This is a genomic window from Acidobacterium sp. S8 (genome assembly GCF_009765985.1).
Taxonomy (GTDB): domain Bacteria; phylum Acidobacteriota; class Terriglobia; order Terriglobales; family Acidobacteriaceae; genus Alloacidobacterium.
Genome location: NZ_LMUM01000027.1, coordinates 1 through 57,347 on the forward strand (window position 1 = coordinate 1; position 57,347 = coordinate 57,347).

Below are 57,347 nucleotides of genomic sequence, written 5' to 3' on the forward strand. Positions count from 1 at the left end.
CGGCACCAGAAATCTTATCGAAGAATGATGGTTCACCACGAACCGTCGATGCGGCACTTGCCCGCCGGGACAACGAAAGAGTCCGGCTGCTCCGGCTCCGCAATACCGGAAGAAGCGAATCCGAAAGCGGAAAGCGAGAAGAACCCGTTGCGAAGAAAGGTGCGGCGACCAAGGCCCATACGAATCCCTCCGAACAACATTTGTTTACCACCACTCTCGCGAAGGCGGATGGTTACTGAAAAACGGTCTTCGCGGGAGTGGGGCGATCACCGTAAATCCGACATCCCAAGAACATGACTACACTCCGCGTCGCGCGCGGCGAGAATTGTTCTGCGGCGATTCAGAAACTGGACTTCGGCATTCGCTCTGCGGCCGGCACAATCTTACCTTCCACGAGGATTAGATCAAAGTTCGCTGCCCCCTCGCGACGCTTCTTCACTTCCTGATAGGCAGGGCTCGCGTACCAATGCCGTGCCTCTTCCATCGAAGAAAATTCAAACAGGACGACCCCTAGCACACCACCATTGCCTTCAAGAACCTCGAACGGCGCATAGGCGACAAGAGGCTTGGCTTCAACTCCCTCAAACGATGGCGCAACATTGGCCCAGTAATCTTCGAGGCGCTTCCGGTCGGTAACGTCTCTGCACAGTGAAATCAGATAAGCGGGCATGGCTTCTCCTTCTTGGCTCGCCTGGTTCGGTGACACTTCTATCCGTAAGGATATCGGAGCCCGAGTTCCGTTCACACCCGGGTGATAGAGCATTCTCACGATTCGCGATCGCGGTCATTATCGATCACAGACGATCAAGCCGACTCGTAAGGACCGATCGTTGAGCGCTAGAGCGGACTAAGGGCGAAGCGACCGTACGCGATAAAAGCCATGACAACACCGAGGACAACGCTCATGACGATGGGCGTCTTCTCGGTGTACTTTATGTGAACCCAAATGAATAACAGGCTTTCGAAACAAAGAACGACTGCGGCAATGGCAGTGAGCCCTGTGTATGACTTCAGTAAGCCAGGGAGGATGAGTGCAATGGTGCCCAGAAGTTCCAGAATGCCGAGGGCTGTCCAAACGGGGCGCGGAAGTACGCCGAAGGATGGGACGTCCTTAGTGACTTTGTCGAAGAAGAAGAGCTTCATCAAGCCCGAGGCAGCGTAGAGAAGCGCGGTGACGATTTGGAGAACCCACAATAGGATGTTCATGGAGAAGAGATCTCCGCGTATCAGTGATGGGCTTGGTGCCGATGGCTTGACGATAGCATAGCGTGGTAGCTGCTTCACTAAATCTGGCAACGCTGTTGCCATTCTGGCCCTGCTTCCCTCGTACCTACAAACGACGGAGACCCACGACGCGTAGGTCAGGTGGATAACTGGAACGCTCTTCAGTTTTCATTCCTGACGACAAGCCGACCTCTCAGCACTTCACATCGACTCAGAACTTATAATCCTTTTGGTTCAGATGTGTATCCAATAAACAGCCATGGCGAAGACGATAGACAATTCGAAGATGGGCCGCCCAAGGGGGTTCGACACGACGGCCGCGCTGGACGCGGCGATGCGTGTGTTTTGGGAGAAAGGGTACGAGGGGGCTACCTTGAGCAATCTGACCGACGCCATGCGAATCAACCGTTCGAGCATGTGGGCTGCGTTTGGCAATAAGGAAAAACTCTTCAAGCAAGCCTTTAAACGGTACATCGATGTCTACCAGACTCACATGCACCAGGCGCTAGAGAAGCCAACGATCCGAGAAGTCATAGAAGCTGCCTTGCGCAGGACCGTCGATTTCCTTTCTACGCCGGGTAATCCAAAAGGATGCTTGTCGGTTCACGGAGCATTGGCCGTCGGTGACGAAGCGAATCCCATCAAGCAATGGCTCATCGAAGGAAGGAGGAGCGGCGAAGGTCGCGCGCGCAAGCGCTTCGAGCAGGCGAAAAAGTCGGGTGACCTGAGCACGGATGTTGATGCAGCTGCCTTGACCAAGTATGTCGCAACGATTATTCAGGGCCTTGGTGTTCAGGCGGCGAGTGGAGCAACAAGAGCTGAGCTGACAAAAGTCGTCGATATCGCCCTCCGCAACATGTCGTATTAAGGTCTGGAGCAGCTTCAACGAAAAGGCTCACGAGCAACTGCTCGTGAGCCCTTTTCAGCAGAAGTGTACTTAGAACGCGAAACCGCCGTTCACGTGGAAGTTCTGGCCTGTGATCCAGATAGCACGCGGCGAAAGCAGAAAAACCGAAGCTTCAGCGATGTCTGAAGGGATGCCGAGGCGCCCTAGCGGAATCATCTGAGCAGCAGCCTCCGGCGGGGCGCCCATCGCGGCCATGAGCTCGTTGCGGATGATGTCGCCGCCCGGCGTTTCTACGCCACCAGGAGTGACGATGTTCACGCGAATCTTGTGAGCAGCGCCCAATTCCTTCGCCATAGCCTTCGTGTAGTAGTTCATCGCCGCCTTGCTCGCGCCGTAATGAACCAAAGGCCCGTTGCCAGGGAGATCGCTGCCGGAAGAGATGTTCAAAATAGAACCCTGAGTGGACTCCTTCAATGCCGGCAACGCCGCGTTCGTCACGCGGACTACTGACAATAGGTTCGATGAAATCGTCCGCTGCCAAAGCTCATCCGAGATGGCTTCGGAGTTTGGCAATACCAGCTTTGCCTCCGCGGCATTGTTGACCAGGATGTCCAGTCCACCAAGGGCCTTGATGGACTCTTCAACGAGCTGTTTGCAACCCTCGAGCGTGAGGATGTCGCCCTTGATGAACGTAGCGCCCGCAGGCGTTTGCTCATGTCGGTTGCGCGCGACAACTGCGACCTTAGCGCCGCCATCAAGGAGTCGCTGTGCGATGGCGGCACCGATACCTCGGGAACCTCCAGTAATCAGAGCGCGGCGACCCGCGAACTCTTTCGATAGATCAATAGCTGAATTCGACATACTTTTCTTCTCTCCTGGATAAGCAATGTGATAGGTCATAGGCTTGAGATATCAGAACCTATCGATTCAGATGTAGCGCTAGGATTTTCGGATTCAACTTTTCGCGTGATTTGCCGATGCAGACTGATTCTCCAATAGCGACCCGCAAACCAAGAGCAATTTTGAATCTATGCGCCGTGATTAGACATCTGAACCGAAAGATACGGAATTGAGGAATTCTGATAAGTGAGGGTCCACCACATTGGGAAAAATCTTAGTTACGGGCGCTAGCGGCGTCGTCGGTAGGCATACACTTCTCCACTTGCTTAAGCACAAGTCAGCCAATCAATTGGTTGGCCTAGTCCGCGATCCTTCGAAGGCAGAAGACTTGACCGCCAAGGGTATCGAGTTGAGGCAGGGAGACTACCTCGATCCGGAAGCACTCGATCGTGCTTTTGTCGGAATCGACAAGCTCATGTTGACCGCCACGCATGCGTTTACGGATCGCAATACTGCTCATTCGAACGCGATCAAGGCAGCGGTGAAGGCTGGGGTGAATCACTTGGTGTCCATGCCAATCATGCGCAAACCAAATTCGGCCTTCACGATGAAAGAGATCACGGAGGAAGACATCTTCACCAAGAAGAAGATTCTTGCATCAGGGCTCGCCTACACCTTCGCGGAGCATCCGCCGTTCCTCGATAACATCCATTTCTACATCGGGCAAAGGGCGCACGAAACAGGCGTGTTAGTCCCGACTGGCGACGGTAAGTTCACCGCAGCTACTCGTGATGATTTGGGAGCGGCTCATGCCGCGATCCTGGCTGGCATTGGTCACGAGGGCAAGACTTACCGTTTGACCGGAAACCCAGCTATCAGCTTCGCCGAAATTGCAACCACTCTTTCTGAGGTCACAGGCAAAAAGGTTCCGTACAGGGCTGTCTCTGAGGAGGAATACACCCAGATCAAGGCTGCTGAGGGCTGGCCTGCGTTTGTCGTGGATTTCGCAAAGGGATGGGTACACGGAATGAATACCAATGAGTGGGCTGAGGAAACCAATGATTTGGAAACCCTCATAGGTCACAAGCCAACCTCTCCGACAGATTTCTTCCGCAAGCACTACATCACAGCCTAATTTCGCGATCGAAGGGTAAAGGAGACAGTATGCGAATCGGATTTATCGGAGCCGGTGGTGTTGCCCAGACCATCTCAAAGCACGTTTTGCCTATCGGCCATCGGGTGTTGTTGAGCAACACTCGCGGCCCAGAGTCTCTCGCCAAAGTGGTGAAGGAGTTAGGCCCCGGCGCGGAGGCAGCAACGCCTCAGCAAGCCGCAGAGCAAGACATTGTCATACTCGCGGTCATGTGGCCGCACGTCAAAGCGGCACTCGCCTCTGTCTCCGATTGGCGGGGACGTGTCCTAGTCGACGCGACCAATCGAATTGCAAGCATGAATCCGTTCAGCCTTGGAGATATCTCAGGGCCCACTTCGAGCGAGATCGTCGCAAACCATGCGCGAGGAGCTAAGATGGTCAAGGCTTTCAACTCAGTTCCCATGGCGTGGATATCGGACTTTACTGTTTCGAAGCCACGTACGGTTCTTTTCATGTCCGGTGATGATGCTGGGGCTAAGAAACCCGTCAGTGATCTCATCAACCAAATTGGCTTCGAACCTCTTGATCTCGGTTCGCTTGAAATCGGAGGACGACTCCAGCAACTTGGAGGCTCGCTTGCTGGCGTGAGGTTGATCTTCAACGAGAGGTTGATTCTTTAAACGAATCGCTAGTAGACCAAATACCGTAAGAAAAAACTGGTGATCGCTCCTGGCAAACGCGTTTAGCACTACTTGAGAATTGGAAGCATGCGATGTGGATTATGATGAGATATGATAATCTATATCGCATAGGAGGAAGCATCATGCCCTCTAGTGCTCTCACGAATCCGACTCGGCATCAGCATTGGGACGTTCAGGAAGGCGAGGCGCAGGAGATCGCACCCCGTCTCAAGAACATTGCAGCTCGTGCGCTCGTGTTTGTCTCCAGCGGCAAGGATGACGACCAGCGCACCAAAGCCAGGTTCGATACTCTCCGTCAAGCATCAGAACTGATCGACTTGCTCTTGGACGCGAAACAGGAAGACCGCTGGAAGGCGCTCGTCGAGGCTCTGACCCCGGATGTTCCCCTCAGCCCGAACCGGCTCATCGAGGCCGGCATGTTTGCGCAGGCCATTCAGGGCATCGTTGAGAGCAAGGATTTTGCCAAGGCTGCCGACATCGCCGACGCCGCCCATTTCAGCAAGACGAATCCAAGTTCCCAGCCGAATCGCTGGAAGAAAGCCGGGTTGATCTTCGCGGTTCCATATAAAGGCGCTGACCTCTACCCGATCTATGCGTTGGAGTTCAAGGAGGGCGCGCGTCCTCTTCCGGTCATGGAGAAGGTCCTGAGCATCCTTGCCGACAAGGATGATTGGCAGAAGGCGTTCTGGTTCGGGAGCGTGAACTCCTACCTTCATAACAAAATGCCAAAAGACCTCCTTAAGTCGAAACCTCAGGAAGTCCTGCGAGCCGCTGAGATCGAGGCCGCAGGCATTCAGCATGGGTAGGAGCGGTTATCAAGACTCCGACTGGCAAACTCGACGCAACCATCCTTTCCTGGGGTAAGGGTGAGACCGTCTACCGCGTTCACTCGGATGCGTATGGCGCCGTGGAGTTCAACCCTTCGTCCACTGGAAATGCCAGATTCAGCCCGCTTGCTGACACCGCAGGAGCGGTTATTCCCACTCTTTATGCGGGGACGACTCTGGATTGCGCGTTGATGGAGACCGTCTTCCACGATGTGCCTTTTGTTGCCGGGCCGAAGATGTGGTCCAAGGCGACGCATGTGGTCGGGAAAGTGTGGTCGCAACTGACCCTCAGCCGAGACCTAGCCCTAATCGACTTGTCGGCCGTCCCTTTGCGTAAGCTCGGGATCTCTCGAAAAGACCTGATCGAGTGCGATGGATCGCAGTATCCGGAAGCTCGCGCGTGGGCCCGGGCATTGCACGATCAATGTCCGGACGCCGAAGGTCTCACCTGGACATCTCGCCAAGCCGATCCCGCGCGAGCTCTCGTCCTGTTTGAAGACCGCCTCAAGGGGCATGTATTGAACCCGAGCGGTTTGCCAACACCATTACTTCTCTCGGATGGCAGTGCGACGGTAGAAATCCTTATGCTCGCGCAGCGGCTGGGCGTACTATTGACGCCGTAATCGAGTGCGAGCTATTCGGTTTCAAGGAAGTATTGCGGGTTTTTTCCATAGAGATCAGCGAGCAGAATGAGTTCCATCACATCCAGGCGCCGGTCGCCGGACTCAGTCTTCGATATCCACGAATGAAACATGCCAAGCCGCTCGGCTACGTCTCTCTGGGTGAGCCCCGCTTCTTCTCTTGCCCTGATTAGCTTTGCCAAAAAGCCGTTGTAGCGCGCCTGATACGGCACCGTCCTCGCCTTGCGAGACTTCCGAGTTTCACCCTCCGCAGGCTGGACCATTCCCCTAGTGTGGGTAGGCCCTTGCATCGTTTCCTAATAGGAAACAGAATGGTGGTACGAGGTTTAGAGAATGTCTTCTCCAATCATCGATTGTCCAGAGGTCGTAGGTAAGACGATACGCTCCCTCAAGCTGCACGCAACGAACTGCGACAGTGTCGAGATCATGATCGAGTTCACCGACGGAACATCCTTTTCGAGCGCATACGAGAGCCGTGCGGTTCACAAAGCCGCACTGATTCGGACAGGTGTAGGGACTCCAGAAGTGCTCAAGACGTATACCGATTGAGTCCTGCTATTCCTGTACGGAATAACAGCAATACGGAGAGTTATTGGACTCGTAGTGGGGAATGATTCTAGGTTTGCGCCATGCTGATGAACGCAATCAGCGGAGGTGCACATTGGCTCATCATCTTCCCATACTCCGATCGGATCGAACCTCCGTTCGGTTGCCCTTTCGACTCAACCAACCTATTAAATTCAGTTGCTCGAATGCGATGCCCGGAGGCTCGCTCAAAAGAGCTACAGCCCGTTTGCTTCGAGCTCTGTTGCCCGCGATTCTCAGCTTGTCCGTTGCCAGCGTAGCGCACGCACAAGGAACGATGGACTTCTCAGGAGCTCAAACGCTTATGGGAACCTTCAAAACCTTCGCTGTATACGCAGGCGCCGTCATCTGTTTCGGCGGACTCATCTTCGCCGGAATCCGCATGATGAGCGGACGATTTCAGGACGCTATCCCAGGACTCTTTGGCGCGCTGTTCGGCGCCGGAGTGCTCGGCTGGGGAGCCGGTTGGATCGGCTCTCTGACCGGACAGTCGATGTAGGAGGTGCATCGACATGACCAGGCGTGGAGAACCGTCACCAATCAATGGCGCACTGAATCGACCCAGGACCAAGTTAGGTCTCGAACTGTCAGCGTGGATGTCCATTGTCTTCGTCACGGTGACGGTTTTCCTCGCCGGTTTCAAATGGCTCGCCATCTTCAGCTTTCCCGCGCTGCTAATCGGCGCGTGGCTGGTTGTTCGCAAGCACCCCAAGATGTTTCAACTCTGGTCTCTGAGCCTAAAGCAGAGGAGCTACTATGACCCGCGAAAATAACGCACCGTGGTTCACGAAAGCCGGAGCAGCGACAGGGATCATGCCGCTGTCACACTTCGTTAGCGAAAATATCTTCGCGCTCAAGGGCGGCGGATACGGTTGCCTCTTCTCCCTGGTTGGGATCGACGAAGAGAGCAGGACCGACGAGGACTTGGACGTTCGTGTTCGTGGGGTGGAAGCGTCGCTACGTGGCCTGCCTCCGGGAGCCTGTCTCTATCAGTACACCCGCGTCATGACTGGCTTCTCTCTTCCTCGCCGGAAGGAGTATGCAGCCCGCGCACGCGAACCGAGTTCACTCAACTGCCTCGCAAGGGTGTCCGGGCCGCGGCTATTGCTGAGCTCTACCTCGTGCCCCGAAGCCAACAGGTAACGGGCAAATGCCATCGCTACCGATCCCGCACCAATCATTCCAATTGTCATTAGTAGTTCTCCTTCTGATGAGGTCTGTACAAGTCTTGATCGGAGGCGCAGCCTGGATTTGACCCAAGGTTCAACACGGAAGCCTGGAGATACAAGTATGTTCGGCAACTGCGATTTGGAGTGGGTCTTGGGATGGCGGTGCATCGCCAGCGAGATTCGAAAGTTCGGAAAGATAGGCCCGCCATGTCGAAGGGCGGCCCGTCAGCAAGCGATACTGGCGATCTTTCGTCACAGAGATGAGGTCGGCCCTCGCGAGTTCGCGAACACGGTGCGATGCGGTCGCGGCGGTCACAGAAAGTTGACCCGAGATGCTGCCGACGATCATTGGACCGTCCCGATAAATCAGCTCGAGTATCTGAAATCGCGTTTCATCCGCGATGGCGCGGGAGATCAAATGCACTTGCGTAAGGCTCAATGCTTGCTGCAATCGCGGCATAGCGGTCTCCGGTGGGATGTTCGACGAACGGACGGGCACCATCCGCGATGGTGCCCGTCTGAACGCGTTAGTAAGCCTTCGCTGCGGAGAGGCCGTTTCCGAACGACCAGTCTTCGAGGTAGGTGTTCACATCGAGGGAGACGAAAATGTCCTGCGGATTAATACCCGGACTCTTCGAAAGGTTCTCCGCGATACTGGCGTAGAGAGCGTCCTTCTCGCCGACACGTCGAGCGTCTGCCTTGATGTTCACGATCATGAAGTCATCAGAGCGCGGCACCTTCGTGACGAAGTTGCGATCAAACCGTAACTCACTGGGTTCCTTCAGTTCGAAGATCTGAAAGTGATCTCCCTCGGGCATGGCATACGACTTAACGAGGGCATCGTAGATCCCCTTGGAGACGGCGTCCAGGTATTCGGGCGATTTTCCTTTGAGCAGCGTTACGCGAACGAGTGGCATAAAGACTCCTGATTCATCGAACTGTGGAAGTACCCATGGACATAGAGGCCCGAGACGCGAACCTCCTCTGCGGAATTCCTCTAGGGACAGTCCTCCATTTAGGAGAACTGGTCCCATAGCGGGCTAGTGGCTGCCGGCGGAGGATGCCGCAGCGACCGACTCTTGATAGAACGGGTAATCGTTGTAGCCGCGCGCATCGCCGCCGTAGAAGCGCGAGCGATCGTACTTGTTTAGCGGAAGGTTGTTCTTCAGACGTTCGGGGAGGTCTGGATTCGCGGAGTAGAACCGGCCAAACGCAACAAGGTCCGCTTCGCCGCGTTCGAGGATCGCCTCAGCACTTTCACGATTGAAGCCACCAGCTGCGATGAGAGTGCCCTTGTAGACTTTGCGAAGGTGTGCGGACGCGATAGGAGCCATCTTGTCGGCGTCTTCTTTCGAATGGTCACCGACGATGCGGGGCTCGACGACGTGAAACCACGCGAGCTCAAATTCATTCAGACGACCCGCCAAGTAACTGAAGAGGGCGTCCGGGTTGCTGTCGCCCATTTCGTTGAATTCACCGCTCGGTGTGACGCGGACACCCACTCGACCCGGTCCCCACACTGATACTGCCGCCGCGACAACCTCAAGCAGGAACCGCGTTCTGTTTTCGAGGGAACCCCCGTATGCGTCGGTGCGTTTGTTAGAGGTGTCCTCCAGAAACTGATCGAGGAGGTAGCCATTTGCGCTGTGAAGCTCTATGCCGTCGAATCCTGCTTTCTTGGCGCGCTCAGCCGCTGCCCGAAACTCTTCAACCACGCCGGCAATCTCTCCAAGCTCCAGGGCGCGCGCGGGAGAAGCAACGACCTCGCCCTCGCGTGTTGCTGCATGCCCGGTAAATGGGACTTCAGAAGGTGCCACAGGTGCTTCACCGTTGGGCTGCAGTGAAAAGTGCGACACTCGACCACCATGATAGAGCTGAGCGAAGATCAAGCCGCCCTTTGCGTGGACGGCATCCGCGATCTTTTTGAACCCCGGAATGAAGCGATCGTCATGGATGCCAGGAGCGCCCTGATAGGAGTTGCCTTTTGGCGAGACCACAGAGCCTTCCATAATCAAGAGGGCATTCTTGGATGCCCGCTGCCCGTAGTGCTCCACCATGATGTCGCTCACGGTGTCGTCCGGGTTCGACCGCATGCGAGTCATCGGCGCCATCACGACGCGATGTGCCAACGTAAAGGGACCAACCGATACTTTTGAGAATAGCTTTGACGTGCTCATAAAAACTCCTTCTTGGGGTGTCGCTAAGTGTGTTGTGTTTCAAATTCTGTTCAGGGCTAGCAACGACTGCACTGCATGTTCGCCCTAGCCAGAGGTCGAGAGAACTGAGCACCGCGGCGTAGTGCATGCATGAATGTGATGTACAAAAGCACAATAAGATCCATCATTTTCTCCATCTCCTTTCTCAAGCGGCCATGGACCCAAAAGGGAGCCACAAGCGGTGTGTCGGTTGCGAATTGCTATGCGTTGGCATGAGGCAAGCGTAGACAGACGGTGCCGCACGATATAGCAACAAAAAGCTACTTTTGCGGATTTCAGCTACTTGGCTTGACGCGTCTGTTTACCTGGAAGTCTGACTCGTTGGACCATGTCTGCGAGAGTGGTTCTCGCAAGGACCTGTTCGAAACTGTTCTGCGCTTCAGGCAGGATATCCAGCATGATCTTCTTGATGTTCGAACTCGTACGGCAGGTCTTCTCCACTGGATAGTTATGTACCGCGAATGTTGCCGGTGCTTCGCTTGCTCGGTAGATATCAGCGAGCGTGATCGCCGCTGCTGGGCGAGCCAGCACACAGAATCCGTGCTTGCCACGTGTCGCCACTACAAGACCAGCCTTCACAAGCTTGGAGAGCGATTTCCGGACGAATGTGGGCTCAGTGTTGACGCTTTCCGCCAAAAACGCGGAGTTCACATGCTCGTCGTTGTGATCGGCTAACGCCGTCATGATGTGTGCAGCCACTGAGAACTGAAAGCTCGTCGTTGCCATAATGTGTTTATGATGCTCACATTATCGTTCAAGATTCAAGCGTTTGGATCCATGGCGCTATTTCCATCCCCCTCCGAGCGCAACATAAAGCTGGACTATAGAAAGCGCCTCAACCTCTTGAGCCTGAGAAAGGCTCAACTGCGCCTCGTACAGGTCAGTGTCGGTTGTGAGCACCTCAAGATAGCTGGTGTCACCGCCAGAGTACCGAATCCTTGCCAGACGGACGGCATCCGTTGCTGATTCGACCTGCTGTGCCTTGGAGCTTCTGCGTTCTCGAACTTCGCGGTAGCTTGCTAGAGAACTTGACACATCTTTGAGGGCATTCAGGATGGTCTTTCTGTACTCCAAGAGCATCTCTTGCTGCTGTTGTTGCGATAGGTGGTAGTTGCTTCGAATCCTTCCCCCGTCAAAGACGGGTTCTGAGAGCGAAGCGGCAGCATACCAATAGGTGCTCTTACCGGAGAGGACAGACTGGAGCTGACTGCTAGCCGCTCCTCCGAGGCTGCTTAGCGAGATGTTGGGGAAGAACTGAGCTTTGGCGACGCCGATCCTGGCGTTTGCCGCAATAAGGCGCTGCTCAGCCTGTTGGATGTCGGGTCTGCGTTCGAGCAATTCCGAGGGAACACCCACGGGCACCTGTGCCGGATGCGGTTGCTCTCCGACAGATAATCCGCGGGTCACGTCTCCAGGATTACGTCCAAGGAGCAGGCTCAGTATGTTCTCTTGAAGCGCGATCTGTCTGCGAAGCTCAGGCAGATTTGCTTCCGCTGCATGAAGGAGCTCCTCTGCCTGCCGGGTGTCGGCGAGGGATCCGGCACCGTACTTCTGAAGCGTCACAACCAATTTCAGGGAATCGGTTCTTGCTCCGATTGTCTTGTTTGTAATCTCCAGTTGCGCGTCGAGGCTCCTAAGCTGAAAGTAGGCTTCGGCCACGTCTTCGACAATCGCAACCCGAGTAGCCCGCTGTGCCCAACCAGTCGCCAGCAGGTCAGCCCGAGCCGCTTCAGACTGACGTCGATAGAGGCCCCAGAAGTCCAAGTTCCAAGCCGCCGAGGCACTCGGTCCTCCGCCATCGAAGAACGTGGCACTCTTCGATCCGTCGGAGTTCTTGGTTGCAAACGAAGCAGGAAGCTGGAGCGCAGAATAGGATCCTCCCGCGCTCACACTCGGATATTGCTGGGAACGAGCGATACCGAGCTGAGATTGAGCTTCAAGAACTCGTTCTGCGGCGATTTTAAGGTCCAGGTTGTTATCTAAGGCTTCCTTTACGAGGGACTGGAGCGCGGGATCGCCAAAGATGGAGGTCCACTGCTGATCGGCAATGGTCGTCGTTCCTCCGGCGGCGATCTCGGGTGCAAGCGCTCCACGAAAATCGGCCGGTGTAGAGACGGTGGGGCGCTTGTAGTTGGGACCAGCTTTGCATCCCACTATGAGGAGAAGGCCCGCGAGTAACGTCGTCGATTGAAGTGTCTTTTTCATGCCTGCTGCCCTCATTGGTCTAATCCGTGGTGCGCACCGCTAATTGCGAATCTCGACATGTTCGCCCTCAGTCAGCAGGTCGTTCGGCGTGGTAACAAGCGCCTCATTGCCCTGAAGCCCGCCGATAACCTCAATCGTGGTGCCCAAATCTTTCCCTATTACCACGGGGAGGAAGTGGATGGTATGGTCCGCACTTACTGTCACCACATGGGTACCGGCATGATCAATTACCAGCGAGCTAGTTGGAATGATGGTGGACTGGCGCTGCTGAGGAAGGGTGAACTTCACTTGCGCGTACATACCGGCTAGAAGCGATCCGTCGCGATTGTCGACCTGGACTTCAGTCAACATCGTTCTCGCCGCTCCGTCCAAAGACGTCGCGTTCCGGATAATCGTGCCCGTGTACTTCTTACCCGAGCGTTCTTTGACATCCAGCGAGACAGTCTGTCCATTGGCAATGTTCATCGCCTCAGACTGCGGCACATCGATTTGAATGCGCAGCGTGTCGCTTTGGGCAATGCTGAACAACGGCTTCGGTGCATCTTTACCCGTGCTCACCAGGTCTCCTCGTTCAATGTTTCGAGCGGTAATCACACCGGAAAAGGGAGCGACGATACGCTCGAACCCTTGGATCTGTTGCAACCGGCTCACGTTGGCACTGTTTGCTGTCACATTCGCTTCGGCGGCTGTGACGTTGGCTTCCGCGGCTGCTACATCAGCAACCCGTGCGTCGAATGTCTGTACAGCCGCATCCACGACTTGCTGCGAGATGGCATGTTGCTCTCCGAGCGGAACATCCCGTTCCTTGGTCAGGCGGCTTAATTCCACGTTCGCCTTCGCTTGCCCAAGGGCGGCTTTGGCCTGCAGAACCGATGCCTGCGCCTGTGCGAACGCTGCCCGAGCCTGGAGCAGTTGCTGATCAACTTCAGGGGCGGAGATCACCGCGAGGAGCTCGCCGGCTCTCACCTTGCTGCCAATGTCGACGTTCCGGCGTTCGACATAACCGTCGATCCGGGCATACAGATTCGCCGTGTACAACGGTTGAATGTTTCCAGGTAGAAAAAGCTCGGACGTGGGCTCTCCCTTCGCGGGGTGAGTAATGCCGACCACTGGGTGGGTAGCAGCTGCCTCGTTCACAGCTGCCAACGCTTCGCGGTCCCGTGCGAATCGCGGAAAGATGCCGATAGCGACGAGAACGAGAACAAGGACGACCGCACCGATTACCCGGACGACAATGGCAGATCTCTTACTGGTTGCCTGCGTGGAAGTATTCATAGTCTGCTGCGTCATGCTGCCTCCTGTTGGCTGCTCGCGTTACGTCCATGGATCAGGGTGAACATCAATGGAACAAAGAAGAGAGTGGCGAATGTTGCAACGGTGAGGCCACCAATGACGGCACGCGCCAGAGGCGCATTCTGTTCACCGCCTTCTCCGAGTCCGAGGGCCATTGGTAGCATTCCGACGATCATGGCAAATGCCGTCATAATGATCGGGCGAAGGCGCGTAAACCCTGCCGTTACGGCGGCCTCCAGAGGAACCTCGCCCTTATCACGCATGACTTCATTTGCGAACGTGACGAGAAGAATCGAATTCGCCGTTGCGACACCGATGGACATGATCGCGCCCATGAGACTTGGCACGTTAAAGGTCGTCTGTGTGAGAAACAGTGCCCAGACGATACCTGTGAAAGCACCGGGAAGAGCACAGATGATGATGAAGGGATCGAGCCAACTCTGGTAATTGACCACCATCAGCAGATAGACCATGAGGGCGGCAAATGTCAGACCGAGACCCAACCGGGTAAAAGCTTCATTCATACTCTCGACTTGCCCGCGCACGATGATCTTCGTTCCCGGAGGAAGGTTTTTGCTCTCCTCAGCGACAATCCGTTTCACTCGGGCGGCTACCGATCCTAAGTCGCTGTCCTGGACATTCGCAAAGATGTCGAAGACCGGCTGCCCATTGTGATGGTTCACGTTCACGGGGAGCACAGCTGGAGTGATCGTCGACATGTTGCCCAACACTTCACTTCTGTTGCTGATCGTCCGTAACGGAATAGGAGTGTTCTGTAGGGCATTGATGGAATTCAGGGTCGGTTGAGGCGTTTGAGCGGCAACCCAATAGGTAAAGCCCGTTTTAGGGTCAAACCAGAAGTTTGGTTGCACCGCAACGCTGGACGCCAGGGACACATAAATGCTGTTCGCCACATCTTCTTGCGTTAGACCGAATTGCGCGGCGCGAACACGATCGACGTCAACGTGGAGATCTGGTGCGTCCACGACCTGGTGCAGATGAACATCGACCGCACCTTGGACACCGGCGAGGCGCTGCCGAAGTTTGCGGGCGATATCGTAGTTCGCTGGGTCGTACCCTTGAACCTGCACATCGATAGGTGACGGTAGTCCGAAGTTCAAGATTTGCGTGACGATGTCAGCCGGTTGAAAGAAGAACGTGAGATCAGGAAACTGCTTTTGCAACTGAGAACGAAGTTTCTTTACGTACTTCTCGCTGGGACCGTGGTGTTTCTCGTCGAGCGAGATGAGGATCTCGCCGTCGGCACTGCTAATCGTTGCGCCGTCTCCGAAAGCGTAGTCAAAGGTCTCTGGAGTCAGTCCGATGTTGTCGATCATGAGATCCAGCTCTTTAGGTGGGATCGTCTTTTTGATCTCCGCCTCAACCTCGCTGAAAAGCACCTTCGTTGTCTCGACCCGAGTCCCGGGTTGGGCCCGCACGTGCAATCTGATTTGCCCAGCATCGACGGCAGGGAAGAAGTCACGACCAACCAGTGGAAGGATGAGGAACGCGGTAGACATGATCGCAATCGACGCAATGAGAGAAATCCGCTTGTGGCCAAGCACGAGCCGTAGGGTGTTCGTATAGCGGTCCTGAACCCAGGAATATCCTTCATTGAAACGATCATGCAATCGTCTGAAAAAACCGCGGTTCAGGGAGCTATCTTCTACACCTGTTTCGTGTCCGGCGATATTCTCGGCTCCTAACAAGAAATGTGCCATGACCGGAACGAGCGTCCGAGAGAGGATGTAGGAAGCAAGCATCGCAAAGACGACCGCCAGCGCCATGGGAGTGAAGAGGTACTTTGCTGGCCCGGTCAGAAACACTACAGAGACAAACACTATGCAGATGGTCAGAGTAGAGACAAGGGTGGGAGCGGCGATCTCTGACGCACCTATGAGGACAGCTTCATAAAGAGATTGACCGTCCATATGCCTGTGGATGTTCTCGATCGTGACTGTTGCGTCGTCAACCAGGATGCCGATGGCGAGTGCGAGTCCGCCCAAGGTCATCGTGTTCATCGTTTCCCCAAAGGCACTGAGAATGATGATGGAACTCAAGATGGAGAGGGGGATCGAAATCGCAATGATCAACGTGCTGCGCCAACTTCCAAGGAAAAGAAGAATCATCAATGCAGTAAGGCCGGCAGCAATGATCCCCTCTCGCAACACACCCTTGATCGAGGCGCGAACAAATACCGACTGATCGAACAGTTCGCTGATCTTCATACCTTTAGGTGCAGCGGCGCGAGAGGCAGGGAGGACATCATTCTTGATTTGGTTGACGATATCCAGAGTTGAAACGGAGCCCGTCTTCATGATGGGCATGAGGACCGCCGTCTTACCATTCGCCCGGACAACGCTTTGCTGCACCGACCATCCATCGCGGACGTGCGCTACATCACGCATATAAACCAGAGAGCCATTGATGGTTTTGATCGGAACATCATTGAGGCTGAGCGCCGCGATCGGACTCGAGTTTGTGCTCACGCTGTACTCCCGAGTTCCAATCTTTGCGGAGCCGGAAGGTAGCGTTAGGTTTTGCGCGTTGATCGCCGTTACAACGTCCGCAGGGCTCAACCCCTTCGCAAGAAGTGCATTCTGATCCAGGTCGACCATGATCTGGCGCGCGACACCACCAAACGGAGTCGGCAGAAGTGTTCCAGGGACAACCGATAGCTGTTGACGCATCCTGAAGAGTCCGTAGTCGTACAGTTCCGACTCTGAAAGGGTGTCACTCGACAGCGAAACTTGAATGATTGGCACCGTCGACGCACTGAACCGGAGAATCCAAGGTGGGTTTACTCCGGGTGGCATTCGGAACTTGATCGATTGCACTGCGGCTCCTACTTGCGCCATAGCCGCATCGATGTGGACTTGCGGCTGGAAAGAGATCTTGATGACGCTCGCACCCTTGATCGTCTGCGAGTCAATCGCCTTCACATCGTTGACGACTGCCATCACAAACTCGCTGAAGTTTGTGATCCGTCCTTCCATTTCTTTTGCGGAAAGGCCGTTATACGTCCAGATGACGGTGACGACTGGAATGTCGATGTTGGGGAAAACGTCAGTCGGCGTGGTCGCGATCGACGAGACACCGAGAACCAAGATGAGGATTGCCGCAACCACGAAAGTGTAGGGGCGCTTCAGAGCGAGCTTTACTATCCACATGATAGGTTCTCCATCAGACGTAAACGTTGAAAGGTTGACAAAATGTGTTTATGAAATATGCAAAATGGAGCACGGTTTGCTGCGTGTGGACGAAACCGTGAAGCTCATCACAACGCTAAGGTTGCCACCAAGCCTGTCATTGGACTTGAGCCTAGGGAATCGCTTGGCCGGTGGATAGAAACAAAAGCTCAGATAGAGCCGTTTTCATCGCGGATCGCGGACTCGCCTTCACTTCGAGGACAGGGACTCGCCGCTTCGGATTGAAGCGGCGAGCGCCAGGTAATAAAGAGTTAAATCTGAGCGGTGCCGCCATCGACGAACAACTCGATACCGTTCACAAAGCTGGAGTCGTTCGATGCGAGGAACAAAGCGACCGTGGCGATTTCCTCCGGACGACCAATTTCCCCACGGGGCACGAGCGACGCGAACATTGCCTTCGCATCCGGACCCAAGGGATCCAGAATCGGAGTATCAATGGTCCCAGGACTCAAGATATTCACTCGAATGTTGCGCTCCTTGAGATCTACGAGCCAGGTCCGAGCGAAAGATCGCACGGCAGCCTTCGTGGCGCTGTAAACGCTGAATGCCGGGAAGCCCTTGATGCTGGCAATCGAGCCATTCAAGAAGATCGATCCGCCGTCGGTGAACAGCGGAAGCGCCTTTTGGACGGTGAACAGGGTGCCGCGAACGTTGAGATCAAAGTGCTTATCGAAGTGTTCCTCGGTGACTTCACCTATCTTCGCGAACTCTCCGAGGCCTGCGCTTGCGAAAAGGACGTCGATTTTTCCCTTTTCTTTCTTGACGATCTCGTAGAGACGATCAAGGTCGGCCAGCTTGGATGCATCGCCCTGGACGCCGGTGACATTGCGCCCAATCGCTTTGACCGCTTCATCGAGCTTGTCTTGGCGACGGCCTGTAATGAACACATAAGCGCCTTCCTCTACAAATAGCTTGGCAGTTGCCAAGGCCATTCCTGATGTTGCCGCAGTAATGACCGCGACCTTACCGTCTAATTTTCCCATTGATTCATCCTTTCGCATTTCGAACACTGCTATCGGTTTTCCGTAGGTTGTCGACACGCATCAACATAGATTCCGAGTCGTAGGATTAAGATTCAAAAATGACCGGTCGTCTATGACGCGACTGTTTTACTACGCCGTTGCTAGGGCTAAAGCGAAGGAGCATGCGCAATCATGCCAAGTCTCCTTCATTGTGAAGCCTGACCAGATGAGCAATGATGCCAATGTTGCAAAGGTGAACTTGTAGCTGGACTTAGTCTGAATTGTCTCGTCCGTCCTGAATGCAAGATCCAGTCGTGGATAGCCGGCTACTGGGGGAATCGTGACGCCTTGAGTTGTCACCGACCGCAGGTGCATCTCAATCAAGGCTTCATGGCGGTTCCAGACGACTTTATGTGCAAATTGTTCCACTTTGAAGTTTGCTCCTAAAACCTTGTTCAGCCTTTCGAGGGCGTTTCGACTCAGGGCTTGATGGCAGCCCGATCGGTCGTCATAGGTAGACATGAGCGTTTCTTGGTCCTGGACGAGGTCAACGCAGAGAAGGAGTGAGTCGCCGCTTTCAAGTTGGCTATGAAGATTGAGTAAAATGTCCTGAGCCTCCGGACGAGAGAATGTTCCAATGGCGGAGTTAGCCCAAATTGCCAACGTGCGGCCACCGTGCCAACGCTTGATCTGATACGAGTCCTTGATCAGGTTCGCAACCCGCGGACGAGATACGACTCCCGGAATCTTGGACGCGATGTCAAACTCCGCGAAATCCAACGCGGCCCGTGAAATGTCGACTGGCTGGTAGAGCACCGATCCTTGACTGCGGACAAGAGATCCAAGAAGCAATCCACTCTTCGCTGCCGATCCTGCCCCGAGTTCGACAATAGTCAAAGGGCGATATCCAGCAGCCATTCGAAGGACTTCGATCGCGTTGTGTTGCAACAGATCAGTCTCGGTTCGATTCGCGTGGTGTGCCGGGAGACGCGCGATTTCATCAGACAATATGACACCCCGCTCGTCGTACGGCAGCCATGGTGGAAGCGTCTTCCTCGATGCTGAAAGACCCGTGTGGGCACCACGAGCTACAGCTTGGACGACCTCCGCAGATGCGTAGTCAGCGACCATACCACTCCCTTAGCGCATCACTACCCGCGAACAGCAGGAACACGAGCAATGTGCTGATTCTTCTTTGGGTCGAGCGTACGAGTCGGATCCATCCGGCGTATTGAATGAATCAATCGCTTTCGGCGATTAGCGTCATTCCGTGTATGGGAAGATACGGCCACCGGGTTGGCTGAGAATGGTTCTTATCTCCATAAGCAAGCAGGACGGATCAATCGGCTTGGATAGGAGCCTGAAGCTGAAGCCTAGACTACGCGCTTCGCAAAGCAGATCGGCCGTCTCAGCCTGTCCCGACAGAAGCAGTACCTTACAGGTCGGCCAGCGGGATGTCATTGTGATTGCAAGATGCACGCCGCTCATTGTCGGCATTGCGACATCCGAAAGCAGAAGATGAGGAGCAGCCCGGACCGCTGCGCGGAGGGCCTCCTCGGGCACAGTAAACCAGGCTGTGCTGAATCCTGCATGAGTCAGAATTAAGAAGAGAGTCATGGCGATCAGGCGCTCGTCGTCGACCACGAAGACCAGGAGCTGAGAATCGACGGATTCATCCGTAGGTGAGAGTCGCTGAAACGCCTGTGACATATCAATTGCTTTCCCCGCTGATTGGCATCTGCCAGGGAGGCATTGATGGAGATGCGAGTCTCGTGTTCAGCATGGCATGAGATTAGGGGGCGCGTGAAATGGCGTATAGACAGATCGAATCGCTTTTGCCGGATATGAGCACCGTCCATCAGTGAGCGCGCAAACTCCCAGAAAGCTAATCGACTATCATCAGGGATGTGGAGGCCGCGTGGCAAAACGTAATGTCGGCGAGAAGATTTTCGAAGCTGCCTCTCGCAGTTTTCATGAGTACGGCTACAACGCGACTGGAATCCAAGAGATCGTAGACTCTGCAGGTGTTCCGAAAGGCAGCTTCTACGCTCACTACAAGAGCAAGGAAGCTCTCGGTCTCGAAGTCTTGAGGATTGACGCCGAGGCTACACTAAATAGTCTCGTGATGAATGAGAATTCACCGGCGCTTGACTCTCTCAAAGAACACTTCCGCCTCCTGGCTAACGATTACTACAGATTTAAATATCGATCAGGATGTTTGGTCGGCGACTTTGCGTCTGAGTTGGCGAGCAATGCGAAGTTCCGCACAGCGAGTCTTGCGTATATGAATGCTTGGGCGGCCAAGATCGAAGAGGCACTCCGCATCGCCCAGGAAGCGAAAGAGATTCCGAAGCAAAAGGATCCTGCAGTTCTATCTCGTTTTCTTCTCGCAGCATTCTTCGGTGCAGCTCTGAGAATCAGGCTGTTGAAGTCGCTCGTGCCCTTCGAAGAATTTATTGAAATTGCGTTCGGAGACCTCTTGATCAATTCCAAACAGACAGCAGCCAAGGCGAAATAGAAGTTCTCAGCGTCTGCTACCTGCTATCGTCTGGCTCAATTCAAGTGTTTCCAAGGTAGGTGCGCTGAGGCTTTCCTTCCGGCAATCGTAACGGTCGCGCGGCGAGGCATCGAAGCTCGCTATAACGAAGGTGAGGATTGCCGGAAGGGTGGTTAGTATCAAAATTCCCATGACGTTTTCTCAGTAGAAGCAGTTGATTAGAGGCCGCCGCTCGCGACGACAATCTCACCTGTCAACCACGCGGAATCTTCAGAAGCGAGAAAGATCGCGACTGCTGCGATATCGTTTGGCTGGCCAGCACGGCCGAGAGGGGTCTGTGAAACCAGCCCCGTCTCAAAATCAGAGCCCATGACGCCTGTACTGTGGGTGCCTTCTGTCTCGACAAGCCCGGGGTTGAGAGAATTGACACGGATTTTCTTCGGCGCGAGTTCCTTTGACAGGACCGACGTAATCATGTCGACTGCGCCCTTGGTCGCCGTATACACCGCGCTCGTGGCCGGCTTCAGCCGCGTGATACTGGATCCAATATTGATGACGCTGCCACCTTCGCTCAGATGCTTTGCCGCTGCCTGGGTCGTCAGCAGCAGTCCGAGCACGTTGATGTTGAATTGCTTATGGAAGGACTCCTCAGTGATGGCCTCAAGCGGGGCGAATTCATAAACCCCGGAGTTGTTCACCAAAATATCCAAACGTCCGTAGTTCTTAATCGCGGCGTCGATGATGCCTGTAGCCTCGAGGGCCTTCGTGACGTCGCCGGATACCGCAACAGCCTTGCCGCCAGCCGCCGTGATTGCCGCCACGACAGTCTCAGCGCCCGACTTGCTGGAAGCGTAGTTAACCACCACCGAAGCACCTTCGGATGCTAACGACTTTGCGATTGCGGCACCGATGCCCTTTGAAGCGCCCGTTACGACGGCGACTTTACCGTTGAGTTTGCCCATGATGTTTTCCTCTATCCGTTTCTTCCTCGCTCGGCTATGACCCTCGCGTTGGACGCCCTCAAGTACGAGCTTTGTATGTGATGGGTGAGTTTTCAATAAGTTTCAATAGTTCATAACTATTGAACTAAGGAGATGATCTCGACTAGACTGACATAATGAAGCCGCTCGTCCATCCCGCGTTGCGAGACATCACGGTGGAGGGTATCCTTCATGCACTCTCTGACCCCGTGCGGGTGGCGATCTACGCCGATATTGTGGGCTCGGACTGTTCACAGACCTGCTCCAATTTCGTCAACATTGTGGATAAGCCGGTTCCGAAGTCCACCCTGTCCGTTCACTTCAAAGCCCTGAGAGAAGCTGGCTTGATTCGCGGAGAACGTAGAGGAGTGGAGATGTATAACGTTTCGCGTTGTTCAGAGATCGACGGCCGATTCCCTGGACTGATCGCAGCGATCGTCAAGGCACATAACATTCAGTCAGAAGAAAGCCGAACCCCGAAGGTAAAGTCCGGTTCTCTCAAAAAAAGGCGTTTAGAGCGCTGACGATAGCGATCCTAAGCCTCCTCGTGGACCGCCGTATTGCATCAGGAGACTAGATTTGTCGATTTTAAGCATGATGCAGACGTTCACAGATTTCTGTCTAAAGCGATCACTATAGGCATTTCTGACTCTTGCCTTTGCGCGGTAGATGCAGGGATGACAAGATCCGCCGGTTACGGCGAAATGATGCAAGATATCTCGAAACATCTAGCCTAAATTCGATGCGGGTCCTGAAGACACTCCTACGGCCACGACTGAGTCGCTGGCAAGGAGTTCGTGCTGGAATCTTCATCCCGAGCCATTTAGGAGCAAACACTGATGTCGACTGCACTGCTAAACGCGCTCGCCGGAGCGACTGTACAGGATTTGTATCGCGAACTCCTTTTGCGCATAGGGGAGGATCCTTCGCGAGATGGACTGTTGAAAACCCCTGAACGCATGGAGGAGGCGCTAAAGTTTCTCACCAGCGGCTACGAACAAGACGCCCTCGAAATCCTCCACGAAGCCTATTTTGAGAGTGAATATGGAGGAATGGTCGTTGTGCGGGACATCGAGTTCTATTCGATGTGCGAGCACCATATGCTACCTTTCTTCGGCAGAGCCCACATAGCCTACGTCCCGAACAAGAAAGTGATTGGTCTGAGCAAGTTTCCGAGACTCCTGAATATGTATGCCAGGAGGCTGCAGGTGCAGGAACGATTGACGGAGCAGGTAGCCCATGCAATCATGCAGACGACTCACGCCCAGGGTGTGGCTGTAGTCATTGAAGCGTCGCATCTTTGCATGATGATGCGGGGAGTCGAGAAACAGAATTCGACGACTTCGACTTCGACGATGCTCGGCATCTTTCTGTCCGAGACTCAAACGCGCAGTGAACTCTTGAGCATTCTCGCCCCAAAAGGTGGCCGGTAGAGCGGCCTTTACGCCAGCCCTTCGCGAATGAAAAGAGGTGTTCGAGGCCGGAAAACGACTTGCCTATTCGAAGGGGCAAATCTATCTTCGGGCGGTCGCGGCTGACTCATCCGGAGTTCCGTTGTCGGCTTGCTCTAGCTAAGTAGAGTCCCGTAGGGGGATAATTCAGGTGTCATAGGAGATTCCATGCTTTCGCCTGAGTCTCGAACACGAACCGAAGCGTTCCTTGCCGTGGAACAGCGAACACTAAGGATGATCGGCGAGGGCGCGCCTCTGAAAGAGATTTTGAACGAGCTCTGCGTAGCGTTCGACACCCAAGTACCCGAGGGCCTATCCACGATCACCCTGAAAGACCCTGATGGAGAGTGGCTCATCCCGGTCGTTGGGCCGCGGATACCGAGTGTTTATGCAAAACGGTTTACGCGAATGCCCATTCAGCCAGGAGGGTCTTGTAACGCATCAGCTTTTTTCAAGAAACGCGTTGTCATTTCTGATATCGCTACCGACCCTACGTGGCCCGAAGAGCATCGGCAGCCCGCAATTGACGCTGGACTAAAAGCCACCTTGTCACAACCGCTGCTCTCCTCGACGAACGATATTCTTGGAACGCTGGCGTGGTGGTACACCGAAACGCGAACTCCCTCGGCACAAGAGATCGAGTTGGTCGAGGCCGCTGGGCAGATAGTTCAGTCCACTATTGAGAGGGAACGGTCTGCCTCTTCGCTCAGAATGGCGCTCAAAGAGTCAGAGAAGTCAGCATCGGAACTCAAAACGCTCATCGACACAATTCCGACTCTCGTTTGGTGTGGGAAACCTGACGGCTCAAGCGAATTCGTAAACCAGCGATGGATTGCGTACACCGGGCTCACCGCGCAAGACCTATTGGGCTTGGGCTGGGCGAGAGTGATTCATCCCGACGATTACTTCGAACTGACGACGAAAGTGACCGATTCGTTTGCCACAGCCGAAACCTTTGAGGTTGAAGCGAGGTTGAAACGGCTTGACGGCGAATATCGTTGGTTTCTCCTTCGTTTCGAGCCGGTTCCGGGGCAGCTGAACAAGGTTGACAGGTGGTATGGCTCCGCTACTGACATCCACGTGATGAGGCAGGGACTGGAGACTGTACGCCAGGAGCAGGCCGAACTATGGAGGATGGTGGATTCAATCCCGGCCGCAATCCACTTCATGGATGCACAGGGAAAAGTCTTATACGTCAATCAAGCCTCGCTTGAGTACACAGGGCTGCAAGCGAAGGATGCGGACGATCCAAATTTCCGCGACAAGATTTTTCATCCCGACGATGAGAAAGCACTTCGGGATTCGCGGAATAGGAGTTTCGCCGCGGGAGTTCCGTTTCAGCTTGAGACAAGGGCACGTCGGCGTGATGGCGTGTATCACTGGTTTCTTATTCACTACAAGCCTTTCTACGACGGTAGCGGGAAACTGATTCGCTGGTACGCAACCGGCACGGACATTGAAGACCGCAGAAGGGTCGAGAACATGGTTCGCAACGAGAATGTCGCGCTACGCGAAGACGTCGTTCGATCTTCCATGTTTGAAGAGATTGTCGGCTCGTCCGAAGCTCTGCGTAAAGTCCTTGTTCAAGTCTCAAAAGTCGCTCCAACCAGCGCTTCGGTCCTAATTTTGGGCGAGACGGGAACAGGAAAAGAGCTGATTGCACGAGCTATCCACAACGCGTCTCCCCGAGCGAAGAGAGCTTTCATAAAGGTGAACTGCGCTTCCATCCCCTCTGCACTGATCGCGTCCGAACTGTTTGGTCACGAGAAGGGCTCGTTTACCGGTGCTCTTCAGCGTCACTTAGGGCGATTTGAGTTGGCAGATGGCGGCACCATATTTCTTGATGAAGTTGGCGAACTCCCTACAGAAACTCAAGCTGTTCTGCTGCGCGTCCTTCAAGAACGACAATTTGAGCGAGTTGGTGGAAGCCAAACTATCTCTGTCGACGTGCGAGTCATTGCAGCGACAAATCGAGATATTGAGGCGGCAGTCGCCGAAGGTATATTCCGTCAAGACCTGTTGTATAGACTCAACGTCTTCCCGATTCAGGTTCCGTCCCTGCGAGAGAGAACGGGCGACATCCCCTTGTTGGTCGCATACTTGGTCGATCGATATGCCCACAAAGCCGGAAAGAAGCTTCGGAATATCAGCAAACAGACGATGAGCCTATTCGAGTCATACTCGTGGCCCGGCAATATTCGCGAACTGCAGAATGTGATCGAGCGCGCCGTAATCTTATGCGATTCCGAAACTTTCTCAGCCGACGAGTCTTGGTTCAAGCAGGCTTTTTCAAAGCCGGGCATGACGCGCGTTCCTCTGCTCGAAGAACTCGTGGAACGCGAACGAGAAATGATCGAAGCGGCGCTGCGAGAATGCCATGGCATCGTGGGCGGCAAGAACGGCGCAGCCTCCAGACTTGGGATTCCCCGACAGACGCTAATCTCGAAGATCAAGAAGCTGGGGATCAATCAACACCGTTTCAAGGCTGTTTAGTCCCCTTTACCCGCGCTGCGCACTGCTGTTGCGGTAGATCGGACTGAGCGTCAGACATAGCACGATCTCTCATCTTGGGATCGTTCGTCTTCGCATTTCATCAAGTTGCTTGTTGAGCTGAGTTTTCGGCACCTGCCGAGATATCGGCGCGCCTGCGCGCCTGCGAGTCCCTTATAAATCAATGAGTTGGCGAATGGCGTTCAACCTGCACGTAGTGGGATTGAGCGTTGTCCAAACATGCTGAAAATTGAACGATCGTCTGACGGCAATGTCACGACGCTTCATCTGATTGGTCGACTCCAGGAGGAGCATATTCCAGAGCTGGTTCGCGAAATCGAGAAGAGCGGCTCCGTCATCCAGATTTCCATGGCAGAAGTCGATCTCGTTGATTTGGCCGGGATCCGTTTTCTTGCCAGATGTCGATCAGAGGGTATCCCTCTCCTTAGTTCTTCGCAGTACATAACGGAATGGATCGATAAGGAGCTTCTATGAGCACTTCATTCGAACGGTTGATGAAGCAGGTAACCCACTAGGAAGGATCGAAGGACGCATGTATCTGACTGCATCGTACGAAGAACAAAGTCTATGCCGGATGATGCGTTCAACTTACAGCATCGTCGATCGTCCGATCCTCGTTCTGAGGGAACGCGCAACACTGCAGTCAGCTATCGCAAGAATGACTTCACAAGCGGGTTTTCCTGATCCGGTGGAGGGCTTACATTCGACTAAAGCATTTCTCATAGCGGTCCATCTCGTCGCCTCTGCTGGGGAAATGCGTGATTCCCACATGGATGGTAGAGCAGTAACGTCGGAATCTTGGACGATTGGTGGGGTGACCATCTACGACCTTGACGAAGCCCCACCGTTTTTCAGGACATGTGCTTTCGACTGCGTCCACTACTACCTGCCTCGCGCGACAATTGACGCATACACAGATTCGGCTGGTTTAGCACGGATTGGAACTCTCCGTTGTCCCAAGGGTAAGTACGATCACGTCCTTTACCATCTCGCCCAAGCACTCTTGCCGATGCTCGCACAGCGCGATCTGATATGCGAGATGTATCTCAATCACTACTTGCCGATGTTATGTGCGTATCTCGTTCGGTGTTATGGATCAGTTCGGCCACCCAAAGCCCGGGGCGGTCTTGCCCCGTGGCAAAGACGGTGCGTTACTAGCATGATTCGAAGCGATCTCAGGGGTGACGCGAGCATGAGCAAACTTGCAGAGACATGCGGCCTCTCGGTCAGCCATTTTGCTCGCTGCTTCCGGACGACGTTTGGAATTCCTGTTCATCGCTATGTCGTTCAGGAACGGATTGAGGCAGCTAAGAGAATGCTCTTAGACCCGGGAAATAGTCTGACTCAGATTGCGCTCGAAACCGGCTTCTCCGACCAAGCTGCTTTTGGCCGTACATTCGGCAGCCTCGTGGGGCTGACTCCTGCAAAGTGGAGGAAGGAACGTCTTTACGCCACAATTCAGCAAAGCGCACCGATCATGGATGGGATCGAACTGCATCAGGAGGTGGCTGGGACGACGCGCTAAGAATGCTGCTTGCTGCTTCGGTTTGGTTAGTCGCAATCGGCAATTCGACGAAAGTTGGTCGCCTCCTTATGGGATAGACCGCAAGCAGGCGATTGTTCGGCTGTAATCGCAAAAGGTTTTCGCGAACGACAAGCCCCAGAACGGACGGCATTGTTCAGATCAAAAGAGCAGGAAATATCTGCTGGGCCAGGATGCAGAGATTTGTCCCTCCCAATCGAAATCCGTCTGCAAGTAACAGCAATCGTCCTCGCCGAGGAACTGAGTTTCACTAGGGCGGCGGACCGCCTCAAAATTACTCAGCCGGCACTCAGTAAACGAATCGTCGAACTCGAAAGCAGAGTCGGCTTCGCGATCTTCAAGAGAGACCACAGGACAGTAGAGCTAACGAACGCCGGACAGGTCTTCATCAGGGGTTGCAAAGACTCCTCTGCTTTGCTCGAAAAAGCTGTGAGGCTAGCTTCTGCGACTATCGATGATTCTGTCCAATGACTTTTGGGCTTTCAATTATTCCTCCCAGGAATAAGAGACCCAAGATGTTCATATCAAAGGACGTTCCGTCCATCGCAGCGGTTTCATCCGGCTCGCAAAGGCTTAATAGCGGAGCGCGCTATTCAAACATAGGGCGATATCTTTGAATAGTCGCCAGGACTCAGAGCCGATTGAATCGCCGGTCATGCTGGTCCGAAGCATTAGCGCAGAGAATCTACCGCACTTGCAATGCGATTTCGAACAGCCGTAGCGTCGCCTTATGTTGACGATTCGGGCGATGACCGGCAGCGCTGGATATGCACAGAGGCATCTAGAGCATAGCGACTACTTCGATCAGAACCGGACCGTGCAGGGCGAGTGGCATGGACGGGGAGCCGAGCTGCTCGGACTGAATGGCACGGTAACGCACGAGCAGTTCGAAGCCGTTCGTGAAGGGCTCCATCCTGAGACGGGGGAGTTTCTGCGTCCGCGTCATAGTGCGGATCGAACTGCTACTGATGGCGCAGTTGAAAGCAACGCGCGTTCGCTCTACGACTTTACGTTTTCGGCTCCGAAGTCTGTCTCAGTCCAAGCTCTCGTCGGTGACGATGACAGGCTGCTGGAAGCGCACCGTCACGCCGTGAGCGTGGCTTTGCAGGAAGCAGAGCGCTACGCGGGGACAAGGGTGCGCCTGGACGGAGCGAATCATGATCGTCAAACGGGAAATCTCGTCATCGCTGCATACACGCACGACAGCAGCCGTCAGCTTGATCCTCAGCTTCATACACACGCGGTCACCGCAAACCTGAGCTACGACGGAGTCGAGGGAAGGTGGAAGGCACTCCAAGCCTCAGGGGTATATGAGCGCCGTGCCTACATCACGGAGGTGTATCGGAATGAGCTGGCGCGCGAGGTGCGTGGGCTTGGGTACGAGATTGAGAGTCAGCGGAATGCAAAGGGAGTCGATAACGGATTCGAGATTAGAGGCATTTCCAAAGATGTCCTGGAGCGATACTCACAGCGAAGCGAGCAACGGGACGAATCCATACGGCAGTTTGCGGCGGAGCATGGACGCCAGCCTACGGATAATGAAGTCGCTGTTCTCGTGCGGGAATCTCGCCCGGACAAGTTGCATGAGATTAGCTCGGCGGAGGTTCACCGATTACAGGTAGATCGCATATCGCCGCAGGAACATGCAAACTTGCTCGATCTTCGGGAGACATCTATGGAGCACAGCCAACCGCTCGTTCCTGAACGAACATTTGCCGTCCAATCCCTTCAACACGCGGAGGAACATCTCTTTGAGCGCAAGACCGTCTCCAAAGATCATGAGTTGATGACGGGGGCCTTACGCCACGGCAGGGGAAAGCTCGACCTCGGCGATTTGCGAGGGAGCTATGAGTTTGAGGTATCGCAGGGCAAGCTGCTTCAGGTCGGCGGCAACGTAGCGACTCAAGCAAGCCTTGAGCGCGAGCGCAGCATGGTTGCTGTCGTCGATCAAGGCATTCATCGCTATCCGGCGCTGGGTGGCAGCGATCACTTTGAGCCGAAGGTAAGTCTTCGGTCCGAGCAGCGTCACGCTGCCGAAACGATACTTGCGTCTCAGGATTTTGCTATCAATCTGCGGGGTGCCGCAGGCACCGGGAAGACGGCAACCTTGCAGGAGATTGATCGCGGCCTCCACGCTGCAGGGCATGAGGTCTTGGCTGTCGCTCCGACGCGAAGTGCTGTCGAAGAACTACAGAAGGTGGGCTTTGGAAACTCGATGACGGTCTCCCGATTGTTAGAAGACGAGACGGCTCAGCAAAGGCTTCGGGGCAATGTGCTGATCGTAGACGAGGCGGGCATGATCTCAGGGCGACAGATGGAAGGTCTGCTCGACCTGGCCCGGCGTGAGAATGCGCGGATTCTTTTCTCAGGTGACACACGCCAGATACAGAGTGTCGAATCCTCTGATGCTCTACGGATTCTGGAGCGCGAATCGCGTATGACGAGTGTTTCCCTGACGGGCATCCAACGCCAGTCGAACCTCGAATATCGAGACGCTATTGAAACCTTTCGGAAGTCACCCGATCAAGGCTTTGCCAAGCTGCAAGACATGGGAGCCGTGCGTGAGGTGCCTTACACGGAGCGAGCGCAAGCTGTGGGCGACGTGTATCGAGAGCTGACCGCAGTGCAGAACCGCAAGGTGCTCGTCGTTGCTCCGACGCATGAAGAGATCGGCAGAGTGACGCAAGCTATCCGTGAAGATCTCAAGCAAAGAGCCGTTCTGGGTGACGGCGAGACGCTGCACCGCCATATTCCTTTGCAGTGGACGGAGGCACAGAAGAAGGACATCTCGAACTATCAGCCCGATCAGGTGTTGGTGTTTCACCGCGCCTCACATGGAATTGAGAAGCATGAGGCGCTGACCGTGACAAACGTATCCGGCTCCAGCATTCAAACGCTGAACGAACGTGGTGAGGAGAAGTTTGTCAGTCTGACGCAAGCAAGATCGTTCTCTGTGCATGAGCGTATGGAGATTGAAGTCGCTGCTGGAGACAAACTCCTGATGATGGGCAATCGCAAAGAACCAGGATTTCGAGCGACGAACGGAGAGCTGACGACCGTCCGGAGTGTAGAGCGCGGCATCATCAACTTAGAAGACGGTCGAAGCGTACCAGCAAACTATCGTGAGTTCACGCATGGGTACGCTGTCACGGCGCACCGGAGCCAAGGCAAGACGGTCGATCACGTCATCGTCTCAGCAGACGTGATGAAGCAAGAGTTGTTTTACGTGGCAGCATCGCGCGGTCGTGAGGGCATTTCTATCGTCACGTCAGATGTAGAGCGCCTGGGCGAATCACTGGGAGTCTCGATGGCGCGTCCGTCTGCGATGGAACTTGCGAACGACATAGCCCAGCAAAAGATGTCGCCCAAGGATGACATCAGGCACGAGATCAGTTTCGAGATGGGATTGAGTCTGTGATGTTCTCGCGCAGAAATTATTTTCGTGTAACGCCTCGCGATGCTGAGCAACACATTGCGCTCGTGTGCAACTCTGAGTAATTCATTGCTCTCCGCAGCCCTCTGGACAAGCATCGCACTTGGCCGCATTGTGGACATAGGGAGTCAAGAGCCATGTCCAATCCTTCCATATCTAACGGGGCTTTTTTGAATACTGACGAAGCAGCCGCGATGCTGGGTGTCCATCCGAAGACATTGCAGCGACTGGCACGTTCAGGGCGCATCACTGCTTACCGGGTTGGCAAGCTATGGAGATTCCAGGCCCGGGACTTGTGTGCCGATGTTGCCGTGCGGGTCGTGCCTCTTGATCGGCTCTACGACCATGTCGCTCCGATGAGCATTTGAATCTCAGGTCGTTCCGACTGCCGTAATCAGACTTGTGGATACAGCCTTGGGAAAAGTTCTTCTAGTGCGCTCTCTGGGAAACGAAGTGAGACTGGACCCTTCGGGGTAGAGGACGCTAGCAATCCAAGCTCTGTCACGTCAGCAAGAACGCGACGTGCGGTGCGTTCTGGAAGGCCAGTGATGCGGGCAATCTCTCCCCGCTCAAACTCTCCCCGCATAAGCGCCTCTTCCAAGAGAGCTGCAGCTTGAGGTTTTAGAGTGCGGCTTCTTTCAACAAGCGTCTTAAGCCTTTGCCTCAATTCATTCAGGTCGAACAGTCCAGACATGAACTGAACTTGATCCAGGCAGACCTGAAGAAACCAGAGCACAAAGCTTTTCAATGCCTTTAGAGAGAGATTCCCTCGTCCGTCGAAGTCTCCCTGTCGTGGCATATCTGCCATGTCCATCACGCTTTTGTACTCGCCTCGGCTCTCAAGGCCTCGTGCGAGTCCACGCGAGATCGACCACAACCCATGCGCTCCGATGCCGGTCTGATGTGCCATTGCGTGGCTCATCAAACGGCTCACACGCCCGTTCCCATCAGGGAATGGATGGATGTAGTTCAGACGGTGGTGCGCGGCTGGGATGGCCATAATGCGGCTAGCGGTTCCAAGTTGCAAGAGGCTGTATCGCTGCTCAAAATACTGCATGAAGTCCGCCACGCGCTCGCTGGAAGGCGGAAGATGACGACCCACAGCATTATCGTGTTCGGGCCGCGAACGCCATTGGCCTGGGGCCATCACGATTTCTCGCGATTCGTTCTTGAGGGTGAGCATTGCGCGGGGAGCATCCCGATAAAACTCGTTGTGAATCCACTGAATGAATCCGGCGGATGTCGCGGGGGGCAGAGTACCCAAGAGAAACATTCGGTCTATTTCTGTCTGAACCCTGACATGCGCCGCCGCTTCGATTTGCAGGTTGCGGCGTTCTTCATTCTGATCCAACTCACCCGAGAGGGCGCGTTCAATGTCGCGTGGCCGCGTATTGTGACCTTCGATCAGATTGCTGTAATAGGTATTCATGATGCGTACCGCATCGGCCAAGTTTGCGGCTGTTACAGGATGCAAAAATTTACCGAGGACGGATACGGTTGCCGTCAGATCTGCAACTACGTCGGCGATAGCTGACGAGGGTTCATCGATCAGGGCTGGTTCGATTCGACTTGGAATCTCAATATCCGACATGGGTTTAGTTGGCCGAACTTATACAGGGGAAATATCACGTATCCACTGATGATACGCCACAACATAGGCCAATGTTGGCCGATGATGTGGCCGATGTTGGTCGATGTTGGTCAATCTCAAACATACGGAGAGAAGCTAGCTGAGATCAGTTGTCGGCTGGTGCGTTGTGGAGAATGGCAGGAGCGTTGAGCGCTAAGTTTACGTGATAAGGGCACCACCCCAAGATCAGCGCCTTCGACGACCGTTCGCGGCCCACGGCAAACTATTTTTTGCCAGTTTTCCACAGGCATATCGTGTCCGTAGAGTTCCCAAGAATTCCTTAGAAGACACTGCAACGACAATACGGGCCTTAGACTCCGAAAGACCTCTGCCGTAACCGCCTTGTCGGCCCATAGACAAACCCAAACGCATGTTCCATCGTGTGTTCAGGAGGCGTACGAGCCATGTCCGAATTCAAGTTTGTTTCTGAACCGTTCCTGGATAGCGATCAAGCCGCCGCTATCCTTCGCATTCACCCTAAGACCCTTCAACGCCTTGCGCGGTGCGGTCGTGTCACCGGCTACCGCGTTGGGAAGCTGTGGCGATTTCACGCCTCCGACCTCGAAGGCCGCAACGATAGCTTCTCTTCCACACTCGACTCCGGCACTGCCGAGCGGTACGCTTTAAGTACCACTTGTGCCCGCAACTAAACAGGAGGAATATCCATGTTTGTTCGGTCACGATTTCAATATGGCAGTCTGCGGCTACGGAAGCGCGAACGGAGTACCGACGTGTGGGAGTTTCGTTATTACGAGACCAGCCCGGTTGGCAAACGGATCAGGCAGAGCGTCATCCTTGGGGATCAGGCTCTCTACCGGACCGAGGCCGACGCACGGAAGGCAACGCAAGCTCTTCTCATGCGGCTCAACGACGAAGCTCCACGCGCTGAGATGGAAGCTCCGACGTTCGGGGCTCTGCTCGATAGGTATATCGAGCATGAGTTGCCAGAGCGACACTCGACTCAGAGGTCGCATCTCTCGAATATTCGGAAACACATCAGGCCGCGTTGGAGCGATCAACCGATTAACAGGATGAAGCCGATGGCGATGGAGCAGTGGCTGCGCGATCTGCCGCTTGCACCCAAGTCAAAGGTTCACATCCGAAGCTTGATGCACCTGGTTATGAAGTGCGCGGAACGATGGGGAGTCATAGAGATTGGCAAGAACCCCGTTGCTCTAGTGCGCGTTAAGAACGCAAGCAAGCGGCTGAAGCGGCCCCAGATCCTCGAAGTGGCTCAGTTCTTCGAGATGCTCAAGCATCTCGCGGAGCCGTACCGAACCATGGTGATGGTGGCGCAATGTACGGGACTTCGCATCAGCGAAATCCTTGGCCTGCAGTGGGGCGACTTCGATTTTGAAGCGCACACCTTCATGGTTCAGCGCAGCGTTGTCAGCGGAAGGGTAGATGCGGTGAAGACGGAATATTCAAAGGACTACGTTCCGCTCGATCCGCGTCTGGAAGGACTGCTGTTGGAATGGCGGACCTTCAGCGCATATCCCAGCGATGCAGATTGGGTTTTCGCCAATCCGCAGACCGGGAAGCCCTTTCACCAGGAAAGCCTCAAGAAGCATCAGCTGCACCGGGTTGCCGAACTCATCGGCCTGCCGGACGGGATCGGATGGCACACGTTCCGCCACACCTACCGTTCGTGGCTGGACGAGACCGGCGCTCCTATGAAGGTGCAACAAGAGCTGATGCGACACGCCTCGATCCAGACGACGATGAACATCTACGGACGGGCGATGAACGATTCCAAGCGCAAAGCCAACAGCCAAGTCGTTGGGCTGGCATTCGGCGAATCGATGGAATCGAGAAGGGAGGGATTAAGCACAACAGCCCTTCAGTAGAAGGGCTGAATCAGTGGCCATTTCCGATTGGGGGATAATGGGGACTTAATTGGGTTTTTCGTTTCTCGTAACTGCTTGATTTGATTGGTTGCGGGGGTAGGATTTGAACCTACGACCTTTGGGTTATGAGCCCAACGAGCTACCAGGCTGCTCCACCCCGCAATCTGATATTAACAATCCATTGCGGGTAGGTCAAACGGCGCAAGTTATGCGCCAACCGTGCTGAAGTTGTTTTTTGTGATCACCATAGAGCCTCATTTCAAGAAGGGCGGTTCTGGGGGCGCTTATTTTGCTTTCAATTCAGGAGCAATCGCCAATTAGCGGCATAATCTTCGATGGGTTAGTAAATTGGTTTTGGGACTGGATCATATGCGCTGCCGAATTTGTTGTCGTGGTTGGCGAGAGCGGGTATCGGAATTTTTATTTGTCCAAGATCAACGGGCCGGCCAGATAAATGCACATTTCTATTCAATCCGCTGAGAATCGATGGTGGTACGCTTTCGATCCAGACGTGCAATCGGTAATCACCGGCCGGAATGTCGGGAAGCACAAACGCATCGTTCGCGGCCGCAATTGCAAAGAAAGGAGTAGATAGCGTCAAAACGACAGCGCTCATTTCCGGATGAATGTTGCAGAAAATATATGAAATACCTTCACGCGGGAAAACGACCGATTTGCTGGAACCCGCTTCATAAAGCCCGAGGTCAAAACGCTTGCCATCAAAAAGTGAGAAGACATTGTGAAAGAAAGGATCGCCGTTGGGAAACTCGACACTGCTGCCCGTAGGGATAACCTGAAGGTGTGGAATAAACGTACGGTTTTTCTGTTGAAGGGTGTAATGTCCATGAGGAAGAAACGGGGGCGAATCGGTTCCGGCCAACGGTTCGAGCCAAATGACCGCAGGTACAAAGCGCTGCTTTCCGGCTGTAGAGGGAATGATACGCAGACGTAATTCTGAGGTTGTTTCGGCAACACGAATCTGCGCGCATAGCATCTGCAACGCCAGAGCCGCGACGCAGAATAGCCATTTGCCAAATCGCTTTCTGCTCATCAGAATTTGTATCCTGCTCCCAAACCGATGACATTACTGTCAGCGGGAAGTCCCGTGACAGGTGAACTTGTCAGATGCCGGTACTCGAGAGAGAAGAGCAGATATGCGCTTGGACTGTAAATTATATTGCTGGTATATGTACGATTTCGAGCCAGATTCATGTACATAGAGCCTCCGGGAACCGCATAACGCCGCAGTTCCCCTGCGAATACGTTGTCCAAACCAAAGGCCTGGTTCATCTGGATTTGTTCACTGAACTTCTCCTTAAGTTGCATCCATCCGCCAACATCATCGAGTGGCCGGATGTAGTAAACGCCTGATTCCGGATCTGCGCGATATGCGAAATCCTTGTATGCGCCGCCGCCGAGGCCGCCGAGGGCCATTCCGCGGTAAGCACTCGCCGTCAATTCAAAATGGGTTGACAGGGCCAGCCGCGAATCGAGCGTACCTGCCCAGGAATCGAAGCTGTGCCCCAGAGCGCTGCGATGAGGTGCGAAATATCCGCCGGCACCAAAACTACTGGCTTGTTCGCCGGAACCGAGCAAGGCGATGTGAGTCTCGACCCCGGGCCATCGGCTCTGTTCCGCACTGTTGGCGATCGATGCCTGAGATTCGGTCATAGAAGGAGATATCGAAGGAGTTAAAGGCGCATCGCTTACATCGACCAACGCGGCTTCCAATTGCAGGCTACGTGAGCCGGCAAGCCTCAGGTTCTGCGTTACACCTGCTTGTGGGTTCCAGGTCCATAGATTGCCAGACCATGCGAGAGGTGGGACGGAAACCGCCGTCAGGGAAGTCGGCACATCGGGGCTGAAGATCGGACGATCAAGTGAGAAATAGGCTTTGGTGCGGTCCCATTCCAGAAATGCATGAGCGGTGCGGAGTCGTAGTATCATGCTGCTCGTGCCGTAATATCCCGAATAACCTGCAACTTGACTGTCGGATTGTGAGTTTCCATCGAAGTCCACACGCAGATCAGCATAGCTGCGTGCTCCAAAGAGTTGCGGACCGCGCGCATCGAATCCCAGTACCGTCTGCCTCACGGAGGCTCCTGTGCTGCCTCCTCCCGGAATGGCCAAAGTCGGCGTTGCCGCCACATCGACCGCGCTTGTATTGACAAAGGTATTCAATAGCAACAGGCCGGTGATTTTCACTGGAAACTTCGACTCACTCTCCACTTTGGTTTGTTCGTGGGTTGCAATCTGGGAGGCCTGCATCGCTTGGCGTTCCTGAATGTCTTCGATCGCTTCCGCAGTATTAACAGGCGCGGCCGATGATGCTTCCTGTGTCCGAGTTGAGGATAGTGGACTCGTACTCGATCCACTGTTTGCGATTTCGCGTTGCAAAGCAGTCAGTTGCTGCCGCATTTCATCCAGTTGATGTTGAGATTGCTCAAGTTGCGTCTGCGTACGTGTCATCGCTTCAATTAGATTTTGAATCTGCTGTTGCAAACTTGTTTGATCTACAGTTTGTGCGAGGAGACTGTTCACCCGGAAGCAGTGCAATATCAGGACAAGGAATAACACTCCACTCACGCCAAGACGGCAACCATAGGGATGCCTTCGTCTAAATCTGTACATTCTCATGTGCAGCCACCTGATCGCGATGTTTTGATTCAGTTACTGTCATGTCTTGCTCAGGAAGGTTGCGTGCTACCTTCATTTGAAAAATTGTTTCTCCGGGACGACTGCTTAGCAGAACCACTTCTCCTCCATGTTCCGCAGCAATGCAATGAGCGAGCGTGAGGCCTAATCCGGTCCCTTTTTGCTTGCCTTCGCTCACAAATGGCTCAAAAAGAGTATTCCGAATGTTTTCGGGAACGCCTGCCCCATTGTCAATTACCTTGATGAACACATAATGCGCTTCCGTCTGCAAAACTATCGCAACTTTCGCCGCGTCTTCCGATGCACGAACGGATTGGCACGCATTGATTAGCAGGTTGAAAATGGCGCGCTCAATCTGCTTTCCGTCCACGACGACTGCGGTCTCTGTGGGCTCACCGTATTGTGCTTCCATCACAACGCCTTCCGCATCTGGATGCTGACGTGCCAGCGAAGTTGCTCGCTCCAGCAGCGTAACCATCAATTCCGCGGACCGTCTGGTACCTTTGCCTGATCGGCTGAAGATGAGCAGTGATTCGATCATGTCGGTTGTGCCATGAACGGCAGAACGGATATCTGCAAATATTTCCGATCGCTCTTTTGATAAGAGCCGGTCCGAGGCAAGAAATTCCGCATTAGCGTATATGGCTGCCAGATAGTGGCGAAGATCGTGAGATACCGAGCTAGCCATGCGGCCAATCGTTGCCAGCCGCTCTGATTCCAGGAGCGCCCCATTCACTTGCTGGATTTCGTCTCGCATGCGAGCAAACGCCGAGCTTAGCTGCCGCACTTCCTGAGTGCCATGCTGCGGGATGAGGTATTCCCTGTTGCCGATGCCAAATGCCCTTACGCTCTTTGAGAGCTCCTCAAGAGGGCGGGTCACCAATCGAGAAAGGCCAATCATCAGCCCAGTACCAAGAAGCAATGCCATCAAGCCTGCTAGAACAATTGTGCGATCGATGCGACTGATCCAGCGTTCGGCCGGTCCAAATGATTTCAGAACAACCAATTGTAATGGCGAAGTTGCGGTAGCAGAGAGGTCTTCCGAAAAGGCAAGAAAACGCGTATCTCCAAGTTGCACAAATGCGGGCGTCCGGAGCATTTTAGAAATCAGGGGAGATTTTTGAGCCAGCTCCGGCTGAATGGACGACGGAAGGGTGCTGGCGACAATCTGACCGCGGCTGAGAAATGTCGCTTCGACCGCGGTGGGTTGGCTCATCTGTCGCACCGTGCGCTCGGTGGATGAGCCACTGACCACGTATCCCAAGAGCGTTCCTTCCTCGTCGCTCCCGAAGTAAAACGGTCGAACGGAACAAGCGTATAGCGACTCGCCATCAATGAGATAGTGTTTGTCGGGATGAGCCAATAAGGTTTTCAGCCCCTGCCGGAGCTTTGTGTCAGCGGAGGGAACTTTCGTATATGCCGCGACAATCCGACCAGTTGCATCTGCGAGAGCAAACAGATCAGCACCGCTAAGTTGCCAAAATTCAACTGCGCCATCTTGAATCGTAAGATCGTCGCCACTGGTCATCAATGCCTTCAGTGGAGGCAGATCAGCGAGCAGTGCGTTCTCGCGCTCGAGCGCTTCCAGACGTTCGGCCTGCAGACTTTGAAAAGTAACGACGGAGTGGTTCAGATCCTGCGACAGATTGTCCGTTATTTGGACACGGAGATCCTGGCGAATGAGAAAGAGGCTGAGACTGGTGATACTCACAATTACCAGTGCCATTGCAAAGACAAGCAGCACATGCGTGCGTGCGCCCTGCCTGTCGTTCCTGCCTGTGGCCTTGTTTGGTCCGTTTTCGGACGGAAGGTCGGCTTGGCCATTAAGGGACAAATTTATACCCTGCACCGTAGATGGTAAGTAGATGTCTTGGATTCGCCGGATCATGTTCCAGCTTCTGGCGCAGCTTCAGTATCTGATTATCTACAGTTCGTGTAGTTGGATAAAAATTATATCCCCATACTTCATTGAGCAAGATATCGCGAGTAAGTACCCGTTCTGCATTTTCGGTAAAAAACTTCAATAATTTGAATTCATGCGCAGTCAGCATCACAGTACTGCCGGAACGTGCGGCTGTCATTTTCTTAAAATCGATCTCGCAATCTGCAAAACGATAAACTTCTTGGGAAGTTGGTTTGCGCTGTCGACGAATTGCAGCCTGGACACGCGCCGTAAGCTCGCGGGGACTGAAGGGCTTGGTGACGTAATCATCGGCGCCCAGTTCAAGAAGAAGTACTTTATCGACAACTTCGGTAATTGCGCTGAGAACGATGACTGGGATGTTGCTGGAGAGGTTTTTAAACGTCTGGCAAAGTTCGCGACCGGACAGGTGCGGCAGAATGAGGTCGAGCACGACGGCCAAAGGCCGCTCAGTGCGAAACATTTCGAGGCCCGTTTGGCCGTCTCCTGCAACCAGGATGGAGTAGTGCTCTTCCGTAAAGATTCGACGGAGCACCTTCTGCATGCGTGGATCGTCTTCGATGACTAGAATTGTGCCGAGAGTCATTAGCGGAGCTGTGTCTTCTGCCATTTCTGCTACTAGTTCTCTGTCCTTAATCATGATTCAGACCTCTTCTGCTCTATTCTGAACCACGGAAATCTAGTTCAGGCGCCTTTTACGTTAGAAATGACAATGGGATGACAATTTTGTTGCTCTACAGCTACGTCTATCAACAGGCTGATAGTAACGAATGCCCATAACGCAGTGACAGATCGAATGGCTCGATATCAGCTAAGCCGCGCATAAGGATAAAGATAAGAAAAGCAAGGAACGGCGTTTTTGTGTGGCCTGCAGGCAGCTTTCGTATCTGCAGATACATACTGCCGTAAATTCCCAGGAATATGCAAACACCGATTAATCCATAAGCATAGAACTGCTGTATCAATTCGTTATGCGCCTGTCGAGCCTCAAATTGATCTGGACCAAAAAGGGGAATTACGTGCCACGGAATGGAATCCATGCCCGATCCACGGGTGTTGCATCGCTTCGGTGAGAATGTAAAGCCCCAGATGCCGATGCGCCCGGTCAACGTTTCCGGCTGGCTTCCTGCGTTACTGTAAACGTCGTAGTACGAAGACAGCAGTGTCCCAAATAAACCTACGATAACGACCGCAGCGAGAACAAGCCACAATTTGTTTTTACGGCTTATGGATCTGTCATGCATCAACAGGAAGGATTCGCTGATGATAAATGCAACGATGGATATGCCTTAGTGCGTATACATTTCTGGAACGCCCTGACTGCCGGCCGGAGGCAGGTGGCGCAGAAAAATTACAATCGACCATAGCTCATCATCGCTGAGAATCCCTTTAGAACCAGGCATTCCAGATGGTCGGATGCCAAAGTCGAGAATCCACTTTAGCTGGCCATCGGTGTATTGCTGTACCTCCCTTGAAGAAAGTGAAGGAATAGGAGGTGAAATATGATCAGCGAACGGTACACCCGTATTCTGGCCGTCCATGCCATGGCAGGCAACACAGTAATGCGAAAACGCCTCTTTTCCGTCGGCGATGGTCTCCGGACTTTCCACTAAAGGGTTAGCCTGCCTTTTATTGCCAATGAAGAAATGATGTTTGGCAGTGGTAACGATCTTTGTCTCAAGCTTGCCGGGGGGACTGGCTTTGCAAGCGATCAAACCAAGCATAACGGTAGCGGCAGTTGTCAGTATAAGACAACGCATCTAATCCACCACGTGCAAGGTCAACTTCATCGAACCGTGACCGGAGCCGCAAAATACCGAACAGTGCCCGACGAAATCTCCTGTCTTTTCCGGTGTGAATTGTGTCTGCGCCGGAATGCCTGAACGGGCTCTCAAGTCAACGTTCAGTTCACGAAAGCGCAGTCCATGGGCAACATCCGAGCTTTTGAGCACAAGGATCACGGGTTGTCCCTTCTTCAGTGTGATATCAGCCGGATCGAAGCCGAACTTCTTAGCGTTGATTTCAATAGTTCGAGGCCCACTTTGGGCACGGATTATTCCTGGGGAACAGGCCATAGGTATCAGAACCGCAAATAATAAGGCCAGCCGTATGCTCTTACCTTTCATACTGTCTCCTCGACTCGTGGTGACGGCCCAATCCAGCGACCATGTTCTATCCCACGTTATCGATTGGGAGGTTGCTGAGTTGTCATGTGGTGGTTAATCAATTGTCATGATTTTGTCGTCCGTGCTTCGCGTGCACATCGGGACAAAAGAGTGACAAGTCAGTAACAACTCGCGGCCATGGCCATTTCATACTCTGTCTCGATACCAGGCGAATCTGTCGAGGAACACCCGATGAGTGACGAGCTATGAAAACCCATTTACTGCGAAGGTATTTTGTTGTTTCCGCGATTCTATTTCACTTGCTCGTGAACGTAGCCATGGGCCAGACCCCCGGAACAGGCGCGATCTCAGGCATTGTGTACGATCCGTCGGACAGAGTCGTGGCAGATGCAGAAGCGCGGGTCGTGAATGACGCAACTCAGATATCTCGCTCAGTAAAGACAACTCCGGAGGGAGTGTTTCGGGTGCTACTGCTATCCCCCGGAACGTATGAGCTTACGGTGAGCTCTCCAGGGTTTGCCTCCTATACCGTCCATTCGATTCAAGTGACGGTAAGCGAGACTAGTTCTGTAAATGTGAAACTTTTCGTCGCTGGGACGAACACAAGCGTACATGCGGACAGCGTCGCGAAAATTGTAGACTTGGAAAGCTCGACCTTGGGTGGGCTGGTGAATCAAGCAGCGATTCAATCGCTTCCGTTGTCAAATCGCAACTACACGCAGATACTCGGGCTTTCGCCCGGTGTTGTAGTCGACCTTCCAAACGCGACGGCACTGGGGAGTGGAACTCAGAACGTTGCGTCTGATGGCGCAACACCACTGGCGAACAATATCCAGTTCAATGGCATCGATGCGAACAACCTCTCAGAAGATTCGGCGGCCAACGCTGAAACCGATGCAGGAACGGCTATTCCCGCGCCGGATACGATCGAGGAATTTCGGGTGCAAACCGCGAACTTCGATGCTGCGTATGGACGCGGATCAGGAGCGAACGTCGACCTGGTGAGTAGAAGCGGGACAAATAAATTTCATGGTAGCGCATGGGAGTTTGTGCGTAATACAGCATTGAATGCAAATGACTTTTTCTCTAAGCTCGACGGGCAGCCACGTGCCGACCTGAAACATAATCAGTTTGGCGCAGCTTTGGGTGGCCCAATACTGCGCGACCGAACATTTTTCTTCACTTCTTATCAGGGTCTAACAGAAGTGAATGGCCTTGGTGATGAGCAGCATCCGATTTTGCCCCTGCTCACCGCAGACCGCTCGGCCGCAACACTGGGCGCGCAGTTTTGTCCGGCAGGGCATTTGGACAGTGGAGGAGGTCCCGCAACTGGTTATTTAACACAAGCGGGCGGTGTACAGGTCGCATGTGATGGATCGAACATCAATCCAGTAGCGCTAGCCATCCTCAACGCGAAGTTGTCAAATGGGCAGTTTGTGGTGCCGAGCCCGCAAGTCATACTTCCTGCAACCGGGCAGGATGCTTCGGACCAAGTGCCAATGGGACAGTCCACTTATGCGATGCCTGCTCATTTTCGGGAAGACCAGTTCACCGTCGATATCGACCAGGTGCTGAGGCAAAAGAATGCCCTTTCGGGAAAGTTTTTTTACTCGCGTGCTCCTACCGCACAACCGTTCTCCCCAAATGCGGCGAATGTTCCGGGTTGGGGAACTGACAAGCTGAATCGAAATACGATGTTCGTGCTGGCTGATACGCATGTCTTCAATGCCAGACTGGTGAACATCGCCCGTTTCGGATATATGCGCTACGACGGGCTTTCAACTGTGCAGAATCCGCTTACGGCTGCGTCGCTCGGTCAAGGTACGCCAACAGGTGTCGCGAGTCTTACGGCCAATGCTCCAGGGCTGACTGTTGGTGGCTTCACGATCGGTGATGCAGGCACGCCTTCGATGTGGCAGGTGACGAATTCATTTATCTGGCAGGATACCGTCGCGATCACGAGTGGCCGACATTATTTTCGCTTTGGTGCGGAATTCAAGCGGCACCAAGTTGATCAGGATTTTCCAGAAGAAACCGATGGACTGCTGCAGATCGGCACGTTCAATGATTTTCTGCTTGGACAGAGTGCAACACAGAATGGCAGCCCATTTGGCCTGAGCAATGTGAGCACAAGCTTTGCAGGGGCGGGCAATTTTCGCGCCAACGAGCGATATACAGATTCAGCCATTTTCATGCAGGACGATGTAAAGCTGACGCAGCGACTGACCATCAATGCAGGCCTGCGCTATGAGGTATTCGGGGCGCCGACTGAGATCAATGGGAGGTTGTCAAATTTCAATCCGAACATCGCTACTATCGGACCGATTCCTGCTACCGGGACCCTCAAAGGATTTACGCTAGCCTCGAATTTTAAAGGTTCTGTACCGCCAGACGTGGTTAGAACGTCATACGCCAGTCTTTACAGAACTCCCTTCGGCGACATTTCGCCGCGGTTGGGTTTCGCATGGCAGGTAATGAGTGCGCCGGCTCTCGTATTGCGTGGTGGATACGGTATCTACTATGACCGGCATTCAGCTACGGTTGCTGAGCAGATCATTAATGACCAGCCTTTCACGCTTTCGCAGATTGTTTCTGGTGCTCCAAATGGTGGCGCAACGCTACAGAGCCCTTTCGTTCCGCTGGTTCCATCTAGTTCCGCCTTTCCGGTATTCATACCTCTCACGCCCACTTCGACGCCGTTTATAGAGGCCACCAACCCGAATCTGAGGGATGGGAAGACTCAGGAGTACAACCTCAACGTGCAATATGACATGGGCCACGGGTATTTGCTGGAGGTGAGATATGTAGGAACAAGATCGGCACAACGCCCAGGGCAAGTCGAATTCGATCAGGCTCTCCTTGCCAGCCCTCAGCATTCAGTGAACGGGGAAACAACAAATTCAATCAGTAACGTGAATGCCAGAATGCCGATTCAAGGCATAAGTCAAGGATCGCTCTATACCGACTCGTCATTCATTGCAAACTATAACGCACTGCAGGCGAGCATTACGAAACGGATGACCCGCAGTTTTCAGCTTCAGGCAAGCTATACATGGTCAAAGAATCTCGACGAAGTGAATGGTGAAGTCGGTACCGACTTCTTCGAACTGCAATTACCGACGAACAATCAGCGCGATTTGCGGCATTCATCCTATGGTCCGGCGGGCACTGATCGTGACCAGAGAGTTGTAGCAAATTTCGTTTGGTCGGCGCCTAAGTTCTCTTCAACTCCTAGGCTGGCCCGGTACGCCTTCGCAAATTGGGAATTCTCCGGCATCGCGGTGCTTCAATCAGGCATCCCTCTCAGCATCTTTGACGGCAATGCAGGTTCTGTTTATGGGCTGATTCCCGGCGAGGTGAGAGCGGAGCGCACAGGAGCCGAGCCCAGGACGCACGGCTCGTTGTTCTCGCGTGTCATCAATGGCTATATTGATCCGAATGCATTTACACGCGCCCCAATGGCCCCGTTTGGGACGAGTCTCGCTGACCAGGATTTTGGCAATAGTGGCGTGGGCATTATGCGGGGGCCTGGGCAGCACAATCTGGATCTCGCAGTTGAACGCTCCTTTCCAATAAAGGAAGCGGTCAGCTTTCGCTTCCGGACCGAGTTTTTCAATTTCACGAATACCCCGCAATTCGGAAATCCAAACACAAGCTTGGGTTATACCGATCCGACACTTTTAAATCCATCGGCGAGTCCAACTTTCGGCAGGATCACGAGCACAGTTGCCAATCCGCGCATCATCCAGTTCGCGGGAAAATTCGTTTTCTAAACGCAGTGGAGATGGATGATGCTAACGATTGAACAGATAGAGTCTGCCTGCGATGCTTCTCTGCAGTTCGATTTTTCTCGGCACGAGATTGAAGCGCCGGAACTTAAATTGTGCTGTACGTACTATCCATACGGCTTTCCGGTTGAAGTGAAAACGAATTCGAATGAGGTGCTGGAACAATTCAGTCAGCTCTGGGGAAGATTCACCAAGATGCATGACACAAAGCCGCTCTGCACGGACGTGCATGTGGTGGACAACGACGCAACCGATTGCCCGCCAGCGCCGAGTTACCGAATCATGCTTCCTCTGTTGATATGTGTCGCAGACGTCGATAACTACGGCATTATCGACCTAAATAGTTGCCGCGGAAAGATCACTGTCTCACGTGCTGCACTGCGTTATCCGCTCTATAGCCAGTATTTTCTTTTGGGGATGGCAGCGTCCGGTATCGCGACACGGTACACAACGCCCATCCATGCTGGCTGCGTGGCGCTGGACGGTCGAGGTGTTCTGTTATGCGGTGATTCGGGGGCAGGCAAATCGACATTGTCATATGCCTGCGCGAGCGCCGGCTGGACATATCTAAGCGACGACGCAACTTTTCTTGTCAATGGTGGAACAGATCGTTTGGTGACAGGAAACTGTCACCAAGTTCGCTTTCGTCCTTCAGCTGTGGAGCTCTTTCCTGAACTTCAAGGGCTTGAAGTTACCCCGCGCGCCGCTGGCAAACCCTCGATCGAGCTGCCTACCGCACCAATGAAATACATCGAGCGAGCGGACACGGTGCGAGCGGACTTCATAGTCTTTTTGAAGCGGCGGGATGGAGCTCAGGCGCGACTAGTCCCTTATCGCAAAGATGTGGCGCGACAGTTCATGCGGCAGGCGCTATATGGACTGACGGAATCACTGGCTCTACAGTATGCAGCCATCGAGCGACTATTAGCTGCTGACGTTTTCGAGCTTACTTACAGCAGTCTGGATGCGGCCATTGACCGCTTACAACGCCTAGTGCGGAGAGGGCAGTGATGGAAGGGCTGTTGAATTCAGCTCAATGTGTCGCGAAAGCAGTCTCCTTCTGGAAAAATCCTTACGCTTGGTTGCTGGACAAAAGACTGAGTCGCGGTTACTGGGTATTTTTTTCGGCCGCTTTCTTCTTCGATGCGGGTTTTGCTGTGTATTTCTTCCTATTCAACCTTTATTTGCTGGATTGCGGCTTCAATGAGCGTTCGATGGGCTGGATCGGCGGTGCGATGACGCTCGGGTCGCTAGCTGCGACGTTGCCAGTCGGCGCACTCGGGCGAAGGATCGGCGTGCGGCCTCTGCTAATCATTCTTTTTATTAATGCTCCGCTAACAAATGCCGTGCGCGCTATATGGGTTTGGGAGCCCGCGCAGATTGCTTTCGCGTTTCTTACCGGCGTCGCCATGAGCAGTTGGGGTGTGTGTTTTCTTCCAGCCGTCGCTCGACTCACGAATGAGAGAAACCGGACTTCAGGATTCAGTCTGATCTTCTCCGTGAGCGTCGGAACCAGTATGCTGGGCGGCATCGTGTGTGGCTATCTTGGCAAGTGGCTCGGTTTGGCCGGGTTCATGATTCAGCCTCTCGCGGTGAAAAGGCTGATCTTGCTAGCTGCCTGTGGGATAGCACTTGTAGGGCTGTTTCCGGTGTTGCGTCTGCATGTGCCATCGCAACAGGATGCGTTTATCACGGAGCACGGACATAGAAAATGGTTGAAAGCAGGGAAGTCAAACCCGTTTTTGATACGCTTCCTCCTCTGTATGGCGTTGTGGTCTGGAATCCTGGCCGCATTCACTCCTTTTGCGAATGTGTATCTGACAAAAGACCTGCATATCTCGATGACGAAGATTGGACTGATTTTCTCGAGCGTGCAGGTAGTGCAGTTATGTATGGGGCTCTTAGCTCCAGTCCTTTTTCGTGCGTTGGGATTGGTGAATGGAATCGCCATTACCCAGATTGCTGCAGGAATTGTATTAGTCCTTCTATCCAAAGCAGCAAATGAGAGAGTGGCCATAATCTTGTATCTGATTTATTCGGCTGCTCAGTGGATGAGTTCTCCGGGACTCTATAACTTGTTGATGAGTAAGACTCCAGACGAAGATCGAAGCAATGCTGCTGCCGCAACGATGTTCTGCAATTCCCTGGTTGCTTCGGTGGCTACAGCAGGAGCTGGAATTCTCTTTGCACGGTTTGGCTATTCACCCGTGCTATTGCTTCTTGGGGCAGGAGCGTTGCTGATCGCCTTTTTATTCCATTCTCTTATTTCGCCTTTGCAAAACGGAGCGGGCTAAGGTGGGCTACGACTTCGACTGGAGATGACAGCGTTGGCCTTTCAACCGGACAAATATTTTTCGCAATATGACGGCATCATTGCGGGATTTCAATTGTGGGATCGCATCGGTGAGAATGTAGCGGCTGCGGTGCAGGCGCTAGGATCAAACGATGAACAGGTTGCCGACCGCTACAGGAGTTGTGGCACAAGCGCCGAAAATGTTATGGATTGAAGAAGCGCAATAGTTCCTGCTCGTCGTGCTGACTGAGAGAAGCGCGTACACGCATGTGGCGCACGACGGTACCTGAAATATTGGGAGAGAAGCCCTCGGGCGCTGTGTGACAGCGCGAACAATGCGCCTCAAAGAGACGTTGACCTTCATCCTCATGTGGCTGAGGTTTGTTCGATGTGGGTGAGTGCTTGTCTGTTGGATTCGGAGGGACTTGCTCAGTCTTCTGTGACTTGGCCTCGGGTAGGGGCAGTGCAAGCGCCCCCAAAATGATGGCAAGAAAATATTTCTTATTCATTTCATTTTTCCTTTCCAGGTGGGGAAAAGAAACCGGTAAACAATTCCCGTTTCCCAAATGTTCGTATCGCCGGCCGACGAGAACTGCCGCGCATAGCTGGTAAGAATTCTCGTGTTGTGCGGCAGGTTATAATCCAATCCGAAATCGGCGCGCTGTACGTTCGTCAGCGGTAGGCCATCGCTCGCAACGTTGTCACGGCGGAATGTCTGCTGCATACGAAATAGAGGTTCGAAACGGCCGATCCAACTATTAAGGCCTCCGAACGCCTGCGTCCTGTAGTCGGCTTCGATCCAATAGCCTTGTGCATGACGACCGCGCGCGAACTCAGAACGCAGCCGAAAAACGGTGTCTTTTGGCTCCCACCATAGATGTGCACCGTAAAAGTTTTCTTGTGTATCCTGCAGTTGTCGGTCATACGACAGGCCCAGTTCAAGACGGCTACCAGGCAGATAGAGGCTGGCGCGCCCGCCGAATGAACGTTTCGCGTTGAATTGTTCATTATCACTGCGAGCAGAGAACCATGTAGCGTAATCAACGGAGTACTTTCGGCGTGACACTGCGGAACCGCGTAACATTCCACCTAATCCTGAACCGCTCGATAGCAGCCCTAGACTGGCGATAAGCGGGCCATCTTGAAAATTGCCGATCCAGACTGGGGATAACCTCTCGTTATAGGTGTTAAACGGAAGCAGAAAGCTGCCGCCGACCAGGGTGAAATGCGGAGAAACAATGTAGTCGCCTTGGAGATAAGTGAATCCGGCGAAATGAGTGTGATCGTATCCGTTGCTGTCAGGAGAAAAGGTTTCGAGTATCGTCGCCCGTGACTCTATGAGTAAATGCTTGCCGATCGGCGCAGCCAGCAAAGGCTCGATCAATGGTTGATAGGTGGTATTACCTCCATTCGTGCTGGTAAGAAACGCAACACCTCCGGAGATGAGGGGCGTGTCCTGCGCGACTCCACAGCGGGCACAGAAAACGAGGGCCAACGAAAAAATGGCGCCCATCGTCATTTTCAAATATCGATATCTCAGAATCAGGTGGGGCATGCTGCCACATTAGCGAGAACGGCGGAGCGGCGTGTCTCGGCATCGTCTGGCCTTTGTCAATTGATTGTCACTTGCGTTCGGCATCCGTCGTAACAAGCGTGACAATCGTATGACTCTGATACGACAACTGTCCGAATCGGCGGTCAACGAGATCGCATTGTCTGAGGTTGTGCTTATAACGCAGAAGTGCTCAGCGCAGAACTGCTAATGGAGAATTGTGCGACCAAGGTCGTACATGAGTTTTTGCAAAATATGTAGGCACTATATTAGGGATTCGCCGTGTCGGTACTCACGCCCGATGAGAAACAAAAACGAATTCTTCCGACTGGAACAGTCGTGAATGAATCGAAAACACCTATGCTTGTCGATACAGAGTAGGACTTGATGCCGGCCGAACGCAACAGGCAAACAGAGTAGCTTTGCAGTGAGATGCCTTGATACCATCCGTCGCGATTGCGAAGGATGGCATCAGGGTCGGGACTACTAGATTGATTGGCTCAGGACCCGGTTGAGGCGTTGAACGAAGATCGCCGGGTCTTTAATTGGCACACCTTCGAGCAGCAGAGCCTGCTCGAAGAGCAGCCACGCGGCATCCTGTGCGGTGCCATCGTCGCTCCGGGCGACTAGTTTTTTGATGATCTCGTGGTTGGGATTGATCTCGAGTATCGGCTTTAGCTCGGGCATATCCGTCTGACCCATGGCTCGCATCATCTGGCGCATGCGTGCAGAGGGCTCGTCTTCATCTGAAACAATGCACGAGGGGCTGTCGGCGAGGCGTGTTGAGACGCGGACGTCCTTGACGTTGTCACCTAGCGTGGTCTTGAGCTTTTCCAGCAGCGGCTTTAAAGTCTCGACATCTTCGGGCTCAGATTCGTCCTTGAGTTCTTCGCCAGCTGCGGACTTATTGACGGCTTTTAGGTCGATATCGCCGTACTTCTCAACGGTGGAGAAGACAATCTCATCGATATCGTCATCAAGGATTAGAACCTCGATGCCCTTCTTCTTGTAAATCTCGAGCAGCGGTGAGGTGCGCAGCAGAGCTTCAGTTCCGCCGGTGATGTAGTAGATGCTCTTCTGTTCAGCCTGCATGCGCGACTTTGCATCTGCGAGGCCAGTAAGTCCATCAACCTTAGTCGACTTGAAACGAATGAGGTCAATCAGCGTCTCGCGGTTGGCATAATCGCCATAGAGACCTTCCTTGAGTGGGCGGTTATACTCGGGGATAAACTTCGCATATTTCTCGGGGTCGTTTGCGGCGATGCCCTTCAGTTCTGAGAGGATCTTTTTGACGCTTGCGGTCTTGATGCTGGTGAGGATCTTATTCTGTTGCAAGATCTCGCGGCTGACGTTGAGCGGGAGGTCTTCGCTGTCGATGACGCCGCGGACGAAGCGGAGATATTGTGGCAGTAACTCCTTAGAGTCATCCATGATGAAGACACGCTTAACGTAGAGTTTGACACCGGTCTTGTAGTCCGCCTGATAAAGATCGAGAGGTGCCTTGGCGGGAATATAAAAAAGCGTGGTGTACTCGAGCGAACCTTCGGCGCGCGTGTGGAACCAGAAGAGTGGGTCTTCCCAGTCGCCGGTAAGGGATTTGTAAAGTTCCTTATAGTCCTCATCCTTAAGTTCGTTCTTGGATCGGCGCCACATTGCACTGGCTACGTTGATCTGTTCGGTGACGCGGGTCTTGATGGACTCCTTCTTCTCGGCGTTCCATTCGCTTTTGTCATAGGCAAGAAAGATGGGGAAGACGATGTGGTTCGAGTACTTCTTAACGATCTCCTGCAAGCGCCAGCTGTTGGCATACTGCGCTCCCTCTTCGTTGAAATGAAGAAGAATGGTAGTTCCAGCGACGGCGCGCTCCGCGGGCTCGATTTCGAAGCTGGTCTTTCCGTCGGAGATCCAACGCCAGGCTTTGTCGTCTCCGGCCTTGCGAGAGAGAACCTCGACCTTATCGGCGACCATGAAGGCAGAGTAGAAGCCGACACCGAACTGCCCAATGAGATTGGAGTCTTTACGTGCGTCGCCAGAGAGCTGCGACAGGAAGTTTTTGGTTCCGGAGCGAGCGATGGTGCCGAGGTGCGAAACAAGGTCCTCCTCGTTCATGCCGATGCCGGTATCGGAGATCGTGAGAGTCTTGTGCTCCTCGTCGAGTTCAAGGTCGATGCGAGGATCGAAGGGAAGCGACTTATAGGCTTCGTCAACGAGTGTAAGGTGGCGCAGCTTGTCGAGGGCATCGGATGAGTTGGAGATCAGCTCGCGAAGGAAGATTTCAGGGTGCGAATAGAGTGAATGCACGATGAGCTGGAGAAGTTGGCTTACTTCTGTTTGAAATTCACGTTTGGACATAAGTAATTAATTATCGCCAAAAATAGGGAAGTTTGCAGTCGACGAAATAGGACAAGACATCATCACCATGATGTCTTCCCAACGCCGGCCCTTCTCATTCATGGAGAGGCGGAAGCGCATTTAATCGTACTCATCGAAAAGATGAGCACCGATTGGCGAAGAAAGCACTGGTAGCAACTTCAGCAGCACCCTCGACAATTTTGCTCAGACGTCGGCCGTACCACGGCAGAAATCAGTGCTGAACTCATCGCCTACTCAAATTCGAGAGTGCTGATTTAGCGATATGCCCTGTTCTCAAGTCGAACGAGAAGGGCACTTGTCGGAAGGCGAACTATGGGGTATGTGCATTTTTTCGAAGAATCGGCCAATCATTCATAGCAGTGACACGCTGATTCACGCCAAGTAGTGGAGCGCTTGAAGTCGGCGCTATCGGCTCGGTTTCCGCGCGCAGGCCAGGATACTCATCTGAACTGTTCAGATCGATTATGTTTCGGGCAAGTAATCGACGAACCGTGTATCCGAGATGTGATTTTCACATGTGCGGACGTATAGTCCACTTGTCCGACAAGCGGACTATACGTCCGGGCGACAAAGCCGTCTTTCGTCAGCAATCTTTCTTGACGAGAATCGCCTTGCCGAATGTTCTGTTGCATTGACTTTGGGCGAAGGGGCCGGCTTTTTTTGCCGATCTGATGGATTATTGGGCGATTTGGTAACAACTGAGGCGTTGTTCACCCACTTGGACATTTTGTTTGCAGTGTGATCGCCACTTGCATCGGTAGTTTGTCGCCAGAGAAGTTTGAACCCACTATTTTAGATCAAAGATATATCCGCTCTCAGTCTCGTCATTTCATCGAGTTTTAATGCGGCGGCTCGCAACAGTTGAAACGATGGTGTGTGGTATCGAGATGCAGTTACAGTCTACTAACCAGGGTTTTCGATCTATCGGCAGTCTGTTAATCACCCTTAGTGTTTTGCTAATCCTATTTTGCAGTCGGCCGCTGCACGCCCAAGAGATGCCAGAAGAAATCTGTGCACGTCCACACATCGGCAGCGTGGTCGAAGAGCCGGCAGACGTCCGAAGTACTCATGGCGTGCTCGAAATTACCCTGACTGCTTTCAATGCCGCGCAAAGCGATGGCAGCACACGCTACTGTTTTATAGATGCGCAGGGCCGTGAATCTCCCAATCTACGTGTCAATCCAGGCGATTTAGTGATTATTCATTTGAAGAATGCCATTACAGAGCCGAACCAGGGGGATCCGGAGGCATCGCATGTCCACTCACGAATGACCGGTAACGCCTGCACGAGTGGGACAATGAGCATCTCGTCCACCAATCTGCATTTTCACGGACTGACGATCCCGCCGGTCTGCCACCAAGACGATGTTTTGAAGACTTCGGTACAGCCGGGCGACCCTCCGTTTGAATATCGCTTTCGCATTCCGGAGAATGAGGCGCCCGGGCTTTACTGGTATCACCCGCACATTCATGGATTCAGCAAGCAACAGGTTCTTGGCGGCGCTTCCGGCGCGTTGATCGTCGAGGGAATTGAGCGCGTGAAAAGGGAAGTGGCCGGACTGCCGGAGCGCGTCTTCATTATCCGCGATCAGGACCTGATCAACCCGAATGCGTCACCGTCGAAATCGGAGCCCGCGGTGCCAAAATTCATGATCGATCGCGACGGAGATGCAGCCAATAACGGCACAGGCTTCGGCAAGCCTGCCAAAGACCTGTCGATCAATTACGTGCCGGTGCCATTTCCGGATTACCCGCCAGCGATAGTTCAGATGAAACCGGGAGAGCGGCAGCTATGGCGAGTTTTGAATGCGTCGGCGATTACCTATCTAAATCTCGAGGTTCTCTTTCAGCGTTTCCCACAGCCATTGGGTATCGTGGCCATGGATGGTGTGCCTATCGGATATGGAGTCGACACTCAGGCAGCAGGGGAATCCTTGAACTGGCAGACGCATCTCGGCATTCCGCCCGGAGCGCGCGTGGAATTTATTGTGCAAGGACCACCTGCCGGCGAGACCGGTCTTTTGGTTAACGCGCACGGTGGACACGGGGCCGGGCGGAGAGAACGACACCAACAGGATGCTCGCGAGGATTATTCCAACACCGAATGCTCCGGAACCACGCTTTAGATTGGAGAGTTCTCCCCAGCCGATACCCTCGCCGAATCTGAAATGGCTCGGCGATGTCGCTCCAGTGCGCGTGCGGCGATTGTACTTCTCAGAGAAACTGGCCGATCCTAATGATCCGACCAGTGCGGTCGAATTTTATCTGACCGAAGAAGGCCAAACGCCGAAGATGTTCGACATGGACGCTACACTCCCGAATCTCGTGGCCCCAGCAAGGAACGGTCGAAGACTGGATCATTGAAAACCGCTCGCGCGAGCTGCACGCCTTCCATATCCATCAACTGCATTTTCTGCTGCTTGAATACATGGGCAGGCAGGTGAACGAGAATTTTGTGAGGGATACGGTTAACGTGCCCTACTATGACGGCCGATTGCTTAGCTATCCCAGTATTCGGGTTCGCGTTGATTTTCGCGGCCCGAATATTGTCGGGACATTTCCGTACCACTGTCACCTCCTCGAGCATGAAGACAAAGGCATGATGGGGTCGATAGAGGTTGTTCCGCAAAAAGCGGCTGAATCGCCCTTAGCGGACATGATTCCTGAGTCAGCGAAGAAAATTCACAAAGGCGAAGCCCAGCGATAAGAAATCTCATTCGTTGCGAAATTTCCGTCTGCATTTCTATTCACGAACCGTTAACCAGATAAATACATTGTTGCAATGTTTTGGAGACTATTCTTCCTCGGGTTGGGTCCGAGCCCCAACACAGGAGGAAGTATGACTTCCACGCAGTTTGCGTCCACAGCCATGCGAACGATGCGCGCGGGACTAGTTTCCGCCACCATCTTTCAGCTGGCAATCGGCAATGCTTTTGCCGCAAATCCCCCATCACGCGACAACGACACTAGTTCGCCTATCAAGCATGTAATTGTCATCATCGGTGAAAACCGAAGCTTCGATCACGTCTTCGCAACATATGTACCCAAGAAAGGCGAAAAGGTCTGGAATCTTCTTTCCGAGGGTATTATCAAGGCTGACGGAACACCCGGTCCGAACTTTTACAAAGCAGAGCAGAGCGCAGCTTATGATGAAGCTCCTGATGCGTTCATGCTCAGCCCCGTCAAGACTACTTTTCCAAAGGATGTACTTCCTGCCCCGCTCGTCGGCGGAGCAACAGACTCCTATGTCAAGAACGACAGCCTCAAATTGGCAAGGCAGTCCGAGAACGGTCTTCCTGCCGATTATTATGGCTACCTTGTGACAGGGGGCACCGGTCTAACCGCTAAGACTCCCGATACGCGCATCACGAATGTGAACAATCTTGCTCCGGGGCCATTCCAGCTGACCAATGGCGATTCGTTTACCTATAACTCTTATGCGGCGAGCCCTGTGCACCGCTTCTATCAGATGTGGCAGCAGTTGGACTGCAATGCCACTAAAGCCACATCCAGAAATCCTTCCGGCTGCAACTCAGGCCTGTTTTCCTGGGTGGAAGTAACAGTAGGCGCAGGCACGAACGGTATCAAGCAGCCTGCAAACTTCAGTACCGAATATTCGGCAGGAGATGTCACCACTGGAGAAGGCTCAACCGCCCTGGGCTTTTATAACGTCCAGAACGGTGATGTGCCTTACTTCAAGAGCCTGGCAGATCGCTACGCGATGAGTGACAACTTCCACCAGTCGGTAAACGGCGGAACCGGCGCCAACCACATCATGCTCGGCCACGGTGACGCAATCTGGTTCAGCGACGGCAACGGACATCCTCTACCGCCGCCCCACAAGAAGGAAGTTGCCTCGGGCACAGCCAATGCGGGAGTTGTAGACGAAGTCGAAAACCCGAAATCCAGCTAAGAACACCAACAACTGGTACTCTGAGGACGGTTACGGTGGGGGTTCGTTTGGCTCGGCATCGTACGGCGGCGGCTCATATTCCAACTGCTCTGACAAAACACAGCCCGGCGTTGGCCCAATCGTTGAGTATCTGGAATCTCTCAGCACGCCGATCCATGCACACTGTCAGAAGGACCATTACTATCTCCTGAACAACTACAACCCTGGCTACTTCGGAAATGGCAATAATGCCTACACCGATACGAATGCCAACAACACGGTCTTCACCATCCCGCCGTCGTCTGTCCCCAGCATCGGCGACACTATGCTCAACGCGAAGATTTCGTGGAAGTACTACGGCGACCAGTGGAACAACTACGTCAATGACCCATATCAGTTGAACTACGGGGCCATCGGAAAAGACACCGACGAATACTGCAACATCTGCAATCCCTTCCAGTACGACACCTCGATCATGGCTGATGCATCGATTCGCAACGCTCACATTCAAGACACGGCCAATTTATACGAGGACATCAAAAACGGTACGCTGCCCGCAGTCTCTTTCGTCAAGCCCAGCGGCCTTGTCGACGGACATCCGGCATCGTCGAAGCTCGATCTTTTTGAAGGCTTCACCAAGAAAATCGTGGATGAGGTAAAGAAAAATCCAAGACTCTGGAAGGATACCGCAATCTTCATTACCTTCGATGAAGGTGGCGGTTACTATGACTCCGGTTATGTACAGCCGCTCGATTTCTTCGGTGACGGCACGCGTATTCCGCTGCTTGTCGTATCACCTTACACGAAGGCCGGTCATATTTCGCATGAATACTCAGACCACGTTTCGATCCTGAAATTCATCGAGCGGAATTGGGGTCTGGACACCGTCACGCGTCGCAGCCGTGACAACTTCCCCAACCCGGTTACGGCAGCCGACAACCCGTACGCACCGGTCAACAGCCCCGCCATTGACGATCTCTTTAGCTTGTTCGACTTCCCGAACAACGACTAGGGCAGCGCGTAATCCGTGAAAGCCGGAGCCGGGTAACGGCTCCGGCTTTTGCGTCGGCGCGATCATTATTTAGGATTCGCACGCGCTCAAAAGTTTTGCTGGCCCGATCTAGTTAGTCAAACTGGTGAAGCGAGTTGTTGGGACAGGTGATTGCAATATCGATCTTTGGCGGCCAAGTGCCGACAAGCGGACTATAGGAGGGCCACGTACCTCGATTTCGTTGGTCGATGAGTGGCTCGACGATTTTGTTCTCATCGGGTTTCTTTTTTTGCAGCAACCGTGGTCGCGCGCTGCCACGGTTAGAGCGCAACTTCTCACCAGCGAGGGTGGTCAGTGAATCGTTATTCCAATGGCCGTTCTAAGCCCAGAGACGCTAGAAACCTGGTTGCTAGAGCTACGGCGACGGCATAGGCCGATCAGTTTATTGATTTGTCCTAGGCAGGTTCCGAGACAGAAACGGGCTACTACCTAAGTAGCCCGTCAAGGCATGTGAATTCAGCTACTTCTTCGCTTTCTCCTGGGACTTTTTATGTGCTGCATTGGTCAGTTCGTGCGCTTTCGTAGAATGTTGGTGGGCCTCCTGTGAATGCTTATGGCCCTCGTCGTGACTGCCCTTTTCGTGCAGCTCGGCCGCATTGCGATGCGATTTCGCTGCGTTTTCGTGATGCTCGGCGGCTTGCTTATGTTCCTCGTGTGCCATAAAACCTCTTTATTGCGTATATAAAATACGCTTATGTTATGGGAGTAGGGAATCGACCGCGCGGTTGCCGCCGCGGTGGAATAATTAACGCTTCGAACATATCGATTGAGATAGGTGAATGTTTTCTTTCAGTCCTTTTGATTCAAGATTAGTGAATGAAAGGCTGGATGGCAAAGTGGGCAAAAGCGTACCCCGCAGCTCCAATAAGTGCGGCTCCCGGAAATGTCAAAACCCAGGCAACTACAATTTTTTCTCCCCAGATCCAGCGCACCGCGTGCCAGCCACGCGTAGCACCAACTCCCGAAACCGCGCCGCCGATGGCATGAGTTGTTGAAATTGGGACCTTTGCAATTGTAGCTAGTCCAATTGTGATCGCGGCCGCCATCTCAGCTGAAAAGCCGCCGACTGGACGGAGGTGAGGAGTGATGCGAGAACCGATCGTCTTTACGATTCGCCAACCACCGCACATTGTTCCCAATGCCATAGCTGCGTGACAACTGAGAATGATCCACCAGGCGATCTCATGTTTGCCGACGAGTCCCTGAAAACCGGACTTGCTTGCTTTTCCCCACTGTTCATGGCCCGCGGCTGCCAGCAGCGCGACGATAATTCCCATGGTTTTTTGTGCGTCGTTTGTTCCATGACCAAGGGAATAAAGACCGGCAGATATCAGCTGTAGGTGCCTGAAGCGCTTTTCGGTCCTATAGCGCTCCGAACGTCTCGTAAGCCACGCAACAGTGGTCATAATGGCCCAACCCAGAATCATTCCGATAATGGGCGAAATGATCAGAAACGCGATAACTGGTATCCACCCTTTGACGAGGATCGCCTTGAAACCAGCCTTTGCAATCGCTGCCCCCGCATAACCGCTAATGATGGCATGTGAGGAGCTGGTCGGAAGTGCCATGAGCCAGGTGATGATATCCCATACGATGGCACCGATGAGGCCACCGCAGATCACGTAAACATCCACTGCGGAAGGATTAATAAGTTTGTTGCTAATCGTTTCGGCAACGCCAGTGCCAAAAAGAAATGCAGCCACAAAGTTGAAAAATGCAGCCCACAGGACTGCCTGTCCGGGCGTAAGCACACGAGTAGTGACAACTGTTGCAACAGAATTGGCGGCATCATGGAAGCCGTTGAAGAAGTCGAAAACAAGGGCAACCGCGACTAGAGTAAATACGAAGTAAAGGATCGGCATAGAGGTTTCTTAACCGTTCTTGAGCAACACTCGGGCTAGAGTTTCGGTGGCTTCTTCACTTCGTTCGATGGCCTCCTCGAGAAGATCATGTAGTTCTTTTTTCTTGATAACTTCGAGCGGATCCGGACTG

Annotated in this window: 58 protein-coding genes and 1 tRNA gene (1 of these 59 running past the window's edge); 28 read left to right on the forward strand and 31 right to left on the reverse strand. The window is 53.6% G+C overall.

The features are described 5' to 3' along the window. On the forward strand, positions 1–239 hold a 239-nt coding region (locus GSQ86_RS23070), incomplete at its 5' end, for a hypothetical protein (protein WP_216841100.1). 101 nt (positions 240–340) lie between these two features. Here the strand turns inward: GSQ86_RS23070 and GSQ86_RS10375 are convergent. Next, the gene (locus GSQ86_RS10375) at positions 341–670 is read right to left on the reverse strand and encodes a DUF1330 domain-containing protein (RefSeq protein WP_158749879.1); all 330 of its coding nucleotides are present in this window, start codon (positions 668–670) and stop codon (positions 341–343) included. Between the two features lie 167 nt (positions 671–837). Beyond that, positions 838–1,206, reverse strand: a complete 369-nt coding sequence (locus GSQ86_RS10380; protein WP_158749880.1) for a DoxX family protein — start codon at positions 1,204–1,206, stop codon at positions 838–840. 277 nt (positions 1,207–1,483) lie between these two features. Here GSQ86_RS10380 and GSQ86_RS10385 point away from each other — a divergent pair, with 277 nt between their 5' ends. Beyond that, positions 1,484–2,092: a TetR/AcrR family transcriptional regulator gene (locus tag GSQ86_RS10385; RefSeq protein ID WP_216841101.1), complete on the forward strand. Its 609-nt coding sequence runs from the start codon at positions 1,484–1,486 to the stop codon at positions 2,090–2,092. Positions 2,093–2,161: 69 nt separating this feature from the next. Here the strand turns inward: GSQ86_RS10385 and GSQ86_RS10390 are convergent, their stop codons facing one another. Continuing rightward, entirely contained in the window at positions 2,162–2,932 is a 771-nt protein-coding gene (locus GSQ86_RS10390; RefSeq protein ID WP_158749881.1) for an oxidoreductase, read from the reverse strand. Between the two features lie 241 nt (positions 2,933–3,173). Here GSQ86_RS10390 and GSQ86_RS10395 point away from each other — a divergent pair, with 241 nt between their 5' ends. The 4 genes from GSQ86_RS10395 (at position 3,174) to GSQ86_RS10410 (ending at position 6,155) form a co-directional block, all read left to right on the forward strand. Beyond that, positions 3,174–4,046 (forward strand): NAD(P)H-binding protein, encoded by an 873-nt coding sequence (locus GSQ86_RS10395; RefSeq protein ID WP_158749882.1) that lies wholly within the window; start codon positions 3,174–3,176, stop codon positions 4,044–4,046. Positions 4,047–4,075: 29 nt separating this feature from the next. After that, positions 4,076–4,684, forward strand: a complete 609-nt coding sequence (locus GSQ86_RS10400) for an NADPH-dependent F420 reductase (RefSeq protein WP_158749883.1) — start codon at positions 4,076–4,078, stop codon at positions 4,682–4,684. A gap of 143 nt (positions 4,685–4,827) precedes the next feature. After that, positions 4,828–5,511: a hypothetical protein gene (locus GSQ86_RS10405; RefSeq protein ID WP_158749884.1), complete on the forward strand. Its 684-nt coding sequence runs from the start codon at positions 4,828–4,830 to the stop codon at positions 5,509–5,511. Positions 5,512–5,552: 41 nt separating this feature from the next. Further along, positions 5,553–6,155, forward strand: coding sequence for an RES family NAD+ phosphorylase (locus GSQ86_RS10410; RefSeq protein ID WP_256366834.1), 603 nt, complete (start codon positions 5,553–5,555; stop codon positions 6,153–6,155). Positions 6,156–6,166: 11 nt separating this feature from the next. On the opposite strand, the gene GSQ86_RS10415 is transcribed toward GSQ86_RS10410, so the two are convergent. Continuing rightward, positions 6,167–6,463 carry a helix-turn-helix domain-containing protein gene (locus tag GSQ86_RS10415; protein ID WP_216841103.1) on the reverse strand — a complete coding sequence of 99 codons (297 nt, stop codon included), beginning with the start codon at positions 6,461–6,463 and terminating at the stop codon, positions 6,167–6,169. Between the two features lie 43 nt (positions 6,464–6,506). Between GSQ86_RS10415 and GSQ86_RS10420 the strand changes: the two genes are divergently transcribed. The 3 genes from GSQ86_RS10420 to GSQ86_RS10430 all read left to right on the forward strand — a co-directional run bounded on the left by GSQ86_RS10420 (position 6,507) and on the right by GSQ86_RS10430 (position 7,531). Then, entirely contained in the window at positions 6,507–6,722 is a 216-nt protein-coding gene (locus GSQ86_RS10420; RefSeq protein WP_158749885.1) for a hypothetical protein, read from the forward strand. A 208-nt stretch (positions 6,723–6,930) separates the two neighbouring features. After that, the gene (locus tag GSQ86_RS10425) at positions 6,931–7,257 is read left to right on the forward strand and encodes a hypothetical protein (RefSeq protein ID WP_158749886.1); all 327 of its coding nucleotides are present in this window, start codon (positions 6,931–6,933) and stop codon (positions 7,255–7,257) included. Positions 7,258–7,270: 13 nt separating this feature from the next. Beyond that, a complete protein-coding gene (locus GSQ86_RS10430) occupies positions 7,271–7,531 on the forward strand; it encodes a VirB3 family type IV secretion system protein (RefSeq protein ID WP_158749887.1) in 261 nt (86 codons plus the stop codon). Between the two features lie 216 nt (positions 7,532–7,747). On the opposite strand, the gene GSQ86_RS23890 is transcribed toward GSQ86_RS10430, so the two are convergent. The 11 genes from GSQ86_RS23890 to GSQ86_RS10485 form a co-directional block, all read right to left on the reverse strand. Next, on the reverse strand, positions 7,748–8,095 hold the full coding sequence (locus tag GSQ86_RS23890) for an NAD(P)-binding domain-containing protein (RefSeq protein ID WP_371720643.1): 348 nt from the start codon (positions 8,093–8,095) through the stop codon (positions 7,748–7,750). Then, the gene (locus GSQ86_RS10440; RefSeq protein ID WP_158749889.1) at positions 8,022–8,387 is read right to left on the reverse strand and encodes a helix-turn-helix transcriptional regulator; all 366 of its coding nucleotides are present in this window, start codon (positions 8,385–8,387) and stop codon (positions 8,022–8,024) included. The genes GSQ86_RS23890 and GSQ86_RS10440 overlap by 74 nt, the downstream gene beginning before the upstream one ends. Before the next feature lie 67 nt (positions 8,388–8,454). After that, entirely contained in the window at positions 8,455–8,844 is a 390-nt protein-coding gene (locus tag GSQ86_RS10445) for a tautomerase family protein (protein WP_158749890.1), read from the reverse strand. 123 nt (positions 8,845–8,967) lie between these two features. Then, the gene (locus tag GSQ86_RS10450; RefSeq protein WP_158749891.1) at positions 8,968–10,104 is read right to left on the reverse strand and encodes an alkene reductase; all 1,137 of its coding nucleotides are present in this window, start codon (positions 10,102–10,104) and stop codon (positions 8,968–8,970) included. A gap of 318 nt (positions 10,105–10,422) precedes the next feature. Beyond that, a complete protein-coding gene (locus tag GSQ86_RS10455; protein WP_158749892.1) occupies positions 10,423–10,869 on the reverse strand; it encodes an Rrf2 family transcriptional regulator in 447 nt (148 codons plus the stop codon). Between the two features lie 57 nt (positions 10,870–10,926). Further along, complete coding sequence (locus GSQ86_RS10460; protein WP_158749893.1) at positions 10,927–12,348, reverse strand: efflux transporter outer membrane subunit; 1,422 nt, start codon at positions 12,346–12,348, stop codon at positions 10,927–10,929. Positions 12,349–12,387: 39 nt separating this feature from the next. Then, positions 12,388–13,638, reverse strand: coding sequence for an efflux RND transporter periplasmic adaptor subunit (locus GSQ86_RS10465; protein WP_158749894.1), 1,251 nt, complete (start codon positions 13,636–13,638; stop codon positions 12,388–12,390). Then, positions 13,635–16,811, reverse strand: coding sequence for an efflux RND transporter permease subunit (locus tag GSQ86_RS10470; protein ID WP_158749895.1), 3,177 nt, complete (start codon positions 16,809–16,811; stop codon positions 13,635–13,637). The genes GSQ86_RS10465 and GSQ86_RS10470 overlap by 4 nt, the downstream gene beginning before the upstream one ends. A 290-nt stretch (positions 16,812–17,101) precedes the next feature. Next, positions 17,102–17,833, reverse strand: coding sequence for an SDR family NAD(P)-dependent oxidoreductase (locus tag GSQ86_RS10475; RefSeq protein WP_158749896.1), 732 nt, complete (start codon positions 17,831–17,833; stop codon positions 17,102–17,104). Between the two features lie 129 nt (positions 17,834–17,962). Continuing rightward, entirely contained in the window at positions 17,963–18,943 is a 981-nt protein-coding gene (locus GSQ86_RS10480; RefSeq protein WP_158749897.1) for an L-histidine N(alpha)-methyltransferase, read from the reverse strand. A gap of 132 nt (positions 18,944–19,075) precedes the next feature. Then, positions 19,076–19,522 carry a response regulator gene (locus tag GSQ86_RS10485; protein WP_158749898.1) on the reverse strand — a complete coding sequence of 149 codons (447 nt, stop codon included), beginning with the start codon at positions 19,520–19,522 and terminating at the stop codon, positions 19,076–19,078. A gap of 208 nt (positions 19,523–19,730) precedes the next feature. On the opposite strand from GSQ86_RS10485, the gene GSQ86_RS10490 reads away from it, so the two are divergent. Further along, positions 19,731–20,330, forward strand: a complete 600-nt coding sequence (locus tag GSQ86_RS10490) for a TetR/AcrR family transcriptional regulator (protein ID WP_158749899.1) — start codon at positions 19,731–19,733, stop codon at positions 20,328–20,330. 197 nt (positions 20,331–20,527) lie between these two features. On the opposite strand, the gene GSQ86_RS10495 is transcribed toward GSQ86_RS10490, so the two are convergent. After that, on the reverse strand, positions 20,528–21,271 hold the full coding sequence (locus GSQ86_RS10495) for a glucose 1-dehydrogenase (protein ID WP_158749900.1): 744 nt from the start codon (positions 21,269–21,271) through the stop codon (positions 20,528–20,530). A gap of 155 nt (positions 21,272–21,426) precedes the next feature. Between GSQ86_RS10495 and GSQ86_RS10500 the strand changes: the two genes are divergently transcribed. The 8 genes from GSQ86_RS10500 (at position 21,427) to GSQ86_RS10535 (ending at position 30,595) form a co-directional block, all read left to right on the forward strand. Further along, the gene (locus tag GSQ86_RS10500) at positions 21,427–21,813 is read left to right on the forward strand and encodes a helix-turn-helix transcriptional regulator (RefSeq protein WP_158749901.1); all 387 of its coding nucleotides are present in this window, start codon (positions 21,427–21,429) and stop codon (positions 21,811–21,813) included. 315 nt (positions 21,814–22,128) lie between these two features. Then, entirely contained in the window at positions 22,129–22,722 is a 594-nt protein-coding gene (gene folE / locus GSQ86_RS10505) for a GTP cyclohydrolase I FolE (protein ID WP_158749902.1), read from the forward strand. A gap of 186 nt (positions 22,723–22,908) precedes the next feature. Further along, a complete protein-coding gene (locus GSQ86_RS10510) occupies positions 22,909–25,233 on the forward strand; it encodes a sigma 54-interacting transcriptional regulator (RefSeq protein ID WP_158749903.1) in 2,325 nt (774 codons plus the stop codon). Between the two features lie 237 nt (positions 25,234–25,470). Continuing rightward, a complete protein-coding gene (locus tag GSQ86_RS10515; protein WP_158749904.1) occupies positions 25,471–25,725 on the forward strand; it encodes an STAS domain-containing protein in 255 nt (84 codons plus the stop codon). A 718-nt stretch (positions 25,726–26,443) separates the two neighbouring features. Then, positions 26,444–26,776, forward strand: coding sequence for an AraC family transcriptional regulator (locus GSQ86_RS10520; protein WP_158749905.1), 333 nt, complete (start codon positions 26,444–26,446; stop codon positions 26,774–26,776). Between the two features lie 201 nt (positions 26,777–26,977). Then, positions 26,978–27,265, forward strand: coding sequence for a LysR family transcriptional regulator (locus GSQ86_RS23895; protein ID WP_174239960.1), 288 nt, complete (start codon positions 26,978–26,980; stop codon positions 27,263–27,265). A gap of 259 nt (positions 27,266–27,524) precedes the next feature. After that, complete coding sequence (gene mobF / locus GSQ86_RS10530) at positions 27,525–30,212, forward strand: MobF family relaxase (RefSeq protein WP_158749906.1); 2,688 nt, start codon at positions 27,525–27,527, stop codon at positions 30,210–30,212. Between the two features lie 152 nt (positions 30,213–30,364). After that, positions 30,365–30,595, forward strand: coding sequence for a helix-turn-helix domain-containing protein (locus tag GSQ86_RS10535; protein WP_158749907.1), 231 nt, complete (start codon positions 30,365–30,367; stop codon positions 30,593–30,595). A 26-nt stretch (positions 30,596–30,621) separates the two neighbouring features. Here the strand turns inward: GSQ86_RS10535 and GSQ86_RS10540 are convergent, their stop codons facing one another. Further along, complete coding sequence (locus tag GSQ86_RS10540; RefSeq protein ID WP_158749908.1) at positions 30,622–31,818, reverse strand: Fic family protein; 1,197 nt, start codon at positions 31,816–31,818, stop codon at positions 30,622–30,624. Positions 31,819–32,261: 443 nt separating this feature from the next. Between GSQ86_RS10540 and GSQ86_RS10545 the strand changes: the two genes are divergently transcribed. Beyond that, positions 32,262–32,507 (forward strand): helix-turn-helix domain-containing protein, encoded by a 246-nt coding sequence (locus tag GSQ86_RS10545; RefSeq protein ID WP_158749909.1) that lies wholly within the window; start codon positions 32,262–32,264, stop codon positions 32,505–32,507. 15 nt (positions 32,508–32,522) lie between these two features. Next, complete coding sequence (locus GSQ86_RS10550; protein WP_158749910.1) at positions 32,523–33,704, forward strand: site-specific integrase; 1,182 nt, start codon at positions 32,523–32,525, stop codon at positions 33,702–33,704. An 85-nt stretch (positions 33,705–33,789) separates the two neighbouring features. On the opposite strand, the gene GSQ86_RS10555 is transcribed toward GSQ86_RS10550, so the two are convergent. The 8 genes from GSQ86_RS10555 to GSQ86_RS10590 form a co-directional block, all read right to left on the reverse strand. After that, positions 33,790–33,866 (reverse strand) — tRNA-Met (locus GSQ86_RS10555). 178 nt (positions 33,867–34,044) lie between these two features. Further along, positions 34,045–34,755 (reverse strand): hypothetical protein, encoded by a 711-nt coding sequence (locus tag GSQ86_RS10560; protein WP_158749911.1) that lies wholly within the window; start codon positions 34,753–34,755, stop codon positions 34,045–34,047. After that, positions 34,755–36,173 carry a hypothetical protein gene (locus tag GSQ86_RS10565; protein ID WP_158749912.1) on the reverse strand — a complete coding sequence of 473 codons (1,419 nt, stop codon included), beginning with the start codon at positions 36,171–36,173 and terminating at the stop codon, positions 34,755–34,757. The genes GSQ86_RS10560 and GSQ86_RS10565 overlap by 1 nt, the downstream gene beginning before the upstream one ends. A gap of 148 nt (positions 36,174–36,321) precedes the next feature. After that, complete coding sequence (locus GSQ86_RS10570; protein ID WP_158749913.1) at positions 36,322–38,193, reverse strand: sensor histidine kinase; 1,872 nt, start codon at positions 38,191–38,193, stop codon at positions 36,322–36,324. Then, positions 38,183–38,920 (reverse strand): response regulator transcription factor, encoded by a 738-nt coding sequence (locus GSQ86_RS10575; protein ID WP_254062295.1) that lies wholly within the window; start codon positions 38,918–38,920, stop codon positions 38,183–38,185. The genes GSQ86_RS10570 and GSQ86_RS10575 overlap by 11 nt, the downstream gene beginning before the upstream one ends. Before the next feature lie 109 nt (positions 38,921–39,029). After that, a complete protein-coding gene (locus GSQ86_RS10580) occupies positions 39,030–39,491 on the reverse strand; it encodes a hypothetical protein (RefSeq protein ID WP_158749914.1) in 462 nt (153 codons plus the stop codon). A gap of 78 nt (positions 39,492–39,569) precedes the next feature. After that, positions 39,570–40,004 carry a cytochrome c gene (locus GSQ86_RS10585; RefSeq protein ID WP_254062296.1) on the reverse strand — a complete coding sequence of 145 codons (435 nt, stop codon included), beginning with the start codon at positions 40,002–40,004 and terminating at the stop codon, positions 39,570–39,572. 36 nt (positions 40,005–40,040) lie between these two features. Next, positions 40,041–40,406: a cupredoxin domain-containing protein gene (locus GSQ86_RS10590; protein WP_158749916.1), complete on the reverse strand. Its 366-nt coding sequence runs from the start codon at positions 40,404–40,406 to the stop codon at positions 40,041–40,043. Positions 40,407–40,651: 245 nt separating this feature from the next. Between GSQ86_RS10590 and GSQ86_RS10595 the strand changes: the two genes are divergently transcribed. The 4 genes from GSQ86_RS10595 to GSQ86_RS10610 are packed head-to-tail and all read left to right on the forward strand — an operon-like array spanning position 40,652 to position 46,701. Beyond that, on the forward strand, positions 40,652–44,179 hold the full coding sequence (locus tag GSQ86_RS10595) for a TonB-dependent receptor (protein WP_158749917.1): 3,528 nt from the start codon (positions 40,652–40,654) through the stop codon (positions 44,177–44,179). A gap of 15 nt (positions 44,180–44,194) precedes the next feature. Continuing rightward, positions 44,195–45,205 (forward strand): aldolase, encoded by a 1,011-nt coding sequence (locus GSQ86_RS10600; RefSeq protein WP_254062297.1) that lies wholly within the window; start codon positions 44,195–44,197, stop codon positions 45,203–45,205. Then, positions 45,205–46,488, forward strand: coding sequence for an MFS transporter (locus GSQ86_RS10605; RefSeq protein ID WP_158749918.1), 1,284 nt, complete (start codon positions 45,205–45,207; stop codon positions 46,486–46,488). The genes GSQ86_RS10600 and GSQ86_RS10605 overlap by 1 nt, the downstream gene beginning before the upstream one ends. A 33-nt stretch (positions 46,489–46,521) precedes the next feature. After that, positions 46,522–46,701 (forward strand): hypothetical protein, encoded by a 180-nt coding sequence (locus GSQ86_RS10610; RefSeq protein WP_158749919.1) that lies wholly within the window; start codon positions 46,522–46,524, stop codon positions 46,699–46,701. Here GSQ86_RS10610 and GSQ86_RS10615 read toward each other — a convergent pair. The 3 genes from GSQ86_RS10615 to htpG all read right to left on the reverse strand — a co-directional run bounded on the left by GSQ86_RS10615 (position 46,691) and on the right by htpG (position 50,391). Further along, entirely contained in the window at positions 46,691–46,996 is a 306-nt protein-coding gene (locus GSQ86_RS10615) for a hypothetical protein (protein WP_158749920.1), read from the reverse strand. The two genes, GSQ86_RS10610 and GSQ86_RS10615, sit on opposite strands and share 11 nt — an antisense overlap. Further along, positions 46,993–47,871, reverse strand: a complete 879-nt coding sequence (locus GSQ86_RS10620; RefSeq protein ID WP_254062298.1) for a hypothetical protein — start codon at positions 47,869–47,871, stop codon at positions 46,993–46,995. Before GSQ86_RS10620 ends, GSQ86_RS10615 begins: the two co-directional genes overlap by 4 nt. A gap of 654 nt (positions 47,872–48,525) precedes the next feature. Beyond that, a complete protein-coding gene (gene htpG / locus GSQ86_RS10625) occupies positions 48,526–50,391 on the reverse strand; it encodes a molecular chaperone HtpG (protein ID WP_158749921.1) in 1,866 nt (621 codons plus the stop codon). A gap of 1,016 nt (positions 50,392–51,407) precedes the next feature. Here htpG and GSQ86_RS10630 point away from each other — a divergent pair. From GSQ86_RS10630 to GSQ86_RS23455, 4 genes are all read left to right on the forward strand, one after another. Beyond that, entirely contained in the window at positions 51,408–52,538 is a 1,131-nt protein-coding gene (locus GSQ86_RS10630) for a multicopper oxidase domain-containing protein (protein WP_254062299.1), read from the forward strand. Between the two features lie 254 nt (positions 52,539–52,792). Beyond that, entirely contained in the window at positions 52,793–53,119 is a 327-nt protein-coding gene (locus tag GSQ86_RS23445; protein ID WP_254062321.1) for a multicopper oxidase domain-containing protein, read from the forward strand. Between the two features lie 132 nt (positions 53,120–53,251). Then, positions 53,252–54,325, forward strand: coding sequence for an alkaline phosphatase family protein (locus GSQ86_RS23450; RefSeq protein WP_254062300.1), 1,074 nt, complete (start codon positions 53,252–53,254; stop codon positions 54,323–54,325). A 268-nt stretch (positions 54,326–54,593) separates the two neighbouring features. Further along, a complete protein-coding gene (locus GSQ86_RS23455) occupies positions 54,594–55,316 on the forward strand; it encodes an alkaline phosphatase family protein (RefSeq protein ID WP_254062322.1) in 723 nt (240 codons plus the stop codon). Positions 55,317–55,815: 499 nt separating this feature from the next. Here GSQ86_RS23455 and GSQ86_RS10640 read toward each other — a convergent pair whose 3' ends face one another. The 3 genes from GSQ86_RS10640 to GSQ86_RS10650 all read right to left on the reverse strand — a co-directional run. After that, the gene (locus GSQ86_RS10640) at positions 55,816–56,016 is read right to left on the reverse strand and encodes a hypothetical protein (protein ID WP_158749922.1); all 201 of its coding nucleotides are present in this window, start codon (positions 56,014–56,016) and stop codon (positions 55,816–55,818) included. Positions 56,017–56,164: 148 nt separating this feature from the next. Further along, complete coding sequence (locus GSQ86_RS10645; protein WP_158749923.1) at positions 56,165–57,217, reverse strand: inorganic phosphate transporter; 1,053 nt, start codon at positions 57,215–57,217, stop codon at positions 56,165–56,167. A 9-nt stretch (positions 57,218–57,226) separates the two neighbouring features. After that, positions 57,227–57,347, reverse strand: the end of a protein-coding gene (locus GSQ86_RS10650; RefSeq protein ID WP_158749924.1) for a DUF47 domain-containing protein. The gene runs 503 nt beyond the window's last position; 121 of the gene's 624 nt are visible here — the last part of the coding sequence; its start codon lies off the right edge, out of view — the gene reads right to left on this strand; the stop codon is at positions 57,227–57,229.

Coding starts and splice junctions, on each gene's coding strand:
- GSQ86_RS10510 (WP_158749903.1), top strand. CDS start 22,909: ATGCTTTCGCCTGAGTCTCGAACACGAACCGAAGCGTTCCTTGCCGTG.
- GSQ86_RS10385 (WP_216841101.1), top strand. CDS start 1,484: ATGGCGAAGACGATAGACAATTCGAAGATGGGCCGCCCAAGGGGGTTC.
- GSQ86_RS10380 (WP_158749880.1), bottom strand. CDS start 1,206: ATGAACATCCTATTGTGGGTTCTCCAAATCGTCACCGCGCTTCTCTAC.
- GSQ86_RS10375 (WP_158749879.1), bottom strand. CDS start 670: ATGCCCGCTTATCTGATTTCACTGTGCAGAGACGTTACCGACCGGAAG.
- GSQ86_RS10405 (WP_158749884.1), top strand. CDS start 4,828: ATGCCCTCTAGTGCTCTCACGAATCCGACTCGGCATCAGCATTGGGAC.
- htpG (WP_158749921.1), bottom strand. CDS start 50,391: ATGTCCAAACGTGAATTTCAAACAGAAGTAAGCCAACTTCTCCAGCTC.
- GSQ86_RS23890 (WP_371720643.1), bottom strand. CDS start 8,095: ATGCACCGCCATCCCAAGACCCACTCCAAATCGCAGTTGCCGAACATA.
- GSQ86_RS10590 (WP_158749916.1), bottom strand. CDS start 40,406: ATGAAAGGTAAGAGCATACGGCTGGCCTTATTATTTGCGGTTCTGATA.
- GSQ86_RS10565 (WP_158749912.1), bottom strand. CDS start 36,173: ATGACACGTACGCAGACGCAACTTGAGCAATCTCAACATCAACTGGAT.
- GSQ86_RS10480 (WP_158749897.1), bottom strand. CDS start 18,943: ATGGTCGCTGACTACGCATCTGCGGAGGTCGTCCAAGCTGTAGCTCGT.
- GSQ86_RS10560 (WP_158749911.1), bottom strand. CDS start 34,755: ATGAGCAGAAAGCGATTTGGCAAATGGCTATTCTGCGTCGCGGCTCTG.
- mobF (WP_158749906.1), top strand. CDS start 27,525: ATGTTGACGATTCGGGCGATGACCGGCAGCGCTGGATATGCACAGAGG.
- GSQ86_RS10545 (WP_158749909.1), top strand. CDS start 32,262: ATGTCCGAATTCAAGTTTGTTTCTGAACCGTTCCTGGATAGCGATCAA.
- GSQ86_RS10440 (WP_158749889.1), bottom strand. CDS start 8,387: ATGCCGCGATTGCAGCAAGCATTGAGCCTTACGCAAGTGCATTTGATC.
- GSQ86_RS10475 (WP_158749896.1), bottom strand. CDS start 17,833: ATGGGAAAATTAGACGGTAAGGTCGCGGTCATTACTGCGGCAACATCA.
- GSQ86_RS10540 (WP_158749908.1), bottom strand. CDS start 31,818: ATGTCGGATATTGAGATTCCAAGTCGAATCGAACCAGCCCTGATCGAT.
- GSQ86_RS10425 (WP_158749886.1), top strand. CDS start 6,931: ATGCCCGGAGGCTCGCTCAAAAGAGCTACAGCCCGTTTGCTTCGAGCT.
- GSQ86_RS10645 (WP_158749923.1), bottom strand. CDS start 57,217: ATGCCGATCCTTTACTTCGTATTTACTCTAGTCGCGGTTGCCCTTGTT.
- GSQ86_RS10455 (WP_158749892.1), bottom strand. CDS start 10,869: ATGGCAACGACGAGCTTTCAGTTCTCAGTGGCTGCACACATCATGACG.
- GSQ86_RS10470 (WP_158749895.1), bottom strand. CDS start 16,811: ATGTGGATAGTAAAGCTCGCTCTGAAGCGCCCCTACACTTTCGTGGTT.
- GSQ86_RS10500 (WP_158749901.1), top strand. CDS start 21,427: ATGAAGCCGCTCGTCCATCCCGCGTTGCGAGACATCACGGTGGAGGGT.
- GSQ86_RS10535 (WP_158749907.1), top strand. CDS start 30,365: ATGTCCAATCCTTCCATATCTAACGGGGCTTTTTTGAATACTGACGAA.
- GSQ86_RS10515 (WP_158749904.1), top strand. CDS start 25,471: ATGCTGAAAATTGAACGATCGTCTGACGGCAATGTCACGACGCTTCAT.
- GSQ86_RS10605 (WP_158749918.1), top strand. CDS start 45,205: ATGGAAGGGCTGTTGAATTCAGCTCAATGTGTCGCGAAAGCAGTCTCC.
- GSQ86_RS10450 (WP_158749891.1), bottom strand. CDS start 10,104: ATGAGCACGTCAAAGCTATTCTCAAAAGTATCGGTTGGTCCCTTTACG.
- GSQ86_RS10640 (WP_158749922.1), bottom strand. CDS start 56,016: ATGGCACACGAGGAACATAAGCAAGCCGCCGAGCATCACGAAAACGCA.
- GSQ86_RS10415 (WP_216841103.1), bottom strand. CDS start 6,463: ATGCAAGGGCCTACCCACACTAGGGGAATGGTCCAGCCTGCGGAGGGT.
- GSQ86_RS10460 (WP_158749893.1), bottom strand. CDS start 12,348: ATGAAAAAGACACTTCAATCGACGACGTTACTCGCGGGCCTTCTCCTC.
- GSQ86_RS10390 (WP_158749881.1), bottom strand. CDS start 2,932: ATGTCGAATTCAGCTATTGATCTATCGAAAGAGTTCGCGGGTCGCCGC.
- GSQ86_RS10595 (WP_158749917.1), top strand. CDS start 40,652: ATGAAAACCCATTTACTGCGAAGGTATTTTGTTGTTTCCGCGATTCTA.
- GSQ86_RS10630 (WP_254062299.1), top strand. CDS start 51,408: ATGCCAGAAGAAATCTGTGCACGTCCACACATCGGCAGCGTGGTCGAA.
- GSQ86_RS10400 (WP_158749883.1), top strand. CDS start 4,076: ATGCGAATCGGATTTATCGGAGCCGGTGGTGTTGCCCAGACCATCTCA.
- GSQ86_RS10445 (WP_158749890.1), bottom strand. CDS start 8,844: ATGCCACTCGTTCGCGTAACGCTGCTCAAAGGAAAATCGCCCGAATAC.
- GSQ86_RS10495 (WP_158749900.1), bottom strand. CDS start 21,271: ATGGGCAAACTCAACGGTAAAGTCGCCGTCGTAACGGGCGCTTCAAAG.
- GSQ86_RS10615 (WP_158749920.1), bottom strand. CDS start 46,996: ATGAATAAGAAATATTTTCTTGCCATCATTTTGGGGGCGCTTGCACTG.
- GSQ86_RS23450 (WP_254062300.1), top strand. CDS start 53,252: ATGACTTCCACGCAGTTTGCGTCCACAGCCATGCGAACGATGCGCGCG.
- GSQ86_RS10520 (WP_158749905.1), top strand. CDS start 26,444: ATGAGCAAACTTGCAGAGACATGCGGCCTCTCGGTCAGCCATTTTGCT.
- GSQ86_RS10485 (WP_158749898.1), bottom strand. CDS start 19,522: ATGTCACAGGCGTTTCAGCGACTCTCACCTACGGATGAATCCGTCGAT.
- GSQ86_RS10550 (WP_158749910.1), top strand. CDS start 32,523: ATGTTTGTTCGGTCACGATTTCAATATGGCAGTCTGCGGCTACGGAAG.
- GSQ86_RS10600 (WP_254062297.1), top strand. CDS start 44,195: ATGATGCTAACGATTGAACAGATAGAGTCTGCCTGCGATGCTTCTCTG.
- GSQ86_RS10430 (WP_158749887.1), top strand. CDS start 7,271: ATGACCAGGCGTGGAGAACCGTCACCAATCAATGGCGCACTGAATCGA.
- GSQ86_RS10585 (WP_254062296.1), bottom strand. CDS start 40,004: ATGCTTGGTTTGATCGCTTGCAAAGCCAGTCCCCCCGGCAAGCTTGAG.
- GSQ86_RS10420 (WP_158749885.1), top strand. CDS start 6,507: ATGTCTTCTCCAATCATCGATTGTCCAGAGGTCGTAGGTAAGACGATA.
- folE (WP_158749902.1), top strand. CDS start 22,129: ATGTCGACTGCACTGCTAAACGCGCTCGCCGGAGCGACTGTACAGGAT.
- GSQ86_RS10465 (WP_158749894.1), bottom strand. CDS start 13,638: ATGACGCAGCAGACTATGAATACTTCCACGCAGGCAACCAGTAAGAGA.
- GSQ86_RS10575 (WP_254062295.1), bottom strand. CDS start 38,920: ATGATTAAGGACAGAGAACTAGTAGCAGAAATGGCAGAAGACACAGCT.